This window comes from Mastigocoleus testarum BC008 (assembly GCF_001456025.1).
Classification (GTDB): Bacteria; Cyanobacteriota; Cyanobacteriia; order Cyanobacteriales; family Nostocaceae; genus Mastigocoleus; species Mastigocoleus testarum.
Genome location: NZ_LMTZ01000096.1, coordinates 230,686 through 288,356, shown reverse-complemented (window position 1 = coordinate 288,356; position 57,671 = coordinate 230,686). Strand labels below are relative to the sequence as shown.

Below are 57,671 nucleotides of genomic sequence, written 5' to 3'. Positions count from 1 at the left end.
CGCAAAACTCTATTAATGGCGAAGAAGCTAACTCTACAGTAGATATAAATGCATCAAATACCCATTCATTGAATATAAACGGGTCAAATTTACATAATTCTAATTTACGTAATTCTAATTTAAGTAATTCTAATTTAAATAATTCTCCATCGAATATCCAATTTTTAAAAGCTGTTGCTCAAGTTAATAAAACATATATTGTTGCCGAACATCCGGGTGGTGTATGGTTGGTCGAACAGCACATAGCACACGAACGAGTCTTGTACGAACAATTGTGCGATCGCTGGAAACTTGTACCTGTTGAACCAGCTATTATTCTTTATCAATTATCCACAGCCCAAGTAGAACAACTGCAGCATATTGGTATAGATATCGAACCCTTTGGCGATCGACTTTGGGCTGTACGATCTATTCCAGGGTTATTGCAAAACCGGGATGACTGCGCCGAAGCCTTAATCGAACTGAGTTGGGGAGGTGACTTACAAACAGCACAAGTCGCCGTTGCTTGTCGCAGTGCAATTCGTAACGGTACACCCCTAAGTTTAGAACAAATGCAGTCTTTATTAGATGACTGGCTGCGTACCCGTAATCCTCATACCTGTCCCCACGGACGTCCCATTTATTTGTCTTTAAGTGAATCGTCTTTGTCTAAATATTTCCGGCGTCATTGGGTAATCGGTAAAAGTCACGGAATTTAATGAGTCATTTTATTGCTTCCCTCAGGAATGATTCTTTCCTCAGTCGCGATTGTTTTGTTACTTAATTAAAGTTTTGATCGTTTTTTTACTTTTAATATAAACAAAACTCATGTATTTTGGGATATGAGAGGCGTTCAATTGAGCGAAGACTTTCTTTACTAAGGAAATCGTTCTTTCTTACAGAGTGTTTTTATAGTTAAAAATTAAACTCAAAAAGATGAGAACAATCTCAAAATACCCTGATATTTACTGGTGTTTTGCTACCTACCTTAAGAGTAATAATATACAATCAGATGACGAGTAAAAATAATACTCTATTGTTTCGGAAATATTTTTCAAAAATAATTTTATTATTCAAATTTTTTAATGAAAAACAATATTTTACTTAGTATTACATTGGGAATAATCAGCTTATTTGGAACTAATAGCTGTTCTTCTGGGAATATTACTAAATCTGAAGTTCAAGCCCAACAGGAAATAAAAATTGTTGGTTCGAGTAGCACTTATCAAGCAGCAAAAATCTTAGCCACAGCTTATGAAAACAAAACTGGTAATGTAAAACTTACCTTTTTACCTAAAAGTCAATCTTCCAGCGGTATTGCTGGTGTCAAAAAGGGGTTTGTAGATATTGGTACAGTTAGTCGCACCCTGAAACCTGAGGAAGATGATACTTCTGTTGTATACCGAGAATTCGTTCAAGATGCTTTGGTTGTTGGTATTCACCCTAGCGTTGAGGGAGTCAGGAATTTACAAACTTCTCAACTCAAAGCAATATATAGCGGAAGAGTAACTAAATGGCAGGATTTAGGAGGAAGTAAAGGGAAAATAGTGGTTTTAGACCGCCCTGAAGACGAGTCTGGTAAAAGACTTTTACGGGAATACTACTTGGGTAAAGAACTTCAAAATGCACCTGAGGCAGTAATTATGCGTCACGAACCAGAATTAGTCAACGCATTAAATAATACTCCGTACAGCATCGGTACTTTTTCCTTAGCTTATGCCTTATCAAATAAATTGTCAGTAAAACGCCTCAGTCTGAATAATATTGAAGCTACAACTCAAAATGTACTGGCAGGTAAATACAAAATGGTGCGTAAGTTAGGAATAGTTTATAGTAAAAAACCTACTCCTAAAACTCAGGGTTTTGTAGATTTCATCTTTAGCGAGCAGGGTCAAGAAGTTTTACGCCGTTCTGGTTTTGTCCCATCTCTAGAGGAATCATAATCAATGCTTTTGGGTAAGTATTCCAAACTGCCTTTAAAAATTAAAATAATTTTACCCTTATTATCAGTTCTTATCATTATTTGGGCATTAGCAACAATTACTTTTGGGTATTTTTTCAGTTATAACCTCGAAAGTAAATTGCGTTCGGAAACAGAAGAAGTATCTTCAACGGTATTAGAATCTTTTGAGAGACGAAAGCAATTATTATTTCTAAAAGCAAGGTGGATAGCAGAGTCAACGGAAGTTTCACAGTTAGTTAATAAGGGTGACAAATTAGCTTTAACTCGCTACTTATTGCCTCTAAAAGAATCATTACAACTAGATTTAATTAAAATTATAGATAAAAATGGTGTAGTCCTTGCATATGTTCGCCAAGGAGAAATTAAACAAGCAAAATTAAATAATCAATTTCTTGATGAAGCTGCCAGTATTGGAATGGATATTTTTGACGTGGTTACTGTTAGCAAAAATAAACATTCTGTATTGGTTGCTTTAACTTCAGTTAAATCTAGAGAAGAAATTCTTGGTGGAGTAATAATTGGCAAGACTATCAATGATAAAATATTAGCAGAAATTAGGGCGCAAACACAACCACATTTAGTTATTTTACACGATCAAAAAGTCACTGCTTCAACATTAGAAATAGCAAAAGAAAATAATTGGCAACTACCACCCATAAAATCACGACCGATATTAGTTAATATTGGGAATAAAGAATTTATTGCCAAATCTATCAATGTAATAGGTTTAAATGGTAATAAGGCCAAAATAGTACTATTGAATTCTGTTACTCCTTTAAGAGAAAATCAGCAGCAGTTGTGGATTTATATCATCATATTTTCTGTTATTGGAACTACTATATTTAGTATTACTGTCACAAAGCTGACAAATTTAGTTACTCGTAGAATTATCTATTTAAATAATGCTACTCAAAAATTAGCTGGTGGTGATTTTAGTGCCAGAATCAAAATTACTGATAATGATGAAATTTCCATTTTAGCGAAGAGTTTCAATTATATGGCAGAGCAAGTATCTTTGCTCTTGGATAAACAAAAAGAAGCCAATAAAAAATTAGAAGAATACAATCAAAATCTAGAAAATACCGTTCAAAATAGAACCTATGAACTAAAACAAAAAAATTCTGAGCTAAAAAATATTCTTCAGGAATTACAGCGTACCCAAGCCCAAATGATCCAGGGCGAGAAAATGTCTAGTTTAGGACAAATGATTGCAGGAATTGCCCATGAAATTAACAATCCTGTGAGCTTTGTTTATGGAAATATAGTTCCAGCGATTAACTATGCAAAAGATTTACTGAATTTAATTGAACTTTATCAAAAGCATTATCCCGAACCTGACCAAGAAATTCAGGATGAGATTCAAGCCATAGATCTTGATTATGTTAGGAATGATTTTATGAAACTTCTAAACTCAATGGCAATTGGAAGTGAAAGAATTCATAAGATTGTATTATCTTTACGTAATTTCTCTCGCCTTGACGAAGATGGATTTAAACGGGTTGATATTCATGAGGGTATAGATAATACTCTGATGATTTTACAGAATCGCTTAAAATTACAATCAGATCATCCAGAAATCAAAATAGTTAAAGAGTATTCTTCTTTACCTTTAGTTGATTGTTATCCCGGACAACTCAACCAAGTATTTATGAACCTTTTTGTTAATGCAATTGATGCTTTAGATGAATATAATTTACAAAGAACTCCAGAAGAAATTAAGGCTAATGCTAGTTATATAAAAATTTCTACTGAGGTTAATAATGATGAATGGGTTATGATTCGGATTACTGATAACGGACCTGGTATTTCAGATAAAATCAAGCCAAAATTATTCGATCCGTTTTTTACAACAAAGGAAGTTGGTAAAGGGACAGGTTTAGGTTTATCAATTAGTTATCAGATAATTGTAGATAAACATAGCGGTAAGCTCAATTGCTATTCAAAAGAAGGTAAGGGTACGGAATTTGTAGTTGAAATACCCATCAATCAATGATATTAAACTAAAATCTAACATAATGGCATTTCTAATACTATATATAAATATATTTATCTTCTTGATAATTGTGAGTATAAAAACTTAGCTAATAATATTCTAATTCTGCATGTCACTGGAAATTTGAACTGAAAATCTGAATATTTCAATATTGATTATATCTAATCAAAAAAGTAAATATATTAGAGATTTTTTGTGTGTGTATATATTATCCTATACTTGCTTAAAATTAAATTTATATATTGTATTGAAAAATAAAAACTAATGTAATCTACAACACTCATGTTTTGAGATTGATATGGCAAAATTATTTACTTGTAGCAACATAGATGTTACAGGGCAATCAAACTGTCTCATCCAGGTGAGACAGTTTTTATTTATGAATTTTGTTATCTACTTTATTGGTAATTGCTAAACTGTTGAAATGACTTGATATGGTAATCCTTTTCATTTGATTTTTGAACAGATGAAGTTTCTAGAGATGTAAGGTGTTTCCCTGGGTGAAAAATAAATTATCAAATTTTCAAGACCTAACTTCTAAGCCTTTTCAATATTTCTATACATATTGGTAATTGTTTATTAGTGGAAAGTGTGCCTAATTCTGAAACTAATAAACAATGGTTGGTAACCAGCAACATTAACTATTTATATGCTCAATCGTAAATTGGCTAAAATCTTGGTAAGCTGATTCCTGACATGTATTGTGAGCGATCGCGATCAAGATTAAAAACATTTCCAAGCAATACCTTGAAGTCATAATATCGGTCAACAGTGCCGAAATTGCTCAACTAAGCTATTGGTAAATGAATTTACGGGAAGGAATCAGATGTCGGTAGAAATACGCTACGATTGGCAAAAAACAGAAATCCGGGAGATATATGACACGCCATTATTAGAGCTAATTTATAGAGCTGCTAGCGTGCATCGTCAACACCATAACCCAAAGCAGATACAAGTTTGCAAACTGATTTCAATTAAAACAGGTGCTTGTCCAGAGGATTGTAGTTATTGCGCTCAGTCTTCACGCTATCAGACTGAGGTAAAGCCAGAACCACTACTCGACAAAGAAACTGTTGTGGGAATTGCCAAACAAGCAAAAGCCAAAGGTGTCAGTCGTGTGTGTATGGGTGCTGCATGGCGAGAGGTACGGGATAATTCCCAGTTTGACCGAGTGCTAGATATGGTTACAGAGGTAACAGATATGGGCTTGGAAGTCTGTTGTACCTTGGGTATGCTTACAGATACACAAGCAAAGCGTCTTGAAGCTGCAGGATTATACGCTTACAACCATAATCTGGATACCTCACGAGAACATTACAGTACTATTATCACTACCAGAAATTATGATGACCGCCTAAACACCATCAAAAATGTTCGTCAGACTGATGTTACAGTTTGTTCTGGAGGAATTTTAGGTTTGGGTGAAAGTGTTGATGATCGGGTATCAATGCTGTTCACTTTAGCAAGCTTGCATCCCCATCCAGAGTCAGTACCGGTTAACATTTTGTCTCAAGTTGAAGGTACACCATTAGCAAATCAGCCAGAAGTTCCTATTTGGGATATGATCCGCACGATCGCAACAGCAAGAATTATTATGCCTGCTTCCGATGTTCGCTTGAGTGCTGGTAGAGCAAAGTTATCTCAAGTCGAGCAAGCTTTATGTTTTATGGCTGGGGCAAATTCTATATTCTCTAGCGATGATGGACATATGCTAACCGTTACAACTCCTTGTCCTGGATACGATGCGGACAAAGAAATGCTCAATCTACTTGGTTTAGAAATGCGTCCACCTGCTAACAGACAAGTAAAGTCTAAAGAAACTACTGCTGCGATCGGATGAGGTTTTGCTAGTTGATTATGGAGACGTAGCAGAGGCTGTGACTAGGTCACCTGCGGATCCACTGATGCTGCAGACTCTGCTACGTTTCTCTGTACAAACTTTCGAGTTTCTTACTCGACAAAAAATTACTAAATTAACTTAATGGCACGCAAACCGAAAAGCAATCCAACTGCGATTCCAATAAACAGACCTAGAAAGACAATGTAAGACACAACTGCAAACATTTACGTTTCTCCACATTTATTCACTACAACTATTGAAGCATTAATTTGGGATTGGGTATTGGGGATTGGGGATTGGCGACTGGGGATTGGGTATTAGGGATTGGGTATTGGCGACTGGGGATTAGGTGCTGTTTATCCACAACTCATTCCCATCACCAATTACCAATTACCAATTACCAATTACCAATTACCTATTACCCTCACAAAGGAATTACTTTGGCGCGATAAAGTAACTTTTCAGCTTGACGATAACCAATGTAGCGAACTTTTACTGTGTCTCCCGGTTCTACTTTTCCTTCTAACAGTTGGTGTTCTTGGGGATTATAGGGAATTTCGGCTCCTACTGCTGCAATTGTTTCTATTCCCCATCCAGATAATAGTTTTTCTAACGGTTTCTGCACCAAAGGTAACAAATTTACTGCCGCTAGTTTTGGATTTTCTCGAGCTTTTTGAGCTGCGCTGGGAAATTGTAATAATAAAGATTCTAATGATTGCAAACTCGATAATTGAAATTCTTGAAGCAATGAGTATTTTTGCTCTTTCAACTGCTGTTGCACCCTTAAATATTCTTGTTTTAAAGTTGCTATTTCCTGCTGTAATGATTCTAATTCTAAACTTTGGGTATTAGTATTTTCGTTAGCAAACTGTTGGTTATTGGAATTTTTGGTTTGAGAAATTGTTCGAGAATCTGGAATATTTAGAGTTGAAAAAGTGGCGATCAATTCATTTAGGGAAATTTGTAGAACTTGTGCAAGCGCCCACAAAACCTCCACTCGCATTTGATGCAATTCCCCACGTCTAATTCGTAGAATTTGTCTTTCAGAAACCCCAGAAGTCTTTCCCAAAGCTTTAAAGCTATCTATACCTACTAAGAGCATCAAATTTTGTAGCTTTTCGGTAAAATCTGTTGAGGACATGATAATTAATGATTCAGATGCTAGAAGCGAATTACTATGCTTTGCTGTTAGTAATTTATCGGTGAATTTTAGCGAATAAACCAGAGCTTTTAGTTGACAATAAATGGATTGTAGATTTTTAATTAATAGTGCCAACCAAGCAAGTTTTTCCAAAAAAATTATGAAATAAAATCTGGTTTATATCTATTATCAAAATAATGATATTAATTTCTAATTTTGAAGCACCTTATTAATTTTTGGAGTCTTTCTTTTTCTAGTAATATGAAGTTGGTTTAAAACTCTACCCATAGTCGCTCTACTAACTTTAATCTGTGTTTTTGCCTTTAATAATTCACAAAGTTTATCCAGTGTAGCATCGTTATTTTCTTGCACTAATTGCTTGAGAACCTCTAAATGTTCGCTTTTTAGTTTTGGTTGATTACCCCCTGCATGAGGTAGGGGCTCGACTCTCCCAGTATGTTGATAGCGTCCTATTAACGTTTGGATAAAACTAAGACTGACACAGAAACGTTTTGCTAATTGACGATATGAACCTTCTTTATTGTTATAAGCATCTATGATATTTTGACGTAGATTTTTTGAATAAGCTCTCATTATTTAAGCTATTAAAATACACCCCAATCCAAATTTATCATTTTAGCTGCATAATTAATCGAAAGTTTTTAACTGCTAAACATCAAGCAATTAAATATTCAATGCTGTACCAATAAATTAGAAGTGTTTCCTGTAGGATCATTTATTTTTGAAGTCCCGTAAAATTTTCTTGCCATCGTAAAATGATTGCATTCTTGGGTCAGATACTTGACTTGATTTATTAACGAAAACTTGTTTTATATAATTTCTTATTTATTAGTACCATGAGAGCGAAACTAAGATTAAAATTACAAACTTATAAATTTTGTTTGACCTTTAAGTCTTACCTGATGCTGAGTTTCACATTATTTCAATCAGTTTCAGCACAAACAGTTAAACAAACAATAAACCCTGCGATCGGAAATATTCAAACTCAGCAAAACCTTAGGGTTCAACAAAATATTCCTGATCGACCTCAACAATTAGACCGTGTAGTACCCAAACCACCTTCACAGCAACGATTACCAGAACCACAAGCACCCGAACCACTACCACCCCCAGAAGATTTAATCCCCCCTTCCGATTCTCCAGTACAACAGTTTCCCTCACCAGGTAAAATCGATAGGACTTTTAAAGTAAAAAAAATCAAAGTCATCGGTAGTACTGTTTTTAAAGAACAAGATTTTGAGCCAATTACAAAGGGTTTGGTTAACCGTCAAATCAAAATTGCTGAATTACTTCAAGCAAGTTCATTAATTACCAAATTATATAAAGATAAAGGATATATCACATCTGGAGCTTTCATCCCTCCACAAACACTGAAAAATGGGGAGTTAATAATTCAGGTATTGGAAGGCAAGCTGGAAGATATTAAAATCAGGGGAAATCGTCGTTTAAAGTCCAGTTATGTCAGAAGTCGTTTAGCTCTTGCAGGGAAGCAACCACTAAATAATCAACGTCTTCTTCGAGGCTTACAGTTACTTCAACTTAACCCTCTGATTGAAACTATTTCTGCTGAATTAGGTGCAGGAACGCGTCCGGGAGAAAACTTATTAGAAGTAACAATTAAGGAAGCGAAAACTTTTAGTCCGTCTTTTAGCTTGGATAATAATGGTTCTCCAGGAGTTGGTACCTTTAGTCGTCAAATCCAGGTTAATGAAGGTAACCTGCTCGGTTATGGTGACAACATTACTGCTAGTTACACCAATACTGATGGTAGTAATTCTTTCAGTTTTAATTATGCCTTACCTATAAATCCCCGTAATGGTAATTTGATATTAAGTTATGGCAGTTCTGACAATAATATTATTGAAAAACCATTTAATTTGCTTGATATTGAATCAGCTTCTCGCTATTACGAATTAACTCTACGTCAACCACTAAGGGAAACTCCCAACGAAGAATTTGCTTTGGGTTTTACCTTTAGTCGTCGGGAAAGCAAGATATCTTCGGACTTTTTAGAAGGTGAGGGGATTCCTGCGAGCGACCTTTCCCTGGGAGCAGATGAAGACGGAAGAACAAGAGTAAATGCAATACGTTTTTTTCAAGATTGGTCCATTCGCGATCGCCAACAAGTTTTTGCTTTACGTTCTCAATTTAGTATAGGTTTAGGTGCGTTCGACTCAACTATTAATGATAATTCTCCTGATGGTCGTTTTTATACTTGGAGAGGACAGATGCAATGGGCGCGTTTGTTAGCTCCCGACACGGTGTTAGTGCTGAGGGGGGATGTACAGCTTGCAGATAGACCACTTGTATCTTTTGAGCAATTTGGTTTGGGTGGTGTTGATAACGTTCGTGGCTATGGTCGGGATATTTTACTCAAAGATAATGGTGTTTTTGCTTCTGCTGAATTGAGAGTTCCCATTGCTCGTTTCTCTAAAGAAAATAGTCTATTACAGTTAACTCCTTTTGTAGATTTTGGTACTGTTTGGAATCGTTCTGGTCGGGATGAAAATAATTTTAATTCCGATCCAGATACTTTGGCTTCTGTTGGAGTTGGATTGCGTTTACAATTACAAGATAATTTAGTTGCTCGTTTCGATTGGGGTATTCCTTTAGTTTCCACTTCTAGAGAAAGAGATACTTTGCAAGAAGATGGTTTCCATTTATCTATTATTAGCAGCCCATTTTAATAGATCACTAGTAAATAAATTACCTATTACTATTACCCATTACCCATTACCCATTACCTATTACCCATTACCTATTACCCATTACCTATTACCTATTACCCATTACCTATTACCTATTACCGTCACCTCCCGAGAATATTCCTGTAGCTGTTTTTGTTGTAAAGGAATTTCAATTAAAAACTGCGTTCCCTTTCCCAACTCAGACTGACACTTTAGCGAACCTGCATGTTTTTCCACAATGATTTGATAGCTGATCGATAAACCAAGTCCAGTACCTTTACCAACCGACTTAGTTGTAAAAAATGGATCGAATAATTTCCGCTTGACTTCCTCTGCAACTCCGGGACCGTTGTCCACTATCGCGATCGCAACTCGGTTGTTTTGAATAACTTTGGTATGAATTTTTATTAGTCCTGGCTCGAACTGTTTTTCTTTATTATGTTTGATAAATACATCTTCTAAAGCATCAATTGCATTCACCATAATATTCATAAATACCTGATTTAACTGTCCGGGATAACACTCAACTGGGGGTATGTGACCGTACTGTTTAATAATTTGAATTTCTGGATATTCTGGACGTGACTTGAGTCGATTTTGCAAAATTAGCAGAGTACTTTCTAAACCATCATGGATGTCAACTGCTTTCATTTCTGACTCGTCCAAGCGAGAAAAGTTACGCAAGCTTAAAACTATTTGACGAATGCGTTCGGCTCCCATTTCCATTGAATTCAGGATTTTAGGAAAATCTTGAAAGATAAAATCTAAATCTATCTCTTCGGTCTTTTGTTGAATTACTACCCCAGGGTGAGAAAATTCTCGTTTATAGAGTTGTACTAGTTCTAATATGTCTTTGGTGTATTGAGTCGCATGTGTGATGTTGCCATAAATAAAGTTAACTGGGTTGTTTATTTCGTGTGCTACTCCCGCGACTAATTGACCTTGGTGCTTGTAAAAAAGCTAGTTTCAAGTTCTCAACTAACTCTTCTGGTAACTTCTGACAAACAACTATAGGTACTTGAGAAATATAATCAGACTCCCAGATAGCTCGAAATTCACGTGGATTGAGCTTACCAAGTTTTTTTAACTTCATATAAAACGGAATATTAGTGGCTGCTGCATCTACTTTTCCTTCTTGAAGAGCCTTGATACTTTTGTAATGGGTTCCTGCGTAAATTGTTTGAGCAAAGTCATACTTGGGAGTTATGCGTATTTGCTGAAAAGCGATCGCTGGAACTAAATAACCAGAGGTGGAGAATTTATCGACAAAAGCAACTCTCTTACCTTTGAGGTCTGACAAACTTTGAACAGAGCTATCAGCCTTGACAAAGATTACCGATTTAAACCAGGGACGCCCGCTATATTTGTCAATTGGTGCAACTAGAGGCTTAACTCGAGCTCCCCTTTCCAATGCTTCCAGATAAGAAGTGGCTCCAAGATAAGCAATATCTATTTCTTCTTTTACTAACCAGTCAATAATATTTTGATATTCAGAAGCGATCCGGAAATCAACTTTTAATCCCAGGGTTTTCTCCAAGTAACGATCCAAAGCCTGAGTCATACCTTTTTGTTTGGTAGGACTGTAATTTGGTAATACCCCTATTTTTAAACTTTCTAGTCTTTTCTGGTTTTGACTGTCTTCATCAGGACTAGAAGAATACATCGCAAAATGATTTTTGCTAAATGTTCCAACCCTACAGCCACTTCCCAAAAGTGTAAATCCTGTCATCAAAATTAAAGCTACTCGTTTACGGAGATAGTTGTGGACAAAGATTTGCTGTAGTTCTTTGCTTGTTCGCATAGCACCGAGTATATTGATCTTTTGGAAATTCTGGTAAGTATCTGGACAAACCAATAGTGTGAGTGAGTTTCAAGAGATTTAATTGTGAGTGCTTCAATTATCAACACTCGAACTGTAAGCGATCTAATTTTTACTTTTATGATTAATCTCGTAAAAGTACAAACAAGGTAACATTTTATCTTTATTACTGATATTTACACCTGTAAAAAATTAAAAAAGTAGAAAATTAAACAAAATACAAATAGGTCCGAGTGCATAAAACAACAACCGGACCATGAAAAAGATTATTTAATTCCAAATAAGCAATGAGAAATAACAGATACGATCGAAATTGAGAAATCAACTCAAAATAAATATTTTAGGAACTCTAAGTAATACTAAGCAATACTGCCACGTTTCCTTGCTTCCTTATAGGAAGTTCCTACATTCCTTAAGCCAGCTTTAATCATTTGTCTTTCTAGTAACGCAAAAAATCTACTTCGATCGCCACCTCTTACTACTGCTTGGTTGTGGGCTTCTGCGATCGCAACTGGATAACCGTATCCTTTCTGAACTTGTGCCAACATTAATCCTAAAGCCAGATCGAACATAGCAGTATTTTCAGCTACCCATGCAGGTACTTCGATACGCGCAATTTCCGCACCCACATGGACGTAACAAAAGTAGATTCTTTGTTCATCGTATAAATCTAATATGCGGCTATTACTGCGCCATAATGGACTACGCTGTCCTGGTTTGAGTTGAGTTGACCATAAAGTTGTGTCCCGCAAAGTTTCAAAGGCTTTACAGGGTAACTTTTCCATTTGGTTAGGACAAAAGCTTACGCAGTCAGGAGTATTATGGGGACAAGCCAACAAACGTAAGAAGTTCATTCCTTCAATACTGCGAGATGCACTCAAATATCCCATCAGGGGAATTTTAGCTTCGCGCAATTCTTCCCATGCTTCAAGGATTGGGGGTAAAATCTGCTCCCTAGCATCAAAGGGTAGTTGATCTAAAAACCAATAAATTAGAGAACCATCTACCATTGCTAAAGCTGGAATATCGTCAGTCAAAGTCGCTTTAACATTTTTTGCTAACTCACTCAGTACTACAGCTTCGCTCGCTGTACGACGATAACTCATCCATTCTTCAGTTTTAATCCCCCACTGTCGAGAAACATATAAATCTTCTGGACGGTAAAATATTTCTGGCAAACTATCAAGGAGGGGATGTCGATTTTGCCCGTAATGTAAGACTACCCTGCCAATATTAAGTAGATAACAATAAGCTATTTCATGATGGTTTGGAGCAATTTGAGAACCATCAGTTGCGACAACAGTATGAATTTTCGGCGGTACTGGGATATCTATACAAGTATGTAGGGGTTCAACGGGCGTTGCATTTGCAAATAAAATGCGATCGCGCCATTTTTCCTGTACCTTGACAAATTTTTGTTGTGATTTGCAGGCTTCTTGAAAATATTTTTGGGCGTTTTCTAAGCGTTGGCGACTTGCGGTAGCTTCTTGAGTCAGATGTTGACTCAAACCTTGCATCTGTCGCGTTAGTTTAGTGAGGTCAAGCATAAGGTAATTTTAAGTGAAAAATTATGATTTCCCAGATGACTTTATGCTAAGACCGATCGCTGGCTAAATTAACCAAAAGTTCTACCATTCCAACCCCACATATAACCTTTAGAGTCAGCAAATTCAATGTAAATCCGATTTAATGGAATCCCCAAAGTTTGGTTAATTTCTTGGCAGAAATCTTGACTCATTGCTTTTGTTAAATCGGGTTTCATCGTACCTACACTTTTGATTTCGATGTAACAAACTGGATCTGTTGTTCCAGCAAATGTCATTGGTGTTTCAGCTTCAAATGCTGTCATGATATAGGATTCGGGTTTACCAAGATGTTGGGCTAGTTTTCCCGAAAGACCTTTGAGCATAGTTTCTACACTAGCTTGTTCTGGAGTAGGTACGGATGTTTGAACTTTAATTAAGGGCATAAGATCGGATAATCCCAAAAAATAAACTATTTAATTTGATTTATTTATATTACGGTGCGCGATCGCTGATTTTATATATTATTTATTTTTGTCAAAAATATCATGGTGGTGCGTTACTGATTACGCCTAACACATTCTACATAACAAAATATTAACGAGCCATCAGGGGTTGAAATTGCTCCTGACACCCCAACAAAACTTTAATCTGCAATCTTATCAGAATGTATTATTTGGGCAACAGAGGGTAATTTAACAGTAAAAGTAGTTCCTACACCCTCCTCAGAATTAACTGAAATTTTACCCTCATGTAAATCTACTGATTGTTTAACAATTACTAACCCTAAACCATTACCGGGAATTCTTCCTACATTACTCGCACGATGAAATGATTCAAATAGTCGCTTTTGGTCTTTTAGAGGAATTCCAATACCTTTATCTTTAATTTGAAATTCGACTTGTTCTTTGTGATAAATTAAGTTGAAATCAATGGTGCTGCCTTGAGAAGAATATTTCATAGCGTTAGTTAGCAAATTAATCAGGATATGAGATAATAATTTTTTATCTAAGTAACTGTTATTAGCTTTTCCTTTTGTCACAAAGCTAATCTGATTTTTATACCCTGCACCTACTTCGATTTCTAAGATTAATTGATGGCAAAATTTTTCTAAATCTATAGGCATGGGATTAAAATTTTGGTCTAGTAACTCACCTTTACTTAAAGTTAGAATATCGTCTAGAGTCTCAGTAATCTTACTAGCAGATGATTTCATGCGTTCAAAATAATCATCTTTTTTTGTTTTTGGAAGGTTACTATTTTTATAAAGTATCTTACTATAAGCTAATATGACATGGACTGGATTGCGCAGTTCATGGGAAGCCATCGAAATAAACCGGGTTTTAAGTTCGTTAAGTTGTTGTAGATTTTCGTTCTTACGTTTAAGCTCTAAAGATAATAACCTTCTTTGTAATAGCATCTCTACTCGAGCGGTTAATTCTACTTTCTCAATGGGGGTGGTAATGATTTCATCAATTACGCTCCATAGATAAAGCTTTCCCATCCCTACATTTTGTGGAGAAGTTATTAACAAAAATGGGATAAATAGTTGATTTTGATTTTTTTTAACTTTCTTTATCCAATTACCAACTTTAATCAGTGCTCTTAAATCTAAAATACAAAGGTCAAAAGATAAGTTGGAGTCTAATAATTCATTTTCCGATTCAACAACAAGCACTTTATTACGAGATTCTAAAGATTGTTGCAGAAGCCGACGATTTTCTTTTTGCTTCAAAAGCAGTAATACTTTAGCCATGGTTAATCTCTCAAAAGGCTTCTAATTAAATTTAGCAGCTGTTTGATAACTAACGGTTTGACTAATATGCTTGATGCACCTCGAGCTAAACTTTCTGATTCAATAGCTGTAATATATTTAGATTTAGCTGAGATTATTAAGAAGGGAATAGCCTGATTTTTTAATTGTTCGCACCTGATCCAAATATTTTGGTCAAAGCCACTAACATCAAGTAATACCAAATTTATGTTATTTGATTCGCTTAAAACTCGATCTAATTCATCTAAATTGCTTGCGCTGATAACTTCATAACCTTGTTTAATAAGAAAATTTTTCAGCAACTCTAAATTCCGGCGGTTGCGATCTACGGTTAAGATTAGGGGTTTATCGCTCATTTTTCCCTTGGTAACTATCGTCCCATTCCGGAGTACCACTAAGAATTTTACGGAGTCCAGTCAGAGGTTTACCTACCTTGATCCCAAAGCGAGTAATTTCTATTTCTCGTAAAGTTTTTTCAAAATCAGAAACCCGCTTTTTCAATACACCTATCGCTTTACGCATTGTCCCTTGAATTTCTAAATAGCGCAGGAAAATGATATTATCTGCAATGTAACTGATACCAATATCGGTTGCTCGAAAGTTACCGGTTATATGTTCCATTTCGTTCACCAGGATAACAGTAACTCCCATATTTTGCAGATATTTACACAAACTGTGTAGGTGAGCAACCAAATCTGCACCACGCATCGCAATTTTATAGCCAGCGACACTATCAATCATGACAATCCGAGTCGCTTGTGTTTCTACTTCGTTACGCACTTTATTTGCAAATTCATCGGGTGTTAGATGTAACGGTTCTACCGGTACAACTAATAAGTTCCCATTTTCAACCATGTGATGAACGGGAATATTAACTTGTTCGCAACGAGTTAATAAAGTGTCTTCTTTTTCTTCAAAGGTATAAACAACAGAGCGTTCTCCCCGTCCAGCAGCTTCTTTCATAAATTGGATTCCAACTGTAGTTTTACCGACACCAGTTGGACCAGTTAGAATAGTTACCGTTCCCCTTTCAATTCCACCGTGAAGCAATTCGTCTAAATCTGGAATTCCTGAAGAAATTGTTTCCATGGTAAATTTCTTTTCATGGACTTCCGGTCGTAGTTTGGGAAAAATCTGCATTCCCTGAGTACTGATAGTGAGTGAATGAAATCCGGGAATAAAACCAGAACCACGAAACTTAGTAACCCCAATTGTCCGACCTTGAGGTGCATTTGATAAATGAATTACACCGTCACTAATAAACTGTAAATCTTCATCAGGTGCGTTGGGACTACTTTCGGAAGCAAAAATTAATGTTGCACCTCGATCTAATAAAAAGCGAATGAATGAGAGCACTTGTTTGCGAAACAAAAATTCATCCGTAGATAGATAGCGAAATTGAGTTACAGCATCAAGAAAAACACGCTTAGGCTGAAGTTTTTCTACACATTCAATAATTCTTTGAGTTGTAGATTCTCTTTCCACTTCAGCAGGAGAGAAAATATCATAGGTCTGGTTTTCCTGAAAAAATTTCGACTCGGGACTCAAGTCCAGAAAAGATATAGTTTGAGTATCGAAACCTATACGACTAGCATTATGTTTGATTTGCCCTGCTGATTCTCCTAAGGTAATGAAAAGACTCTCCTCATTGTTAACAGAACCTGTTAAAAGAAAATGTAATCCCAATATAGTTTTGCCACAACCCGGACCACCCCGCACTAAATAAGCCTGTTTGGGAATTAACCCCCCACAAAGAATTTCATCAAAACCAGTAATTCCGGTTGATAGACGTTCCTCATTCATTAATAAAGTCTCTATTCTAATATTTCTTTTAACTAACTATTAGCTGCGGGTATGATAACACTTACTTTTAGCTTCACTGGTACTCACACCAGAAATCACGGTAAAGACCCGTTAAATACCTAAATTTATAAGTCAAATTAGGTAACATTTTTGATAAATTGAAATAGCTATATATCTACTTAGAATTTATCTCTGTTAATAAACAAGTCAATTACCAAACCATGCATTTGAATAGATGAAGGAAAAACAAATACTCTTCCTTGCTAAGCGCTTAGTTTTTGATCGTAAAGTTAAATATTTGCGCTCAATTGTCTGTATGTTTAATTTATTTACTTATTCTCTTCTCTGGTGGGATTTGGCGCTAATTTTTTAATAACTAGAATATTTTTATTAAGTCAACAATTGATGTTAGTGATATTAGTTTTAATAACTGTACCCATTTGTACATAACATATTTGTCAAAAAAACTGTAAGGGACAGAAGTTCTCGCGGGCGTTTTTGAAAGAGAAACGGTTTACCCAGGACGACCAATTTCTCCTCTAACTAGAATGATTATCATTATCAAATAGGGATAATTTATTTCTCAGAACTCCCTAACCTCTTCCATCACTCTTACCAGAGTATATTTTGAAATCCTTACAGCAAAAGGGTTTACGAAAAAATAAATGTTTTAGCCCTGTGTGAAATATTACGGTCCAAATCTCCGACAGTATCTGGGTTTGAGATCTGTCCAAGATTATTATCTCATCAGAGTGATGGAAGAAGGTTAAGAGCACTTAACTCAAAACTAAAATATTTCAATTGTTAACTGTTAACTGTTAACTGACAACTGACTTATCCACCGTAATTCCAACCAGTAGTCTCTAATAGCAGCTGTTTACCTTCACGATGGATCCCAGAAGCGATAACTTCGCCAACATATACCGTGTGGTCCCCTTTGTCTACTTTACCAACAATTTGACATTCGACATATCCCAAAGAATCAGAAATAATTGGACAGCCGGTTTCACCAGTGTAAAACTCCACATCTTCAAATTTATTACCAACACGACGCATGGGCTTGAAGAATTTTTGCGCCATCTCTTTTTGTCCATCTTCTAAAAAGCTGAGAGCGAAAACTCCACTTTTTTCTATCATTTGGTGAGAGATGGAGTCTTGCTTAACACAATTGACAATCAAAGGTGGTTGAAATGACGCTTGCATTACCCAACTAGCAGTAAAGCCATTCATTTCTTCTCCATCTTTGACACCACAAATATATAGACCATGGGGAATTTTCCGCAGCATGGTTTTCTTCGCTTGTTCGTCTAACATCGGTGTATCTGCTTGAGAAATTCTACATAGTTAAGTTTACAGAACAGCGGACGCTAAACTTTCTACCCTTGGGGTAAATATTTGTCTGTAGCTTTAAGATCAAGATTTTTTTATTTCCTGTTCCCTGTTCTCTGTTCCCTGTTGCCTCCTAACCTTAAATTTGTTCGGACGAAATAAATGATCGTGTTCTGGGTTATAAAGACGCGAACGCGCACTTGTAGCTGAAAGCGCAGGACTAATAATATAAAGTGTGGTGCGAATCAAATTATTTTCTCGGGTACATTCCGCCATTTTGTTCAAGGGTACGACCCAAATATTTTCATCATTCCAGCCCAAACGATAACAAACAGCAATTGAAGTATCGCTGGAGTAATGTTCCAAAAGTTTGGCTTGCGCTTCTTCTACATGACGAGCACTCAAGTATAAACATAAACTGGCTTGATGAGCAGCAAGGGTTGCTAATTCTTCGGTTGGAGGTACCTGAGTCCGACCGCTAATTCGCGTCAAGATTATAGTTTGAACTAATTGGGGTACTGTCAATTCAATATTTAATTTAGCTGCAGCAGCTTGAAAGGCGCTGATACCTGGTATCACTTCAAAGGGTATATTTGCTTCTATTAAGAATTGTATTTGCTCGTGAATGGCACTATATAGACTGGGATCGCCGGAATGAAGACGAACTACAATTTTGTCCTGTCCTACTTTTTCTACCATTAGGGGCACAATCTCTTCTAAGGTTTTATTTGCTGTGCGAATTAATTCAGCATTTTTTTTGCAACAACTTAATATTTCTTTAGGTACTAGGGAATCTGCAAATAAAATTACATCGGCTTGAGATAAGATTTTTTGTGCTTTTATCGTTAATAAATCTGGGTCTCCAGGTCCAGCCCCAATAATATATACTCCTGCTTTTAATGTTGCTTTAGTAACTTTTATTGCGTTCATTATTAGTATTTTTACTTTTATACTGAAGTACGGTAGTCCTGTGAAAAATTTTTTTTGGAATTTTATTCTAGAACTTTCCGGATGAGAGATTTATATCTAGAAGAGAGATATGGTAGATGCACCCTGGTTAAGCCCTAGAGAACACTCTGGGGCATTTTTTATATCTAAGGGAAGTAACTGAGAGAATTCATTAAGAAAATTGAGAATTTCAATTGTTTCTTAAATCCTTTGCTCTCATAATATGTTTACGTCAACGACCCATCCGTTCTACTTCTTTATCTTCATTCATGAGTGTGGATGTGGAGACAACATCTGGTAAAGGACGCTTCAAGTAATAAAGCCAAACCAAGCCAAGTACGCCCAAAAGAATTTCTACTAGACTAATAATTTGAGCAACTCTTAGTGGTCCCAACATTAAGCTATCAGTTCGCAGTCCTTCAATCCACAGGCGTCCCAAACTGTAAGCAACCAAATATACCAGAAATATAGTGCCAGTTTTTAGTTGGCGCTTACCTGGTAAACCTTTAAAAAATAAAGTTATTAGCAGAGCAAATACCATTACATTCCATAGAGATTCATAGAGAAAAGTCGGATGGAAGTAATCAAAGCTTGCAAGTGCAGGAGGACGATTTGCAGGTGGGATATAAAGTTTCCAAGGTAAATCCGTAGGAGCGCCAAAAGCTTCGGAGTTAAAAAAGTTACCCCAGCGCCCAATGGCTTGTCCCAATATCAAAGAAGGAGCCACCAAATCTGTCATTTGCCAGAAAGATACTTTTTTCAGTTTGGTGAAGATTACAGCAGCAATCAAACCACCAATGATTGCACCATGGATAGCAATTCCTCCTCTCCAAATGGCAATTATATCGCCGGGATTACCAGCATACTCCTGCCATTGAAATAAAACATAGTATAGACGGGCTGATGGAATAGCAGCAATTACTAACCAAATTACTAAGTCACTTAGTAATTCAGGGTTAAAATTACGTCGTTTTGCCAAATACTGAGACAGGATTACACCAAGTAGTACTGCTGTAGCTATTAATAAACCATACCAACGAACTGTAAAAGGTCCAACTTCAAATAAAATTGGTCCGGGCGATGTAAATTGAAATCCAAGAAGCAAAGTAGAAAAATCAATCACCATACTTTCATTACCTATAACCATATAATCTTTATCTAATTTAGTGTGATTTTTGGATGGGATATGGGACTTGGACTTCAAGTTAAGGAATTTATAACTTAATCAGTGCATTTATTACTTTAAATGTTCTTGCCATCCCTTTGCCGGTGAGTGGGTAATAAATAATAAGTAATAAATAATAAGTAATAAATAATAAGTAATAAATAATGAGCAATCGGTAACAAATACGATCTTGTGTAAATAAAAATAGCTGTTAAGTAGGATCCAAAGTAAGGTTCGATATAATCACCTCAGCAACGTTGAGGCACTACAATCGTGATTTCCGTTTACCCAGGAAGTTTTGATCCAATTACGTTCGGACACCTTGATATTATTGAACGTGGGTCGAAGTTATTTGAAAAAGTTATAGTAGCCGTACTGCGAAATCCAAATAAAACGCCTTTATTTTCAGTGCAACGAAGACTAGAACTAATCCGTATTTCTGTGTCACATCTCCATAATGTAGAGGTGGATGCTTTTGAAGGTTTAACTGTAAATTATGCTCATATGCGAAATGCCCAAGTTTTATTACGGGGTTTGCGAGCAATTTCAGATTTTGAAGTTGAACTCCAAATGGCGCACACTAATAAAACTCTATCCACAGAAATTGAAACAGTTTTTCTTGCCACATCAAATGAGTATAGTTTTTTAAGTAGTAGTGTGGTAAAAGAAATTGCAAGATTCGGTGGTTCTATAGATCATCTCGTCCCAGCCCACGTTGCGCTAGAAGTCTCCCAATGCTACAGCCACAACAATTCGATTTCGAATACAATCAAAACGGAAACAATCCCCCACCACAAGAGTTTTCCCCAGGAGAGTCTTACCCCAACTCTCAGCGACAAGGAAACTTAGATATTCAACAAGAACTCAATCGTATAGAGGAAATTGTTCTTGCAAGTCCACGTATCCCTTTGACAAAACGCACTTTAATCGATGAAGAGAAGTTACTCGAACAACTTGATTTTGTCAGGGTTTCTTTACCAGCAGCTTTTCAAGAAGCATTAGCAATCCTTCAACAAAAAGAAGAAGTGCTGTTACAGGCTGAAGAATACGGACAACAAATAGTTGATGCTGCTCAAGCCAAAAGAGCCCAAATTTTGGATGAAAGCGACATTATCAGACAAGCAGAACGAGAAGCAGAAAAAATTCAACATCAGGTACAACAAGAGTGTGAAGCAATGATGGAAGAAACTCTTGCTGAAATTGATCGCAAACGGCGTATTTGTCAGCAAGAAATTGATGAGATGCGACGTCAAGCGATCGCAGAAGCTGATGAAATTGCCCAGGGTGCAGATAATTATGCGGATAATGTGCTGGCAAATATCGAACAAGAATTAGATGATATGTTGCGAATTGTTCATAACGGACGCCAACAGCTTTATGCTGATACACCCCCGCACCGAGATCCAAATTCTCATAAGAAAAAGTAAATGTGGCGCTATGCGTAAGTAAAAAGTAAAAAGTAAAAAGTTAGAAGATGTCCTACGGACACCCTTTGCTAACAAAACAGACTGCGTCTGGGAGAAGTAAAATTCAAAATTCAGAATCTGTTATTTCAAAATTATCTAAGTAAATGGATTGAACATTGAAGATAGACAGGGTGCTGACACAACTAGAGAAGTGCAATCACAAGTATTTGAAAAATTAATTTAATATTTGTTTGGAGGAGGAAAAAAGAAAAGAAAGCTAAACAAATAACTTTCAATACAATTTAATAGTAAATATATAAATAATTTTGCTCATCTATTTGAGAATATCCGTGCCTTATACCCCGGTTTTATCAACCGGGGATGTTTTAGATTCTTTAGTTAAACTACTTGGTAAACAAAGCTCAGACCAGCCCAATTGTTAACGTTGAGTATGTAAGAGTCAACATTACTACTACTAGGTTCCACCCCTTCATTACTCGCATTATGCAAATCGAGCAGCATTGCTTCTGCGACTTCCAATGGGTTTAACAATGCTAATACTCGTTCTTGTTTGGCTCCAGAATGCTTGCTATTTTCCAAGGCTTTAAGACTTTTGCTGAAGGGAGAAGTACTAAAAACTAGCTGGGTTTCACACCAAGAAACTAATCCTTTTGCTACCCATTCAAATCCAGCAGTACTTTGGGGAATTACGCGGGTTTCTCCTGGCTCGACCTTTATATCCCGAAGTACTGGCTTTGTTTGTGAAGCGTCATCTTCCTCAATCTCATCCCAAGGATAAAGAGCAACAGCGTTTTTGCTGGTATCTAAACCAAGCAAAATCAAGTACAAGGGAATTTCACCTTGATTTTGCACGCGATATTGCATTCTAGAACCGATGGGTACGGTGGGAATACCTTCACTGCTAGCTCGATTACCACTTTGATTGGACAAGTTTTTTTGAGGTTCTAAATTTCGCCCGGTTTTTTGCTGCATTACCATGCGGGGTGATATACCGTTATTGATTTCCATACTTGCTTTGACTTGCAAACAAGATGAGGCTTCATTATCTGTAAGTCGCCACAGTTTGGCTGCGAGCAAATTTTTTAACTTCGGTGCTAAACGCTGTACTGCAAGTTTTACTACTTCTCCTTCTTCACCAATGGTGTTGGGAATTTGTTTTCCTCCCAAAGAAAAGAAACCATAGCGACTAGGAGATGTCATTGAGGATACACCAGATGAATCTCTACTATATGCTGCTGGTAATTTACCAAAAACATAGTCAGCAGGTTGTTCTTTGGCAATTACAGTTGATACATCCTCAAATGCCGAAAATGCACTAGTTGCATCTACCCGTTCAATTCTTTCTAAGGAATTATCTAGGGCAATGGTTAAATCAATATTACGAGATACAATTCTGACTGATTCTTGAATTAGTTGCCCAACTTCTAGGGAAGGGTTAATTTGGCGGTTATCCATACTAGCAATTTGAGCTTTTCCTCTCAAACCACTGCGCGATCGCAACACTAATTCTAGATCGGTTTCTTCATCGCTAATAACCTTGAACCGAGAATGATTTTCGTAGCATTCAAGAACTTGTGGCGGTATCCCGGCTAAAAATATCTCGCAGTTTTTACCTTCCTCTTCAACTGATGTAATTGCTCCTTCTGCACCTGTAGAGGTTGTTGCTAATAAGTTATCCCTGATTCGTTCTTTAAATTGACTTTTTTGCCCGTCCAATATTGCTGGTTGTTGCCGGGAACCTATGCGCTCAATTGTACTACCAAGATGGGAAAGACTGAATTGAATAGCTTTCGGCTCAACAGTTTCCCATAAATATTGGGTTAATGCGTAGGTAAATAAACCAGCACTAAATCCAGAACATAAAATTTCTCTAGCTGATTGCTTGGGAGTTGATGCTGCAACTAGTGCTAGTGAATCTTTGGTTACAATTCGATTTCTGAGTTGCTTTTGAAAATCAACTTCTGATTCTGCTAATGCTGCTTGTGGTGAAGTTTCAGTCGCACGAATCAGCAAACCATTTGGTAGGGTGGCTTGCTGAGCATAAAAGCTTGTATCCAAAACTGCAATTGCGCTTTCTGTTGGTAGCGATCGCAATAACAAAAACAGCGTATCTACCAATAAATAATCAACAGTTTCTCCATCCTGCGAAGAATAATCGACGGGTACTAGGGCATTTTCGGTTGTTCCAATCAATGCACCTTGTTTCACGCGACTGCCATAACCACTAAAGTGAAAGACAACCGCATCACCGGCTTTTGATTGATCTATGAGATGCTCGATAAAAGCTGTCTCAATTCCATCCCTAGTAGCTTCTTCATCACTTAAACATAAAATATCTGACGGCTGGAAACCAAATCGATGAATCAAAAGTTCTTTTTGTAATTCCAGATCTGTTAGACAACCACCTAGTGGGGGAATGTTTGGATATTGATTGATACCAACCAATAAAGCTAACTTTCGCGATGTGGGTTGTGCCAAAGCTTGATAGTAGGGATTCCCCCAGGATAACCATTCAGCTTCAGCTATCCCCACCGCCGCAAGTATAGAGCCAAACCGTTGCAAAAACGTGCGCCGCTTCATCATCCAGCTTCTGTGCCCTCAATCTATCAGGTATCAGCTTAAAGGGCTGTAGTCTGTCGTGTAAAGCCAGACAATATACTGTTTTTGTAGCAGATTTTTATTTAAGCATTAATTGCTACTTGCATCGCCCTAACCAATTCTGCCGCTACCTCCGGACGGGAAAACTCTGCTGGTGGTGAATCTCCGCGACGCAACATTTCTCGTACCTTGGTTCCAGAGAGGTGAATCCGCTCTTCTGGAGTACTAGGACTGGTCTTAGATGTTGCCATCTGTTTGGTGCGCGTGCAGAAGAAGGCATGCTCAAATTTCATTGGCACGATCCCCAATTCTTCGGGAGAAAATTTATCAAAAATGTGTTGAGCATCATAAGTGCCGTAATAATCACCCACCCCAGCATGATCGCGCCCAACAATGAAATGGGTACAACCATAATTCTTCCGAACTAAGGCGTGGAAAATTGCTTCTCTAGGACCAGCATACCGCATTGCAGCAGGATTAATCGCCAAAATTACTCGATTTGCGGGGTAATATCCTTCTAATAAAATTTCGTAGCAGCGCATCCGCACATCAGCCGGAATATCATCTGATTTGGTTGCTCCGACCAACGGATGTAGAAATAAGCCATCAACAGTTTCTAGAGCGCATTTCTGGATATACTCATGGGCACGGTGAATGGGATTGCGAGTTTGGAAACCAACAACGGTTTTCCAACCCTTTTCCAAAAACATTTTCCGAGATTCGGCAGGATCGATTTGATACTTAGGAAACTGGGGATGGGGGTCGCGTTGCAATAGCCACACATCACCTGCCAAATTTACAGAACCTTGATTGTAAACTACCTTTACACCAGGATGTTTTTCTTCGTCGGTACCATAAACATTAATTGCTTCTCGCTTTTTGTCGTAGTGATACTTTTCACTTAGTTTTAGTACCCCAATATACCGACCGCTAGGATCGTCAAGGCGAACGTAGCTACCTTCTTCGAGTTGTGCGGCTATTTCTTCCGTAACTGACAGGGTGATAGGAATTGACCATACAGTACCATCAGCCAATCGCATTTCAGTTACAACTCGGTCGTAGTCCGCTTGGTTCATAAAACCAGTTAAAGGGCTAAAGCCACCAATCGCAATCATTTCCAGGTCGGAAACCGCTCTCGCGTCAAGTTGAACTCGCGGTAAATATTCAGCTTTAGAAACAAACTCTTGTTTTTGTTCTGGTGTCGCAACACGATTAACCAACTGACCACCGTGGGCAGAGATACCCTGATTTTGCTTGCTCAAAATAACACCTTGTGTGCTTTACTGCGATTTTCTTCATTATTTATTAACTTACCAAAATGCAGTAAAACATTGAAGAAATTTATTAATGGGTGTTAGGAACTGGGTATTAGGGATTGGGAATCAAAAAATTAATAAATTCTTAAAAAATGGCAAATTTAATCAATTCACAAGTAATTGTCTGACTTTTCTTCGTGGTAATTCTAATTCTTTAGCTATTTCTGCTTCTATTTCTTGTAAGTCAGTAGTAAACAGTTGAAATTCGATTTTTTTCACACCTCTAGTTTTTTCACCTCTGATTTCTTTTGTTGCTGTCACCGTGGAAAAACCTTTCCCAGAATTGACCTGTAACACAATTGATGAGAACTGTTGTAAGTATGATTTACTTTGTGGCTCAACAGATATTTCTGGCTTGATATCCTCATTAGATAAATTAATTAAAAGTTCTTGTGTCATCCAACCACAAAAGAACCAAAAAACTATTCCTAATAGCGGTAATGACAACCAAAACCCTAACCTGAAATATTGAAAATATTTCATTAAATGTAACCATCGAGATTGAAGCATTATTCTAAAAATTAGAGAAATATTCCCAACCAAGTATCCAAGCAAACAATCATATCTATGATAATTCTACTGGTAGAAGACGATCCCAGGCAGTTAGAGCCACTCCATGCAGCTTTATCGGGAGTTGGACATATTGTTGATGCTGTTGAAGATGGGGAAACAGCCCAACTATTACTGGCTCAAAAAGAATACGATCTATTAATTTTAGATTGGATGCTACCTAATGTTAGTGGTGTTACATTGTGTAATAATTACCGCAAGACCGGTAAAACTTCACCAGTACTGATGTTAACAGCTAAAGATACTACCAAAGATAAAGTTACGGGTTTAGATGCTGGTGCAGATGACTACCTGGTTAAACCTGTGGATGTAATAGAATTATTAGCAAGAGTTCGAGCTTTAGGGCGGCGATCGCCATTATGGCAGGGTGATACCCTTAAACTGGGCGATTTGGAATTACATCTTCATAGTTTAGTTTTGCAAAGGGGAGAAGCGCGGGTGCAATTATCTACCCGTGAATTTCAGTTTATGGAATATTTGATGCGTCACCCAAAGCAAGTATTATCGCGCGACCAAATCGAACAAACACTATGGGAATGGGGTACGCACCCAGAAAGTAATGCTGTCAGTACTTTAGTCAGAAGATTGCGACACCGTTTAGAGTCTGTAGGAGTTAAGGATTGTCTGGAAACTATATATGGTATGGGTTATCGCTTGAATACCCCTGGGTGAATGAGTAAGGAGTAAGGAGTCAGGAGTCAGGAGTCAGGAGTCAGAAGTCAGGAGTCAGGAGTCAGAAGTCAGGAGCAAAAATTTACTCATTACTCATTACTCATTACCCATTACTCATTACTCATTACTCATTACCCATTACCCATTACCCATTAGCAGTTAATAATCAACAACCCAAAATAATCATGTTTACTCGCAGTCGTCGTCGCTTGACCTATCTGTTTACTTTACCGATGGGTTTAATTCTGATTGTCTTTAGTTCTGTTATTTACTTCTTCAGCCTAGAAGATCAAATCTCGAAATTTGATAAAGAACTCAGGTCAGAAACCGAAAAGATAACTAAAAGAACCGAATATATTAAGCAAGAAGATTACTGGGAATTTAATTATAGAAGGAAATGGCACCTAAATAATGGAATTAAACATATCTGTTGGTACGATCGTCATGGAATATTGAAAAATTCTCATGATGACTATTCATGTAATTTCAAATTAACTCGATCGCCAGGTTTGCGAACTGTTAAGCATCATCCATCTCACTTAATTCCAAAAATACAATTTAAACGCGAACTAACTTTAGAAATTAAAGCAAACAAAAAATTAATTGGTTATTTACAAGTTGCACAGTCATTGAAAACACTACAAGAAGAACTAGGAAAGGAGCGCTTATTATTTTCTTTAGGAATACCAATAACCCTTGGTTTTATTGGTGTAGTTGGTTGGTATCTTGGTGGTTTAGCGATGGAACCAACCAAACGCTCGTACGAACAGTTACAACGTTTTACTGCTGATGCATCTCATGAGTTAAGAGCACCTGTTGCAGCTATTTTGAGTAATGCTCAAGTTGGTTTGCTTGCTCCAGAGAATAATGCAGAACAACCACGTCAAAGATTGGAAAATATTGTCGATATTTCCAAAACTATGAGTAACCTCATTAGTAATTTATTATTCTTAGCTCGCCATGAAGGAAAATTAAACCCGCAAGATTTACAAAATTGCGAACTTGTGAACATGTTCAAAGAATTAGCGACTCAATATGATTCCATTGCTAAAACTGAAGAATTAAATTTTATTACTGATTTCCCATCTCCACCAATTAATTTAAAAGTAGATGCAGACCTTTTGCGCCATGCAATTAAAAATTTATTAGACAATGCTTTTAAATATACTCCTCAAGGTGGAAGCGTTAAATTAGAAATTATTAATCAATCACGCCGAGTATCGATCCAAGTTAAAGATACTGGAATTGGAATTCCACAAGAAAATCTACCCCATATTTTTGAGCGTTTTTATCGCGTTGATACATCAAGAACTAGATCTTCTGGTGGCTTCGGTTTAGGACTTGCGATTGTTCAACAAATTATTCAAGCCCATGATGGGCAAATTAGTGTAGATAGTACCGTTGGGGAAGGTACCACTTTTGAAATTACTCTCTTCGTCAAAAAACTTAATTAAATCGAATTAGAAAAAATCCACAGCATAATTAACTAGCAAAACAGAAGTTATGTGTATAAAATCATGAGTACTTTAAAGGATGGTGTTTATCCTTATCTAACTTAATTTCAATTATTTTAGAAAAGTTGAGAAATCAAATATTTTAGTTTATTATTAATTTTTTGTTAAAAAGTTGACATTTAGTTTATAAGCTTTTTGAGTCTGAATCGAACTGCGACTATAAATCTGTCACTTTCTCGTCATATTTATTTGGGATAATTGACAAAGCAAATTTTAAGGGGTGGGTGTGAATGAAGCAAAAACTATTGTGCCGAATCAATTTGATTTATATTCCATTCCTGGGAATTTTTTTATCTAGGTATATAGGAAGTTAGTATCAAACAAAATTCGTTTAATAAGGGTGGTACTAACATGAATGAGCTAGATGAAAGTTTTCCAGTTTCTTCAGATTCGCAACAAGGAAAAAAACCATTACCGGCGCTAGGATTATTGGATGCAGTTGCAATCATTGTCGGTATTGTTATTGGAGTGGGTATTTTTCAAACCCCCTCTCTAGTCGCAGCTAATGTCAATAATCCGGAAATGGCTCTTGGCTTATGGTTTTTGGGTGGCGTTATATCTTTTGTCGGAGCTTTGTGTTTTGCGGAGTTAGCTACAGCATATCCCCATCCAGGAGGTAGTTACTATTATTTACGGCGTGCTTTTGGTTCGTGGATTAGCTTTTTGTTCGCTTGGTCGCGCTTAACTGTTGTTCAAACTGGTTCAATTGCACTTTTAGCCTTTGTATTTGGTGACTATACAGCACAGATCTGGGGTCTTGGCGATCGCTCTTCTTCCATATATGCTTGTGTCGCGATTGTGGTATTAACTGGGTTAAATATTGCTGGTATTACCCAAGGAAAGTGGACACAAAATTGGTTAACTGCAATGAAAGTTCTGGGTCTGATCCTAGTTACAATTGTTGGTTTGGGTTTGGCTTTCCGTTTTACTCCTGTAGAAACAACTAGTACCGATACATCCTCAAATAGTTTAAATTTAGGTTTGGGGTTAGTTTTTGTGTTGTTGAGTTACGGTGGCTGGAACGAAGCTGCTTTTATTTCTGCAGATTTGAAGAATGCTCAACGCAATATGGTGCGATCGCTCATATGGAGTATTGGTATTATTACAGCAATTTATCTGTTAATTAATCTGGCTTATATACAGGGTTTGGGGATTGCTGGGATGGAATCCTCTAAAGCTGTTGCAGCAGACTTGATGCGTCGTGCTTTTGGAGAACCGGGTGCTGCGTTTATTAGTTCGTTAATTGCAATTTCTGCTTTAGGTGCGCTTAATGCCACAATTTTTACCGGAGGTCGTAGCAGTTACGCTTTGGGGCGCGATTTTCCGTTATTTTCTTTTCTAGGAGGTTTAGGAAATCGTACCAATACGCCAATTAATGCATATATAGTTCAAGGAACTTTTGCTTTAGGGTTAGTGATATTAGGAACTCTAACGCGCAAGGGTTTTGAGTCAATGGTAGATTATACGGCTCCGGTTTTCTGGTTCTTTTTTCTACTATCCGGCTTATCTCTAATCGTATTGAGAATTCGTGAGAAAGCGGTGGATAGAGCTTTCCGCGTTCCTTTCTATCCTGTAACACCCATACTATTTTGCGTGACTTGTGGTTATTTGCTTTACTCTAGTCTTGCTTACACCGGAGTTAGTTCTCTATTCGGTGTAGGAATTGTTTTGACTGGGATACCACTACTATTTATATCTTCTCGTCGCTAGTTATTAGTTTATGGTTAATACCACACCTTATCTTATGGGCTACGGTTAAAAGTTGATTTTAAAAGATAGTATTTCAGAGTTGGGAGAATTTATTTACTCCTAAACTCTAACTCCCAAGTTATCATCAATTTCGTTCTCGTAGCGCATATAAACTACAAGCAAGCTATGTACAAAATCAGAAATTACAATTATGTTCGTGGCTCTGCAGGTATTGCAGCTAGAAGCTGAACGCCGATGCGACACCGCAGCAGGCTTTGGTGTTTACAAATTACCTTAGTATCTCGCTTGTAAGCTAGCTGAGTCATTGCGTACTGTTGGGTATTGATATTAGGAATTATTTTTCACTCCTGAATTCTCAGACAAAACTAAGAAGGAGAAAATTATTATGCACATACGCCACATTAAAAGGTTAGTTTTTGTCAGTGCTGGGATATTAGCTCTTAGTGTTGCTGGTTGCAAACCAAATGCACAAGCCCAAAATCAAAATACCGAGCAAGCATCATCTCCTCCTGCTGTAGAAGTTAAAAAGACTCAAGCTGATGTTCCTTTTGTTCCAACACCAAATGAAGTTGTTGAGCAAATGTTGAAAATGGCTAATGTTTCCAATGGAGATGTTGTTTTTGATTTGGGTAGTGGTGATGGTAGAATCCCTATTACTGCTGTGCAAAAATATGCTGCCAAACGTGCTATTGGTATAGAAATAAACCCTGACTTAGTTAAGCAAAGTCGAGAAAATGCAAAAAAAGCCGGTGTTTCCGACCGGGTTGAGTTTTTACAACAAGATTTGTTTAAGACTGATTTGAGGGATGCAAATGTGGTTACCCTTTACCTACTTCCTGATGTTAACTTAAAGCTCCGACCCAAGTTATTTGAGGAACTTAAACCTGGTACTCGCGTTGTTTCCCATGCTTTTAATATGGGTGACTGGAAACCTGAACGAGAAGAACAGGTAAAGGCTAATAATGGTCGTACATATACGCTTTACCAGTGGACTATCCCTGAGAATGTTCCAAATAATTTGCGTTCTTCTCAAAAATAATTGGTATACGCCCGCGCCTAACGGCGAATGGTAATTGGTAATTGGTAATTGGTAAATTTTTACTTGATGATTTTTGTACTAACTACTCCTTTCCTACCTTAAGATTACCTGTTAAAGAATATCTCTTCCTGTTTCCACACTTCTCACACTCATTCAATTAAGCAAACTCCTACTACAGTCGCGGGTATCTATTCTTGATATCGCCGAACCTATTTGCCAACATACCAACTGGTATGTATGATGTAAGTCATGCATGTTTATTTTCATAGTATGGCAGTATCAAGACTGATAGAACAAAGAGAAACCAAGCAAAAGTTGTTAGAGACAGCACTTAACTTAATTTGGCAAAGTAATTATGATTCGGTCGGAATTGTTCAAATTTGTGATCGAGCAGGGGTAACAAAAGGTGCTTTCTATCACTATTTCAAATCAAAGGCTGATTTGGCAACTGCTGCTTTTGAAGAGCATTGGCAAGGTGTTAGAGTCGATTTAGATCGGGTTTTCTCATCTCAGAATTCTTCTTTAGAAAGGATTGATAAATATTGCGATTTAATCATTTCTATGCAAGAGAAAAAGCAAGCTCAAAGCGGTCGTGTTGTTGGTTGTCCTTTTATTTCCAGCGGACAAAGTACAACGGAAGATAAGCTCAAAAATTCATCTGCTGAAATTATTGACCGCATGACCAAATACTTTGCTTCTCTTGTTGCTGATGCACAAAGAGAGGGTATTGTCGGTCGAGATTTAGACCCACTAAAAATAGCTCTCTATATGTATGAATTTGTACAGGGAGTTCTAACCTTAGGAAGAGTTAAAAATGATTTAAAAATTGTTAAAACAGACCTGAGACCTGGACTCTTAAGAATACTCGGTATTAAAAGCTAGTTTTTCGGATCTAAATTTCTTGAATCTAAATTTCTTACCTAATTTCTTGAATCTAATTTTTTACCTAAGTTTTTTTAATCATTAACATACCGACTGGTATGAATAAAATTTTCAAATCTTAATAAATTAGATTTTCAGCAATTAAATGCGAATAAATCAAGTGTCAATGAATCAAATATCAATTATTTGAGGAGTATTAATCTTGAGTATTGCTCTTGAGTATTAATAATTCAAGAGTTGACCATTCAGTTTTAAGTCTTACCAATTACCCCCGATTACCCAACTAAAAACCATGAATGAACTGCAACCACCAGATATTGTTTTAGATAAGCAGCCAGAACATCAGACGGAAACTAACTCAGATAATTCTTCTGGTATTAATTCTTCTGATATTTCTGTGGATGTAAATCAAATAGAACAAAAACAGTCGTCATACCCCACTCAAAAACCAGGAAAGTCTTGGTTGTGGATGATTTTATTGCTGTCGGTTGCAGCTAATGGATTCGCCTTGTGGAGTTTTATATCTCCCTTAAAGCAAACACCAGAACCTATTGCGAATGCAGCGCAAACACCACCACCTCGACCTGTGGAAGTTACCAGATTAGCACGGGGTAATTCAACGAGACGGATTCAGCTTTTAGGTCAAGTGGAGTCTCCCCAAAGAGCAACAATTAGGGCGCAAACAGGAGGTGTAATCACCCAAGTCTTGAAACAAGCAGGCGATCGCATAACTCCAGGAATGACAATTGCAGTCATTGATGATGCTGACCAAAAGTTAGCCCTATCTCAAGCTCAAGCTCAGTTAGCACAGCAGCGAAATAATCTAGCTCGCTTGGAAGTTGGGACTCGACCAGAAATTATTGCTCAACGTCAAGCTGCAGTAAGTTCTGCAAAAGCACGAGAACAGGAAGCGATGGATAATCTCCAACGTCAAACTGCATTAGTTAAAGAAGGTGCGATCGCCCAAAGAGTTTTAGTCCAAGCTCGCACAGCAGTTGATGATCGAAGGGGAGAAAGATTAGAAGCTGAAGCAGAATTAGCAGAAGCACAAGCAGGTCCTACCCGCGAAGAAATTGCAGCACAAAGGGCGAATATGGCTGCAGCAGTAGCAGCGGTGAATCAAGCGAAATTAGGATTAGAACGTACAAATATTAGAGCAAGTTCTGGTGGAGTCGTTTTAGAAAGACAAGTTAGTCCTGGCGACTACGTACAAACAGGTAATGAAATTCTTACCTTAGTTGCAGGAGAAAGACTTGATATTTTCTTGGAGCTACCAGAAAACTTGAGTGGTAGAGTCCCATCAGGGAGTAGAGTTGTATTGACCGCTCGTGCACTTCCACAATGGCGGGGAAATGCCACAATTACAGGGGTAGTACCTTCAGCAGAAGCTGCATCTAGGCGACAGCGAGTGAGGGTAAGGTTAGATAATCCACCCCAAGGATTATTACCCGGAATGGCAATTTCAGCGAATTTAGAACTACCCGGAAATACACCAAGTTTTGTTGTTTCCCGCGATGCATTAACTAGAAGACAAAACCAGTGGTTTGTATTTGCTGTAGAGAATGGTCAAGCAAAACAGCTTGAGGTGGAAATGGTTGCAGATATGGGCGAACAAGTAGCGATCGCTAGTAATGAACTACAAAATGGTAAGCCCATTGTATTAAAAGGTGGAGATGGACTTAGAGATGGTGCAGTGGTCAAGCCTTTATAGGGGATTGGGGATTAGGGATAGGCGATTGGGTATCTATTAATTATTCATTATTTGTTGTTTATTACTTATTTTCTTTTCCTAATCGCCAGTCCCCAGTCTCCAATCCCTAATACCCTACAAACCCATGACAGATGAACGAAAGTTACAAATTGGTTTAGCAATTATTCGTCTTTCTACAGGAGTATTTTTCCTGGTTTGGTCGTTAAGAAAATTGTTTCAACCAGAATCTACCCAAAGTATATTTTCTACTTTTTACTTTATCGGTAACGTATCGCCCGTAGTTTCCTATGTTATTGGTGCAATTCAAACTCTGATAATCCTTGTTTTTATGGTGGGTTTATTCAAAACCTGGACTTACGGCGCGTTACTAGGAATGCATACAGTATCAGTGCTTTCCACATATGAAAGATTATTAAATCCTTACGAAAGACCAAATACTTTATTTTGGGCTGCTGTCCCCGCTCTGGGAGCATTAATAGCTTTATTTATAGTCAGAGATAAAGACCAATTGCTGACACTGGGGAAGAGGAGGTAATGAGTAATAAGTAATAAGTAATAAGTAATAAGTAATGAGTTAGGAATCAGGGCTAATGAATTACTCAAGTACCAATTACCAATTACCAATTACCAATTACCAAGTACCAATTACCAATTACCAATTACCAGTTACCCATTACCAGTTACCCATTACTCCTGACTTCTGACTTCTGACTCCTGACTCCTTACTCCTTACTCCTTACTCAAAACCGATGAACTTCATCAAAACTGCTGTCCGTTGGCGACATGGAACTTTTGTTCTATTCTGTATTTTGGCTTTATTCGGAACTCTATCTTTATTAAACCTACCCCTAGAGTTACGACCGGGTGGAGAACGTCCGGAAATTACTATTACTACTCCTTATTCTGGTGCAAGTCCCACTGAAGTTGAAGAATTAATTACTCGTCCCATCGAGGAAAGATTACAAGAAGTCCAGGGAATACAAGAAGTTACTAGTAGTAGTTCTTCTGGTAACAGCACTATTAATTTAGAGTTTAACTGGGATATTGATATCAATCAGCGCTTAGTGGATGTTTTAAATAAACTCCAACAGGTAGAACAACTTCCCGAAGAAGCTGGTGAATCGGATGTAGAGATTGTCAGTGGTAGCAGTAGCCCCATGATGTGGGTAATTCTGACTCCCAAGGAAGGTTTTACTCCTGATGACAATCATTACCGCGACCTAGTTGATGATGTTGTCATTCCTAGGTTTCGACAGGTTCAAGGGGTCGGTCAGTTTCTGATTTCTGGGGGAAAAGAAAGAGAAGTTGAAGTGATTGTTGACCCCAAAGCTTTAGCTGATCGCAATTTGAGAATTGGTGATGTAGTCAATGCGCTGCGTAGCAATAACCGAGATATTCGGGGTGGTCCCTTAGTTTTGGGACGAAGGGAATATCGAGTTCGTACAGTTAGCCGTTCGACGGATGTTAAACAGTTAGAAGATTTTATTTTAAGACGAGATGAGTCGGGAACGGTTTATCTCCGAGATGTTGCTCAAGCTCGGATTGGTCGGGGTATTCAAGACCGCGCCTTAATTCGTAATAATGAACCTGCGGTAGCTACAGGAATTATTCGTCAACCCAATGCAAATGTACCAGAAATCTCTAAAGGGATTCGTCAAGCTCTCAAGGATTTAGAAGCACGGTTTGACCGGGAAGGAGAAGGTATTACCTTTGATATTCCCTATGACGAAAATGACTATATTAATGAATCCATCTCCTTTGTCCAAGGTAATTTGATGATGGGGGCTGTCCTCGCAGCTTTAGTATTAGTATTATTTTTGGGTTCCCTGCGAACGGTTGCAGTAATTGCAATTACGATTCCCACTACATTAATTACAGTTTTTATTGTCTTTTCCTTGTTAGGGCGATCGCTCAATGTGATTAGCTTAGCTGGGTTAGCCTTTGCTGTGGGGATGGTCGTAGATAATGCGATCGTGGTCTTGGAAAATGTCTTTACCCATATGCAACGGGGTAAATCTCCAGTTAAAGCTGCAATCGAAGGAACTCAAGAAGTTGGTGGAGCGATGTTAGCTTCGACTTTAACAACTGTAGCTGTATTTGCTCCGATTATCTTAGTTACAGGTGAAGCGGGACAATTATTTTTTGATATCGGTATCGCCCTTTCAACTTCGGTGATGTTTTCTCTGTTTGCTGCATTAACCTTAGTTCCGATGTTGTCGGGGTTATTTCTCAATCCAGCAGAAGCTGAACGAATCCTTCAGGGAATGGGGAATAATCAAGATGGGAAGGTAAATATAAATCAGAACAATGAGTTTAACACTCAAAACTTACAGAACTTACCTACGAATAACCAAACTACAGTCATTGCGACGCAGGTTAGCGGAGCGTTTCCGCAAGGAAATAGCAATCTCAAACGACCGAGAATTAATAAGAAATGGCTAAGTCCTAATTTACTTGAAAAAGCTGTTACTAAAACTTCAGCCGGATTTCTATTCTTCCAACGCAAGTTAGAGAAGTTTTTACTGTTAACTGTGGGTTGGTCCATTGGTGAAAAACGCAAAGGTAGACGCTTGGTAGTTTTAACAATTCCGATCGCGCTTTTATTTGTAAGTTTTCAATTACTACCACCTGCAGACTACCTACCCGAAGGAAACCGTAATCTAATTTTGTGGTTGTCTGAACCATTCCCCGGAACCAGCATTCCTGAAGCTATCAAACTTTCCCAAGGAGCAAGAGATTTTGTTAGCGAACAACCAGAAGTCATGCGATCGCTTTATGTCCATCGAAACGGACTCAGAGCAATTGCAGCTTTTGTCAAACCAGAGGAAGCAACGGGTAACAAACTCGATGAACTAGTCGATCGCATGCGTGCAGTTAGTGGTAATTTCCCTGGTTATCGTTTTCTCGTTCCTCGACGCGTTTCCATTTTCCGAGACCCCGGTAAAGAATTTGAAGTTAACCTGATTGGACAAGACCTGGAACAGTTAAATCAATTGCAGCAAAAATTAATGCAGCAATTAAGGGGACTAACTGGGGTGCAAAACGTCCGTTCTAATTTTGTTACTGGAGCACCAGAACTTCAAGTTATTCCTAATCGGGAACGTTTAGCAGAAGTCGGACTTTCGGAAGCAGATTTAGGAGCGATTGTCGAAGCTGCATTGGGAGGTTTACGAGCTTCCGAGTTTACCGATGGTCGCCGAGAGTTAGATGTTACGGTTGAGTTACAAGATACATTCGTTGAAACACCAGAACAACTACGTCAGTTACCTTTAAATATTGGTAATGGTCGCCAAGTGCAACTTGCAGACGTCGCCGATGTCGTTGAAGCCACAGGACCAGATGCAATTAACCACGTAGATTTAGAGCGATCGCTAACTCTCACTGTGCGTTTAGCCCGAGAAGCACCTCTAGGTCAGTTAATCGAACAAACCGAAGAGCAAATTCTCGACCCCCTGCGCCAAACTTTACCAGCAGGTTTTCGCCTCGAACTGGCTGGTTCTGCAGATGTGTTATCGGAAACCTTATTTCAATTGGGGTCAACCTTTGTTCTATCCTTGGTAATTACTTATTTACTGCTGGTCGCCTTATATCGTTCCTTTACCTACCCAGTATTAATTATGGCGACAGTTCCCATGGGAATTACTGGCGCACTTTTAAGTTTGGTCCTTGTCAATTCTATTCCTGGTGTAGTGGTTCCCCTAGACATGATTACCGGTTTAGGATTCGTTATTCTCACCGGGATTGTTGTTAACAATGCAATTTTGTTAGTTGACCACGCTTTGCATTTACAAAAAGAAGGCAAAGATTATGATACTTCCCTTTATCTATCAGTAAAAGACCGTCTGCGTCCGATCTTTATGTCTGCTGGAACTAGTGTGTTAGGAATGTTACCTTTGGCTGTAATTCCTGGGAAAGGTGCAGAACTCTATCAGGGATTGGGAATTGTGCTGACGGGTGGTTTAGCGTTTTCTACGATTCTGACCCCAACTGTTGTACCTGCATTGATGGGGTTGCTACGGGATTTCTCTGGTGGGAATCCGCCAAAACCTCAAGATGAAGAAAGTTTAGAGTTAGTTGTTGCAAATCATAACGGTAATGGTAATGGGAATGGTAAAGTGAGTGTTCCATTAAATTGAAGGTAATGTGTTTGTGTTTGTAGTTGCGCTTTAGCGCTATTAGCATCGCTAGCGTATACCCTAGGTATTGCTTGTCCACCAAGATATAGCGCAACTACAAGCCTTAATTTTCATCATTTGATTCATTTATCTTTAATTCAGCATGATATGTATTACCTTGTTCTAAGCCATATTGATTGATATTTGATTTACGTATGTATATCGTCACGAGCATGGAAATGTATACTGTGATGAAAAATCCAGCACATGCAAATGCGATCGTGAGTGATTTAATAAATATACTTTTATGTTGAATATTCCCAAAACTATTAGAATTTGATATTTTCTTGCATTTAGAGGGAGGTAATGTTGCTGTTTCTGTGAGTTGAGTTGGCTGACCTAAGTTTCTCAAAGCTTCTAATGCATCTGTAGCAGAATAAAAACGCCGAGCACAGTCAGAGCAAACCATATTATCTAAAAATTGTGCGAATTGGGGGCTAACTTGCGCTTCATTGCGAATGATTTCGTGGATATCTTCATCTATTTCTTTGGGATGACGTCCAGTTAATGCTTGAATCGCAATCATTCCCACAGCATAAATATCACTACTGAATTGGGGAACACCTTTTTCTTGTTCTGGTGCAGTGTACCCAAGAGTACGTATAATAACAGTTGATTGGGAGTTAAATCTTTGGGAATTCAATCTTTGGGTACTTACTTGTTTAACAGCACCAAAGTCAATTAAAACTAGTTTGCTATCTTTATTTCTCCTGAGAATATTACTAGGTTTAATGTCGCGGTGAATGACTTTTTGATCGTGAACAAAGGTCAATATTTCTAAAATCTCAATTAATAAAGCAATTACTTGTTGCTCCTTCTTTTTTTCTCCAGCAGTCAGTTCTTTATTTAGTTCGTGACCAACGATCAATTCTTGGACAAGATAAAATTCTCGATTTTCTTCAAAGTAAGATAATAATTGTGGAATTTGCTTGTGCTTACCTAATTTCTCTAAAACTTTAGCTTCCGTATCAAATAAACGTTTAGCTGTTTCTAAAGTGAATGAGTCTGTTGATTGAGTTTTTAGTTTTTTAATAACGCATTGAGGTTTACTAGGTAAGTGGGTATCTTGGGCGATAAATGTTTCTCCAAATCCACCTTCTCCTAATTTTCTGACTATTTTGTATCGTTTATTAAGTATTTTGTTGCACACAGCTTTACTCCCCCGGAAGCCTGAATAAGCTAACTTTTATCTTGACAGTTACACGTCTTAATTCTTGTCGGAGCATGTCTGTAAGGAGTTACGACTTTATGAATGAATGTATGAGTTATGTGTAACTTGGTATTGGAGTAGTTAAGTTCCTAAATTAGGGACTTAAATTATGGACTGTTGAGTCAAAAAATATAAGTTCTAATAATTAGACTCAAAAAATAATTTATGACAAAAAATAATTAGGGCGCACGTCGGTGCGCCCCTACGGATAAAATATGGTGTGATTTATTTTTTAGAAATTTCTCCATTAACTAACGTTTTAAATTTACCTCTTGGGAAGTGGGTTTAATTTCGGGTGATTCAATTTCTGAATTAGGGTTATGCACTAACAGCAGAATTGCAACAATTAATACCCATAAAAGTAGAATAGAAGGAAATCGATGTTTGGGAAAATAGTAATCCTTTTCACATTTAGGACAAGCGTAATGATGTGGGTCAGAAGGGTTTGCAACAAATGGGCATTGATATTGATCGTATTGACTATTACGATTTGAAATCATATTTTGCATCCTAAATTTTTATTGAATTTTTCTCAACATATTTATATTGACAGCCACATGTCTGAAGTTTTGTCGGCGAATGTCTTTGTGAACTTATGACTTTATGTATGACTGTATGAGTTGCGTGAAAGTTGTATATGGTTTGGGTTAGAGCTGGTTAAAATATACTCAGAGAATTATTCGTTGAGTTCATGGGTAGAGGTTCACTCAAAGCATCGAAAAAAGGAATCGAAGCAGCAAAAAAAGCTTTGCTCCGTAATGGGCTAACTCAAAAAGCTCTGGGAGAAACTTTGGAAATAAGTCGCTCAACTATCAGCAAATTTTTCAACGGTAAAACTGTAGAGCGCTACGTCTTTGAAGAAATTTGCAAGCGACTCAATCTGAACAGGGAAGAAACATTTGAACCTCCATCAGAGGAAGAACAAAATAATTGCTCGCGAATTGATAGTCTGGCGAAGGATATATTTCAAAAGATAGATCCCTACATTCAAGGATCCCAAAATCCCGAGTCGAATATGATTCTGCAAATTGACTTAAGCAGTATTTACATACAAATCAAGACTCTAAAACATAATATACGAGAACTAGTGCAGGGTATACGGCAACAGGTACAGGGCGATATTGAAGAATCTTGCGGTACCATGCGAGTTTTAGATATGACTCAGCCAATTAAGTTAGGAAGTATTTACACTCAACTCAATATCCTAGAGAAAATCACTGGACGTAGAAGAATTGACTTCACAAAGCTTGCAGGTGATGATTCAGAAACTTTTGACCGCTTTGGCTTAAGTCGGGTAGAAGAGAAGGGATTAGAAGGATTGGAGGTGGTACGTAAATATAATAAACTGATGGTACTTGGTAAGCCGGGAGCAGGAAAAACAACCTTTCTCAAATACCTAGCAATCGAGTGCAGTAAAGGAGAATTTATAAAAAATTGTGTCCCTGTATTTATTCCTCTCAAACAATTTGCAGAAACAAAAGATAAACCTAGTTTGCTTGATTATATTTCTCAGTGGTTAGATAAGTGTGGGTTGACAGAAGCTCAAGCCCAATTAGAGCAGCTATTAAAAGCAGGTCGATTATTGATTTTACTAGATGGTTTAGATGAAGTTCGAGAAGAAGATAGCGAGCGCACTATCAAAGAAATTCGAAATTTCTCCCAAGAATTTAGCCAGCCTCAATACATCAAAAAAATTCAAAAGTTTTCCCAAAAATATAACCAATCATTTTCCCAAAAATATAACCAATCATTTTCTCAAAAATATAACCAATCTTGGTACATTAAAAAATCTCAGTACATTAAAGAAATTCAAGATTTTTACCAAGAATTTAGCCCTCACCAATTTGTCATTACCTGTCGTATTGCTTCTAGAGAGTACACTTTTGAGCAATTTACTGAGGTGGAAGTAGCTGATTTTAAAGACGAGCAAATTAACAATTTTGCTAAATCTTGGTTTCAGATAAAAAAATTGGATCAGTACGCTGATGATTTCATTCAGCAGTTGAAAGATAATCCTCAAATCAGAGAATTAGCAACCAATCCTTTGCTGTTAACTCTTCTTTGTCTAGAATTTGAAGATGCGAGAAGTTTTCCTGCTGACCGTGCTGAACTGTACAAACGAGCAACTCAAACTCTACTGCGAAAATGGGATGATAAACGCGGAATTAAACGACAACAAGTCTACAAACAACTTTCTGTAAAACGCAAGGAAGATTTGCTCAGTCAGGTTGCTTTTAGTACTTTTAGGGAAAAGCATTATTTTTTCAAGCGAGAAATTGTAGAAAATCACATCGCTAATTACATCAGTAACTTACCAGATACACCCGCTGATACTGAAAAGTTGCATCTTGATAGTGAAGCAGTTTTAAAATCCATCGAAGCTCACCACGGACTGCTGGTAGAACGTGCAAAAAGTATCTACTCGTTTTCTCATTTGACTTTTCAGGAATACTTTACCGCCGAAAAAATTGTTAGTGAGCAAAAACTAGCAGATTTGGTGAAGCATATTACAGAAACACGCTGGCGGGAAGTTTTTTTACTCACAGCGGGGATGCTATCCAATGTAGATGAACTGTTAACACTGATGAAACAGCAAGTAGATAGACTGCTAGCAAAAGACAAGAAGCTACAGAAATTTCTCACCTGGGCCAATAGCAAAGCTAACTCTTTGGAAACAAGCTACAAAAAAGCTACAATCCCAATCTTTTTTTACATTATCCTCAACCGATACCTCAGTGCAGATCTTAGTCTAGAATCCAACCGAGACCTTATCCAAAATCTCAGTCGATACTTCAGTCGAGACCTCAAACTCAACTTCATCCTAGACCTAAGTTTAGACCTCAACCAAGACCTCAGCCGAGATCTCAAGTTCAACTTCAGCCAATACCTCAGCCTTAATCTCAGCCTCGAAATCATTCTCGACCTGTTCTTAAACCTCATCATCAATCTTAGCGAATACTTCAACCTCACCTTAGACCTCGATTGTGATATCATTCTCGACCTTAGCTTATACCTCAGCTTAGACCTGAATCTTTATATTGCTCCAGAAATGAAGCAGGAGTTACAAAACTTGAAAATGCAACTGCCCAAGGAAGATAGCGAACCAGAAATGATTAAGCAGTGGTGGCTCGAAAATGGTGAATCTTGGTCAAATCACTTGAGAAATGTAATGATTAAGTATCGTGATATTGGACATGACTGGGAGTTCACTCAAGAGCAAGAGAAAAGTTTGGAACAGTACCTTGATGCCAATAAGCTACTATTAGACTGCTTAGAAAATGGCTATGTCACCCGTGATGTCAGAGAAGAAATTGAATCAACCTTGTTTTTACCCTTCGAGCAAGTAAAAAATCAATTCGATAAAAATTTTGAATTAGAATTGTAGGCTGCCGTTAGCGACAGCGTAACGCACCACCATAAAGCATAACGAATTTCCAAAAAAATAATTTAAAAATAATTAATACCATAATTTATAACCTGTAGGGGCGCACATCGGTGCGCCCGAACAAACTCAACCTGTGTCCAAATCAACTTAACTTGCGTCCAAAAAAACCGATCTGCACTCAAAATAACCGACGCCTATTAAGCACGAACATTTGAATTAACGACCATCAAAGGAATATCTGCAGTTAAATTAACTCCTTGTTTCTGGTGATAAAGAACTAATTCCGAACCCTGCTCTAGTAAATAAGTGGTGGAATTTTTCTTAATATCAACCCGCAAAATGCCATCGCCAATTTTGAGAGCAAAACGCAAACTTTGAATGTCGTGAGGTAACTTGGGGTCGAAAGATAAAATACCATCTTCATCTCTCATCCCGGCGATACCATAAACCATTAACATCCAAGAACCGCCCATCCCAGCCATGTGACAACCATCTTTGGTGTTACCAGCAACATCGTGAAGGTCGATAAATACGCCACTGTCAAAGTACTGCCAAGCTTTTTCTAGATATCCCAACTCAAAAGCCATGATACCTTGAACCGCAGCCGATAAAGAAGAATCACCCGTGGTCAAAGGATCGTAGTAATCAAAATTGTGTTTCTTGCTTTGCAAGGAAAACTCCGAACCTAACAAAAACATCGCTAACACCAAGTCTGCTTGTTTAATCACTTGATGGCGATAAATTTCTAAAGGGTGAAAATGTAACAGCAAAGGATATTTATCAGCGGGAGTGTTGTCAAAATCCCAGAATTTCTTGCTGAGGAAGCTGTCATCTTGCGAGTGAATACCCATTTCTTCCTCAAAAGGAATGTACATTCGATCTGCTGCTCGTTTCCACTCTTTAACTTCAGACATACTCAACTTTGTCTTGTCTCGCAAAAATGCTAAATAATCGGGATAATTCTCAGACAGTAATTCGATGATGCGAACTGCATACTGCAAATTTAGCCGCGCCATCATATTAGTGTAAACATTATTGTTAACCACAGCAGTATATTCATCCGGTCCGGTGACATTATGAATTTCAAAGCGGTCTTCACCTTGAAAAGATCCTAGGGAAACCCACATTCTGGCGGTTTCCACCAACATCTCAGCCCCTTCTCGATACAGAAAATCTTCATCTCCCGTAACTTCTACATATTTCTTCAGGGCATAAATGATGTCAGCATTAATGTGATACTGCGCTGTCCCGGCAGGGTAATACGCTGATGCTTCTTCCCCATTAATGGTTCTCCAGGGAAATAACGCTCCTTTGAGGTTGAGTTCTTGCGCCCGTTTTCTTGCAGCATCGAGCATTCGATAGCGAAACTTGAGGAGGTTTTTTGCCGAATGGGGTGCGGTATAAATAAAAAATGGCAGTAGATAGATCTCAGTATCCCAAAAGTAATGTCCTTCATAAGCTTGACCGCTCAGACCCTTCGCAGGAATACCAGTTTCTTCTGCTCTTGCAGATGCTTGAAGAATTTGAAACAAATTAAAACGAATTACTTGCTGTAATTCTGCTGTCTGATAATAAGCTTCTAAGGAATCAAAATTAGCTTCAATTTGAATATCGCTCCCACGCCAAAAATCATCTAGGTATTGCTTTTGACTGGATAAAATACCAGACCAGCCTAGAGATACGGCTTTGTCTAAAGTGCTTTCCACTCGAGAGCATAAATTTTCCAGAATATCGCTATTACTCGTGTGGTAGCTGATGTACTTTGTAAGTTTAATTGCTACTCCTGCTTGCGCATTTACAGTAACGACAAACCTAGCAAAATTGCCTTCGCACTCAGTCTTACACTCATAAGGAGAACCAACTTCAATTTTATGTTCTACTCCACAAGCGAGGTTAATTTTACTATTGCGGGTTGTATGACTCAGAACAATTCGACGGCGATATCCCTGTGAGAGATGGGCGAAGCGATCGCGGTGAATTTGTGGTACTAAAACTTGACCCCTTAACCCGTTTGCTTTTCGAGGATCGCTTTCATTTACTTGCTTATAAGGTTCATTGCGCATTTCGGAAGAAATGACTACAGAAGCGTCAGCATTCAGAACCGTTACTTCATAAGCAATTGCCGCTAAATGTTTGTAGTCGTATGATACAATCCTCGTAGATCTAACCAAGACTTGCTTCCCTAATGCAGTTTCCCACAACAGTTCTCGTTGCAGGGTGCCGGTTCTCATGTCCAACATGCGCTCGAAACACAGCAAATTAGCTATATCTAGATCGAAGCATTCATCATCCACATACAATCTGATAGTTTTAGTATCCGTGACATTAACAATTGTTTGTCCGGTTCTAGCAAAACCATAAGCTTCTTCCCCGTAGACGATCGGCCATTTTTCATAAAAACCATTGATAAAAGTACCATTTTCGAATGCGGGTTTCCCTTCATCACTTACCCCACGCATCCCCAGGTAACCGTTACCAATGGAAAATATAGTTTCCATCCGAGGCGTCAAAGAACGATAGTATTGTTTCTCTACAATTCGCCAAGGATCCACAGGATATACATTTTTGGGAAGACTCAAACGCTTTTGCTGTCTCAGAAACATAATCTTCAAAACTCCGTTAGGTGGCTGATATGATTTATTCTCACAGCCGTCTCTCGGAAATTCTGTCTGTGACTGTCTTTTGGGACTGATAGCTTTACGATCGCGTGTATGATTTGGTGTATTTACGCAGCATCCTTATAGCTTTTCGTGCGTTACGACTTCCGTTTAACGCACCCTACGACACCCAATTTTTTATGCCCAGAGGGCAAACTTTGCTAATAATAATCAAACGGGAGTCCTATAGTTTCTAATTTTATTCAGCAAGCCCCAATTAGAAAATCAATTCTGAAAAATGTCCTAGGGCGCTATTCGCGACAATATAATGGATTGTTGTTAGCGACAGACAACATTGCGCAGCATCATCAAGCACCACAAATTTCCAAAAATAAAATAACTCACATAATGATTCATCACCTGTAGGGGCGCACCAACGTGCGCCCTAACGAGTTGTATATTTTATTTGTAATAATGTGACATTTTTGTGTCACATTTACCTGTCAATATAAAAATAAGCGGTTGTTAATAATTCCGAATTTCGTTCCCTAAGGACGCAATATTGCTGTGTTAATAAATCTAAATTTTTCTATTCCAAATAATAGTTTGTTTAGCTAACAATTTGCATAATTCTCGACTGGTCGAATTGACCACCTTGGAATAAATGCCCAGGCTTATAGAAAAGTCTGATAAATCAGACTGGGTAAGACTTTTAGTGCGTTTTAACATACTTAGGCTATTAGGCTGGAAATTAATTTCAAGGCGATATTTTGGACTGAACGAACTTGCTCTAAGTTATCAGTTTATTAGAATAATTCCCTACCTCCGTTACAAAGAGGTCTATTTCGCATGTCTAATTTCAATAATTTTTTATCAGATAAAAACTAATAGTTCAGTTAAAAACTATTGCTACCAAAATCGCACGCTTTGAGACGTAGCAATGCTGCGTCTCTACACAACCACGAAAATCAATAAATCAGGGAAGCGTCAATGATATATAAAATACCTTATAGCAGTGAAAATATTCCGGGGAAAATATACCTTTTCTTAGCAGTATTTATTTTAGCCTCTGCAAACCCCATCATCCGAAAGCTGACAGAAATTGGTTCTCAAAATCCCATCGATGGTCAGAATCCGATTTCATTTACCAACGTTTTATTTGTAGGAAACATCTTCGGTTTAATAGTTTTAACTATCATCTATCGCCGACAACTAAATTTTAATTCTATTAGACAGCTTTCTCTTTTCGACTATTTAAGCATTATCACAGCAGCATTTCTCTCAGGACTTTTAGCCCCCGGTGCAACATTTCAAGCACTTTCTCACACCATGGTAACCAATGTCATTCTAATTGGAAGAATTGAACCGCCAATCTTTCTAGCTTTATCCGTATGGTTGCTCAGGGAAAAAATAAATGCTTGGAAAATTGCTGGTGCGATCGTATCTTTTTCTGGAGTAATTATCACAGTATTCCTGCAAAGTATCTGGGAAGATTTGACCAGCCCGGAAGTATTTAGCACCGTGGGAATTGGTGAAATTTTTGCTGCAATTGCAGCCTTAGCCCTAGCAGTTTCTAGTATTATCAGTAAAACTCGCTTAACCCGGATCCCCATCGGGGTTTACATGATTTTTCGTACCACACTATCAACTCTAATTTTTTTATTTGCTGTTTTATCGATTCGAGGTACAAATCATTTTAGCGAATCTATCTTTTCCCCTATTTTGTGGCAATGGATGTTAATTTATGGCGCAATAATTGTTGGATTTGGTCAAACATTTTGGTTTAAAGGATTAAAGAAATCTAGCAGTTCCATGATTGCGATCGCAGGAGCATTTAATCCAATTGCAGCAATTTTTGCAGCTTATATTATTTTGAGAGAAGTACCTACATCAGCTCAATTAATTGGCGGTACGATTATTTTATTTGGAATTATATTGAGTTATTTTGGCAATTTGTCTCAAAGTTTGAACGCTGTAACCGTTAATAAAAATATCCAAAAATTACCAACATACAACCAAAAAACTTCTTAGAGACACATTCATTTTTATCAAAGTACATCTTTGGGATATATATCCATCTTAATTATCCCCTGCTAACATCCCCTAGTAATCTTCACAATCCCCTGGTAACCTTCACAATTGGGTAAAAAGTTTATAGAAAACTCAGTCGATTCTCATGTACTGCTAAGCTTGAATACCTATAATCACATCATAGGCAGCAGTTATTTGAAGAGTAATTTATGTCATTTAACTTCTGACTTGCCCATAGCGCTGACACTTTTGTGTCATATTTGCTTGTAAAACTAAAAGTAATAAGTCCTAAACAATTCTAAATGCAAATTCCTAAATTTGGGCAAATTATTGAATTCTGCTAAATCTTTTCAAATTAAGTCATTTTTGTAAATAATTCACACATAAAAGTATTTTAACTTACACTTAGTCATCCAAAAGTAACACAAAAAATCTTGATACATAGCAACTAACGGTGAATAAACAAGAGCATACAACTGATAACTGATAACTGATAACTGATAACTGATAACTGAAATAAAAACCCATGGCTCCCAAATTCTCCTTACCACAAACACTCACTCTTGCATCTGTATTTGTTGCTGGAGCAGCTTTTAGTTTACCAGTAACTCAACTTTTACCTACAATCGCCCAACCACAGCAGTCCGTTGCTCAGTTACCTACAGCACAGGGAATTCCCTCTAACTTTATTGCAACAGCAGTCGAGAAAACTGGTCCAGCAGTTGTAAGAATTGATTCTGGTGGAACAAGGCTTGGAAGACGAAGCGGTCGCAGAGGTCAGCGCGGTGTTGGTTCCGGTTTTATCATTGATTCAAACGGTACATTACTAACCAATGCCCATGTTGTTGATGGCACTAGTAGAGTTAGAGTAACTCTGAGTGATGGTCGTAGTTTTAACGGACAAGTTTTAGGTAGAGATAAACTAACAGATCTGGCTGTAGTCAAAATTTCCGCTAATAATCTACCAAGCGTAAAGTTAGGAAATTCTGATAGTTTGAAACCAGGGGAATGGGCGATCGCGATTGGTAATCCCCTCGGTTTAGACAACTCCGTAACAGCAGGAATCATCAGTGGGACAGGACGTTCTAGTGGTTTAGTTGGTACTCCTGACAAACGTCTCCGCTTCATTCAAACCGATGCAGCAATTAATCCAGGAAATTCCGGCGGACCATTATTAAATCAAAGAGGCGAAGTAATAGGTATTAACACAGCAATTATTGGACGCGCCCAGGGATTAGGATTTGCAATTCCCATTAATAGAGCGCGTACCATCGCCAATCAGTTAATTGCTGGGGAACAAGTTCAACATCCCTATCTGGGAATTAGTATGGCTACACTTACACCAAGCGTCGTAGAAGATTTGACCCAAGAGGTTAACCTACGGGTTGCAGCCAATGAAGGAGTTTTAATTTTGGACGTCGCCAGTAATTCTCCCGCAGCAAGAGCTGGTTTGAGAACAGGCGATGTAATTCAGCAAATTGATGGTAGAAGAGTTACAACCGCCGATCAGCTACAACAGCAGGTAGAAAAAACTTCCGTTGGCGGTAATGTCGGTTTAGAAGTGAACCGCAATGGTCGCAACTTGAATATTAATATTACACCCGGTCAGTTTCCGGTTTCGTAAGGCGACTGGGGACTAGCGACTGGCGATTGGGTAATGGGTAATTGGTAATTGGTAATTGGTAATTGGTAATTGGTAATTGGTAATTTTTTTCTTCCCAATCCCTAATACCTATATGGCTAACGCCACACAATACCTATCGCTGCACTACGTTCCGAACGGATCTCCCTACGCCGCAGGCTCTATGCCGCAAGGCGGTACGCAGTGCTTATGGCTCTTAGCGGAAGCGTGACGCCAGTCATACGCCGAGCTTCCGCTAACACCTACCCATTACCCATTACCTATTATCCAATCCCCAACCCCTAATTCACATGATTCTTGCTGTTGTAGCGAACTCTTGTACCTGCCCAAAGCAGCTTTTCACGCAGAGTCTTATAATACGAATAGTTTTCACGTAAAATAATAAACTTAGCCCGACAATCTGCCATACGTACATCTACTCGATGTCCCGGCCAAATCGAAGTCGCCAGTACGCTATCTGTCCACAACTTAGTACTTAAATCGTAATCACCTAATGGCCAAATACTAACAACAGAGCCAGGAGGTAACACAATTGGGCGACTGGAAAGACTCATGGGACAAATAGGCGTGATGGTCAGCGCTTCCATACCATCGTGCATAATTGGACCGTTAGCAGAAACCGTATAACCAGTTGAACCAGTAGGAGTAGAAATTATCAGTCCATCTCCTTGATACTGGTCAACTACTTCCCCATCGATTTCCATTTCCAAAACCGATGTAATCATTCGGTCGGCAGATGCAGGTTTAATACAAATTTCATTCAAAGCCAAATAACGCTCCGTTACTGGTTCCAAATGATTACCTTGTCCTTCATAGACTGCAGAATACAACATCATTCGCCGTTGTATAGCATAGCGGTCATCCGATAATCTATCCCAAACTTCTTCTGTGTTCTGAAATTCCTCAACGGATTCAGTTAAAAATCCCAAATGACCTCCCACGTTTACGGCCAAAATAGGAATACCAGCCGGAGCTAAATGTCTGGCTCCAGTTAAAACCGTACCATCACCACCAAGCACCACCGCCAAGTCTATTGATTGGGTTGCTGATGCCAAAAATACCGGATAGGGATTATCTTTTGGTCCACTCGGTCCAATCATGACTTGACAGTGGCGTTCTTCCAATTGGGAGGCACACTTTTCTGCCCAGCGTTTAGCTTGGGAATCCCGTGCCTTGTAGGCAATAATTACCTGCTTTAGGTCCACCTAAAATTACCACTTAAGGAGATTAAACTGCTCCATATCAACAGTATCGCGGTTGCGATAAATTGCAAGTACAATCGCCAAACCAACTGCTGCTTCTGCAGCTGCTACGGTAATCACAAATACTGTAAATACCTGACCTTTAATCGCATCAGAATCCATGAAATTGGAAAATGCCATTAAGTTGAGATTGACCGCATTTAACAGCAACTCGATAGACATCAGGACTCGTACGGCATTACGGCTGGTAATTAAACCGTAAATTCCGATGCAAAATAACGCTGCTGCAAGTAATAAGAAATACTCAAGTTGCATGAATTTTGATGTTGTTGGATTTCTCTGTCAGTTTATTGATTAGTTATTTGTCCAGCAATTATTAGCACAAAATAAGGCTAACAATGTTTAACTAATATTACTCATTTTCGCCACTAGCAGAGAATAATTCTCTAGAGCGTTCTGGTAAGGTTAGAACTGTTTGTTGAGTTTCAGAAGGTAATTGTTCTGGTAAGTACTCGCGACGTGCCAAGATAATTGCACCTACCATGGCAATCAACAGTAATACAGAAGCAAGTTCAAAAGGTAATAAATAATCGCTGAAGAAATGTTCGCCAATTACAATTGCAGTATTACCTACCGATGTTATGGATGTTGATGTGACCCAAGGTGTAGCTAAAATCATCACACCTAGTAAGGCAAATAATCCCAAGCTCACCAATCCAGTTAGTACCTTTCGTATCCAAGCACCAGGAAGCGCAACAAAATCTTCCCGTTTGTTTACCAACATGATTGCAAACAAAATCAGGACGTTAACAGCACCAACATAAATTAGTAGCTGAGCCGCAGCAACGAAATCGGCATTTAGCAGCAGGTACATTCCTGCAATGCTAATAAATACACCTCCAAGCATAAAGGCTGAATAAACGATATTTTCAAACAACACTACACCGAGTGCTGCACCAATCATCATTGCAGCCAAGATGCCAAATGAAACAAGTTGTACTCCTTGGGCGAGGTTCACTTTTTACGTCCTTTACTTATTTGTCAGTTGTCAGACTATACAAGAAAGTCAAAAGTCAAAAGTCATTAGCGGATCCGTAAGGTAGCGGCTCCGGATCCGTAGCTAGCGCAGCTATAGCTATAGCGTGTCCGCAGGACATAAGTCAAAAACAGACAGCGCCCCCAGGGCGTTAACGGAGTGGTGCGTAAGCACAGCAAAAATAAATTTTTTGTTTTTGACTTGTCTTGTTTTTGACTTGTTTTACTTTTGATTTGCTTTGCTTTTGATTTGTAGTTAATGGTCAGTTCATACGACCTGCAAATACGATCTAACTATCTAACAGATCGCTCCTACTAAGACTGACCACTAACTAGTTTATTTTTCCTGTTCTACAAGGTCTTCTGGGCGATCGCCAGCACGTTGTACATCAGCAGGAAGGTTGTGTGGATCCATTACACCCTTAGGTAAGTAAGCTAATTGGCGTAACGGTGTGACCATTGGGTCATCAGTGACTTTATAAGGTAAACGACCAAGCGCTACGTTGTCGTAGTTTAGTTCGTGACGATCGTAGGTCGCCATTTCGTATTCTTCTGTCATTGACAAACAATTAGTCGGACAGTATTCCACGCAGTTACCACAGAAGATACAAACACCAAAATCAATACTGTAGTGCTTTAGTTCTTTCTTTTTACTTGCTTTGTCAAATGTCCAATCTACTACCGGTAGGTTAATTGGACAAACGCGGACGCAGACTTCGCATGCAATACACTTGTCAAATTCAAAGTGAATTCTACCCCGAAACCGTTCGCTAGGAATCAATTTCTCGTAAGGGTATTGAACGGTTACAGGACGACGACTCATATGGTCGAAGGTTACAGATAAACCCTCACCGATATAACGTCCGGCTTGTACCGCTTCTTTACCGTAATCAACTACTTGTTTGAGGAACTTCAGCATAGTGTCTCTCTCTCCTTAACTTTCCCTTTAACCGCCAAAAGCTACAGGAAAGGCTAATTTTAGAGCTGCTGTGATGAGCAAATTAACCAAACCAATTGGTAGCAAAAACTTCCATCCTAAATCTAGCAATTGATCGATCCGAACGCGGGGTACTGTCCACCGCAATAAAATTGCTATAAATACTAGAAAATAAGCTTTGAGTACTGTCATGGTGATACCCAATGAAGCGGTAATCACCTGCAGAAGAGGATTTGTTTCGCTGACACCTAACCAGCCAGCTACAAGATTAATGGGAATTGGGAAATCCCAACCACCCAAGTATAAAATTGATACTAATAATGCAGAAAGTACGAGGTTGACGTAGGAACTCAAGTAAAACAGAGCAAATTTCATCCCTGAATACTCGGTTTGATAACCTGCAACGATTTCTTCCTCTGCTTCCGGTAAGTCAAAAGGCATCCGCTCACATTCAGCAAGAGCGGCAATCCAAAAGATAATAAAACCTACAGGTTGTCGCCATACATTCCAACCCAATATGCCGTAACCTGATTGTTGATTGACGATGTCAATGGTACTCAAGCTATTGGACATCATCACAACCGCAAGCACCGCTAATGCTAAGGGAATTTCGTAGCTAATCGACTGCGCAGCAGCTCGCAATCCTCCCAACAAAGAGTATTTATTGTTTGAAGCGTAGCCAGCCATTAACAGGCCAATTGGTTGAATGCTTGATAATGCAATCCACAAAAACACTCCAGTGCCTATATCTGTAATTACCAGATTTTGTCCAAACGGCACGATTAAATATGACAAAAATACAGGTAGTACAACGATAATCGGACCCAGTGTAAATAATAATGGGTCAGACTTCGCCGGTACTATATCTTCTTTGAAAACAAGCTTTAAGCCATCGGCTACGGGAGCAAGTAAGCCTAATGGACCAATGTATTCCGGACCAATTCTTTGCTGGGCGGCAGCAGAAATTTTCCGCTCCAACCAAACACAGGTTAGTACTCCCACTGTTGCACCAATAATCATTAGTATCATTGGCAGTGGCATCCAAACTGCTTTGGCTGTTCCTGCGGGTAGTCCTAAATCCTTGAGGGATTCTATAAAAGTTCCTTGGAGATCGATTCCTGGATTCATGTTTCCTTTATTTATTTCATCCGATCGCAGTCATTTACAACTACTAGTTGTATTAATACCTGTAAACGCCCCAGCAAATATCTTGTTGCCAAGATGATATTTTACTAAATATCTGAATTTGTACCCGCCTCCCATGCTTAGTATATACTTGGATCTTTTTCCAACTCATATCAACAGAAGCATTTTTGCTTATAGTATGAATTACCATAAGCTAACTATGCTCTTGGATGATAGCAATGGTTGATGGGCACAGGGCAATGGGCATGGGGTAATGGAGAATTTTGTGGTTTGAACTATGGCTAAACTCGAGCGAGCTAGATTTTCTCGAGTTAGATAACTAAGCTTATGGCATTATTGCCACTTCCTAACTCTAACCCTTGAATTGCCAGTGTCCTTCATCCCAATACAGATAGGACCGCAAAAACTACCCCATACCCTATGCCCTAAGACCTATGGCCAGTACCAATCTTTAACAATCTAAAGCAGCTCGACGCTGCTCTATTGGTATATATGGTACATTTTGCTTGCCGTTATAAACTTGAGTCGGACGAAAAATCCGGTTTTCTCCTAGTTGTTCTTTCCAATGTGCTAGCCACCCAGCGACTCTGGCGATCGCAAAGATTGGCGTAAAGAAATCTGTGGGAATTCCCAACTTTCTATACACCAGCCCCGAGTAAAAGTCAACATTGGGATAAACTCCTTTGTGACCGAGTTTCTGGCCAACAAAAGTTTCTATCTCTTGGGCAATGTCGTAATACTTATCATGTCCAAATTTAGCAAATAGTTGTTCTGCCAACTTTTGCAAAATTGTGGCACGGGGGTCTTTAACTTTGTAAACGCGATGTCCAAAACCCATTATTTTGGCTTTACGTTGTAAACGGTCCTCAATGTAAGGACGGACATTTTCTACCGAACCAATGTCTTCGAGCATTTGAATTACTTCTTCGTTAGCTCCTCCATGTAAAGGACCACCCAAAGTTCCTACAGCACTAGCTACAACAGCATAGGGGTCTGTTAGGGTCGAAGCCGTTACCCTAGCACTGAAAGTCGAAGCATTCATTGTATGTTCTGCATGAAGTATCAAGCAGACATCAAAAATTCTCGCAGCTAAAGGATCCGGAATTTCTTCGTTGAGCATGTACAAGAAATTAGCAGCATAATCTAGCTCACTGTGGGGACGTACTGCATCATCCCCGCACCGCATCAACTGAAATGTTGCCACCATTGTTGGAATATTCGCTAGGAGCCGAACAACTGCATCTCTGATATATGCTGGGTTATCTAAGTCGCGTCGTGAATAAAATAGACCCAATGCTGCAGCTGAAGCTTGGAGAGCATCCATTGGGTGACCACTTTCGGGGAAACATTTCATCATGTCCCGAATCCGGTACTTGATTGGTCGGTTTTGACGAACCTCATGCTCAAATACTGTTAGTTCTTCCGAAGTTGGAAGTTTACCCCAAATGAGAAGATATGCTGTCTCTAGAAACGTACTTTTTGAGGCAAGTTCCTCAATGGGGATGCCACGATACTCTAATATTCCCTTTTGCCCATCAACGTTACTGATTGCGGATTGGGCGGCGGGAATGCCTTCCAATCCAGGCCTATATTCGCACACCATCATGGCAATACCATTCACTTTGTGAAAAATTTGAAGAAGATTAAATTACCAGACAAATGTTCTCCATTAGTCGCTACGATTGCATTTCCGATATGCTTTTAGCATTTAATTGTCACTGATTACCAAGATTGTATAAAAATCTTGGAAAAGCTATTAAAGCAAATACTTGGGAGGAGTTAGCCAAAACATTTGGGAACGACCGATGGGAGAACCTAGATCTGGTATCTTTATCCCAATGATACCCGCTTTTTTAACTATTAAACTTGCTTTGCTTTCACCCCACACAAGAATTTCAGCCCATTCCCCCAAGCAAGGTTCGTGTCCTACCAGTGCAAGTTGACCCATAACAGCACGATCTTTTTCCATAAACCATTGGGTCACCCAATCAAATAAATTACCCTCAGGTGAAAGATATTGGCATTCTTCGCAGTGGGAGCCGACTCCATTCTCCACAAGTACTTCTGCAGTTTGGTATGCCCTCACTAAAGGACTCGTAAGAATTAAATCAAAATTTAAATTTAGTTTTTTTAAACGTAGAGCAATTTTTGCGGTTTTTTGTCTTCCTTCTTTAGTCAGCGCCCGTTTAGCATCGGTAATTTCTGGTCGTCTTTCTTCCGCTATTCCATGACGAATTAAATATAATTCCACTTCTTCTTATTTTTCTTAATTTTATGATTTATTTTCCAATTTATTTTAAATTCTATTGATACAAATTGGGAAAGTTATGTACTATCCCAATTGCTAGTGCTGCGAACAAACTGACCATTACAGAAAAAGTACTGTTTGGCGTAATTATTCTTTATTATCCCTAGCTTCCTATTCTTCTTTCCCTGTTCTCCGTTCCCTGTCTCGCTTACACGCACCCACGATGAACAACATTCCCACCCTGCGGGGTGGCTACGCCGGATTGCAACTTACGTTGTTGCGGGGTAGTCGCGCTGTTCCCCGTTCCCTAAAAATCAAAATTCCTCTGATGAAATTGGATTATCCCTAGGATTAACCAATCGTAAAAGCTTTTGCTTAATTTGAAAATCAAAAACTTCCCATTTCATCTTCGCGTAAGTACCGTTTTCATTCCCTCCAGATAGAAAACCCATTGGAATTTCAAAACCACCAGCACTACTACGTCCGCCGCCAAAAAAGCGCCCAGTACTATCTTTTCCAAAGGCTTGCTTAATAAATTCATCGGGGTCCAAAGTCAATTTATTTGTTCTTAATGAGCCGATTACTACCTCCAATTCATCGTCTTCATCGTGAACTAAACCATAAACCACCGCTGTATGAACATTTTCTTCTGTCACTAAAAAATCTGCCGCTTGGGGAATAGCATCTCGGTCGTCATAGCGAAGGTATCCCACTCCAGCAATCGAAAAGTTATTTTGAACCATGCGGTTTTTCAACGCCCGCTCAATGACATCCATGACTCGTTTCGAACGAGTAGCTTGTAATACTGCATTCAAGAGTTGGGCATCGTAAAATTTACTTAAATATGCCGCTGCCATAAAATCTTCTTCTTTGGCTTCCATCAGACGATTTGTGTCCGAGTGCAAACCATGCATTAATGCTGTGGCACATTTGACATGCTGACTAATACTACTATCTAAGTCAAGTAGACCTAATTGCAAATACTGGGTAAAAATAGTTGCGGTAGAACGTACGTAGGGTCTGATATCACTAAACTCTGACTTCAAATCTCCCTGCAAATTATGGTGGTCAATGACGGATAAAAGGGGCATTCCTGCTTTTTCCAACACTGGTACCAATTGTGATGTTGTACCTTGATTATCAAGTAAAACAAAACCCTGGTACAGCGACAGATCTTTACCTTTAATGGTTTGTAAGGACCATCTTTGGGACGGTAAACTTGTTAGCTTAACTAAAGCGATATTTTCTTGATGACTTAGCGCACCGGCATATATGATTTCACACTTAATATCATACTGTTCGGCAATTAATTTATATGCCCAAGCAGAAGAGAGAGCGTCAGGGTCGGGAAAATCCTGTAAAACAATTAAATGATGTTCGCGCTTGTGAGCACCAAGTATTTTCTTTAATTCTTCTATTTTTTGCTCAGCGATAGAACTCCCACGAGAAAAGTGTGTGGGAGTTTCTGATTCGCCTGATTTTATTTCTTTTTTTGGCTGGGATTTCCTACCTCGATCTGCTATTTTTTTTAACTGCACATCTTCCAAAGCTTTATCTTTGGTTGTTTGCAGATTTTCAGGCTGACTTGCAGAAGATTTGGGTAGCATAGGGAACAAATTTAAATTCTTAACGTTGGTTAAATTACACTGAATTGCATTACCTAATAAGTAATTATGTCGCAAATAATCAAACCAACATTGCACTGCTTTACCTGTAACTCACAAATTTAGCCATTAAAACAGTTGTAAAGCTAAAATTAAGCTTCGGCGGATGACGTGATTTGACAGCCCCCTCTAAAAAGATTTTCTAGGAATTTTTTGGTATTTCTTACAACAACCATTCAATAAGTCAACACAACCAATTTTCCTTTTACGGAAAATCTAACTTTTTTTCATCGAACGAAAACGTTATGTGCTATATTTATCGAGTCGCTGGAAACAGCTTTATTTTTTGGCAGGCGAATATGTTTGTCACTTGTGCTGTAAACAAATTAATAGATTCCTGGTAAGCTGGTTTCACAAATAGACCAACACAACTATTTGCTTATTACTTACTGGAAATTAGGCTCAAGTAGTATCTAAGAAGTTCACTTGTTAAAAACCTCACAAACCAATAACGTATTTCTGCCACTCAGCATGCATGCCGCTTTTTAGGTGTTTACTAACCTCAAAATATAGGCTGCTGTAAGGGCGACGTGGTGAATTCCTCAGGGGCATACTAGCCTCCTTTGGAGTACGGTTACCCTTTTTGACATTGCAGCGCACGCAAGCAGTAACCATGTTTTCCCAGGTTTCTCCTCCTTTTCGAGAACGCGGAATAACATGATCGAGGGTGAGTTCATCCCCCGTATAACCACAGTACTGGCAGGTATAACTGTCTCGATGCAATATGTTACGTCTGGTAAGAGGAATTTCCTTGTAAGGAACCCTTACGTAATATCGCAGGCGGATAACAGTCGGAAGTAGAAAATCAGAGTAAAGTGTCTTGCCGTTGTGTTCGACTCGCTCTGCCTTACCCTTAATTATTAATACTGCAGCGCGACGCCAACTCGTGATATTGAGTGGCTCGTAGGAAGCGTTTAATACTAAAACCTTACCCATTGATTACAGCTCAAGGTATTAGTTTTACATATATTAACA

Annotated in this window: 47 protein-coding genes and 1 pseudogene (1 of these 48 running past the window's edge); 19 read left to right on the top strand and 29 right to left on the bottom strand. The window is 38.4% G+C overall.

From position 1 onward, the window contains the following. The 4 genes from mutL to bioB form a co-directional block, all read left to right on the top strand. Positions 1 to 698 carry the 3' portion of a DNA mismatch repair endonuclease MutL gene (mutL, locus tag BC008_RS21300; RefSeq protein WP_027845896.1) on the top strand. Its footprint begins 1,237 nt before the window's first position, so 698 of the gene's 1,935 nt are visible here — the last part of the coding sequence; its start codon lies beyond the left edge, outside the window; it ends in the stop codon at positions 696 to 698. Positions 699 to 1,064: 366 nt separating this feature from the next. Further along, entirely contained in the window at positions 1,065 to 1,922 is an 858-nt protein-coding gene (locus BC008_RS21295; protein ID WP_027845895.1) for a substrate-binding domain-containing protein, read from the top strand. A gap of 3 nt (positions 1,923 to 1,925) precedes the next feature. Then, on the top strand, positions 1,926 to 3,935 hold the full coding sequence (locus tag BC008_RS21290) for an ATP-binding protein (RefSeq protein WP_027845894.1): 2,010 nt from the start codon (positions 1,926 to 1,928) through the stop codon (positions 3,933 to 3,935). An 826-nt stretch (positions 3,936 to 4,761) separates the two neighbouring features. Further along, positions 4,762 to 5,775, top strand: a complete 1,014-nt coding sequence (gene bioB / locus BC008_RS21285) for a biotin synthase BioB (RefSeq protein ID WP_027845893.1) — start codon at positions 4,762 to 4,764, stop codon at positions 5,773 to 5,775. A gap of 128 nt (positions 5,776 to 5,903) precedes the next feature. Here the strand turns inward: bioB and petL are convergent, their stop codons facing one another. Then, positions 5,904 to 5,999, bottom strand: a complete 96-nt coding sequence (petL, locus tag BC008_RS46630; RefSeq protein WP_072207743.1) for a cytochrome b6-f complex subunit PetL — start codon at positions 5,997 to 5,999, stop codon at positions 5,904 to 5,906. Positions 6,000 to 6,044: 45 nt separating this feature from the next. On the opposite strand from petL, the gene BC008_RS51455 reads away from it, so the two are divergent. Next, the gene (locus BC008_RS51455; protein WP_235595904.1) at positions 6,045 to 6,227 is read left to right on the top strand and encodes a hypothetical protein; all 183 of its coding nucleotides are present in this window, start codon (positions 6,045 to 6,047) and stop codon (positions 6,225 to 6,227) included. Here BC008_RS51455 and grpE read toward each other — a convergent pair. Together grpE and BC008_RS21275 are read right to left on the bottom strand one after the other, a co-directional pair. After that, a complete protein-coding gene (grpE, locus tag BC008_RS21280) occupies positions 6,200 to 6,916 on the bottom strand; it encodes a nucleotide exchange factor GrpE (protein ID WP_027846720.1) in 717 nt (238 codons plus the stop codon). The genes BC008_RS51455 and grpE overlap by 28 nt on opposite strands. Before the next feature lie 210 nt (positions 6,917 to 7,126). Then, complete coding sequence (locus BC008_RS21275; RefSeq protein ID WP_027846719.1) at positions 7,127 to 7,510, bottom strand: helix-turn-helix domain-containing protein; 384 nt, start codon at positions 7,508 to 7,510, stop codon at positions 7,127 to 7,129. Between the two features lie 263 nt (positions 7,511 to 7,773). Here BC008_RS21275 and BC008_RS21270 point away from each other — a divergent pair, with 263 nt between their 5' ends. Continuing rightward, positions 7,774 to 9,624, top strand: coding sequence for a ShlB/FhaC/HecB family hemolysin secretion/activation protein (locus BC008_RS21270; RefSeq protein WP_027846718.1), 1,851 nt, complete (start codon positions 7,774 to 7,776; stop codon positions 9,622 to 9,624). 102 nt (positions 9,625 to 9,726) lie between these two features. Here BC008_RS21270 and BC008_RS21265 read toward each other — a convergent pair. From BC008_RS21265 to lgt, 11 genes and pseudogenes are all read right to left on the bottom strand, one after another. Continuing rightward, positions 9,727 to 10,566, bottom strand: a pseudogene (locus tag BC008_RS21265) (sensor histidine kinase); the annotation flags it as partial. After that, the gene (locus tag BC008_RS21260; RefSeq protein WP_407657072.1) at positions 10,520 to 11,353 is read right to left on the bottom strand and encodes a phosphate/phosphite/phosphonate ABC transporter substrate-binding protein; all 834 of its coding nucleotides are present in this window, start codon (positions 11,351 to 11,353) and stop codon (positions 10,520 to 10,522) included. The gene BC008_RS21260 and the pseudogene BC008_RS21265, both read right to left, overlap by 47 nt. Positions 11,354 to 11,802: 449 nt before the next feature. Next, entirely contained in the window at positions 11,803 to 12,990 is a 1,188-nt protein-coding gene (locus tag BC008_RS21255) for a DNA double-strand break repair nuclease NurA (RefSeq protein WP_027844323.1), read from the bottom strand. Between the two features lie 68 nt (positions 12,991 to 13,058). Beyond that, on the bottom strand, positions 13,059 to 13,412 hold the full coding sequence (locus BC008_RS21250) for a phenylpyruvate tautomerase MIF-related protein (protein ID WP_027844324.1): 354 nt from the start codon (positions 13,410 to 13,412) through the stop codon (positions 13,059 to 13,061). 200 nt (positions 13,413 to 13,612) lie between these two features. Continuing rightward, positions 13,613 to 14,722, bottom strand: coding sequence for a hybrid sensor histidine kinase/response regulator (locus BC008_RS21245; protein WP_027844325.1), 1,110 nt, complete (start codon positions 14,720 to 14,722; stop codon positions 13,613 to 13,615). A gap of 2 nt (positions 14,723 to 14,724) precedes the next feature. Continuing rightward, positions 14,725 to 15,096, bottom strand: a complete 372-nt coding sequence (locus tag BC008_RS21240) for a response regulator (RefSeq protein ID WP_027844326.1) — start codon at positions 15,094 to 15,096, stop codon at positions 14,725 to 14,727. Then, positions 15,086 to 16,543: an ATPase domain-containing protein gene (locus BC008_RS21235; protein WP_027844327.1), complete on the bottom strand. Its 1,458-nt coding sequence runs from the start codon at positions 16,541 to 16,543 to the stop codon at positions 15,086 to 15,088. Before BC008_RS21235 ends, BC008_RS21240 begins: the two co-directional genes overlap by 11 nt. Before the next feature lie 207 nt (positions 16,544 to 16,750). Then, positions 16,751 to 16,861 (bottom strand): IS1 family transposase, encoded by a 111-nt coding sequence (locus BC008_RS52750; RefSeq protein WP_082650593.1) that lies wholly within the window; start codon positions 16,859 to 16,861, stop codon positions 16,751 to 16,753. 516 nt (positions 16,862 to 17,377) lie between these two features. Beyond that, entirely contained in the window at positions 17,378 to 17,857 is a 480-nt protein-coding gene (locus BC008_RS21230) for a flavin reductase family protein (protein ID WP_027844328.1), read from the bottom strand. A gap of 99 nt (positions 17,858 to 17,956) precedes the next feature. Beyond that, positions 17,957 to 18,802, bottom strand: a complete 846-nt coding sequence (cobM, locus tag BC008_RS21225; protein WP_082650588.1) for a precorrin-4 C(11)-methyltransferase — start codon at positions 18,800 to 18,802, stop codon at positions 17,957 to 17,959. A gap of 250 nt (positions 18,803 to 19,052) precedes the next feature. Next, on the bottom strand, positions 19,053 to 19,946 hold the full coding sequence (lgt, locus tag BC008_RS21220) for a prolipoprotein diacylglyceryl transferase (RefSeq protein ID WP_027844329.1): 894 nt from the start codon (positions 19,944 to 19,946) through the stop codon (positions 19,053 to 19,055). A 312-nt stretch (positions 19,947 to 20,258) separates the two neighbouring features. Between lgt and coaD the strand changes: the two genes are divergently transcribed. Both coaD and BC008_RS21210 read left to right on the top strand, forming a co-directional pair. Continuing rightward, a complete protein-coding gene (coaD, locus tag BC008_RS21215) occupies positions 20,259 to 20,834 on the top strand; it encodes a pantetheine-phosphate adenylyltransferase (RefSeq protein WP_058183816.1) in 576 nt (191 codons plus the stop codon). Then, entirely contained in the window at positions 20,720 to 21,412 is a 693-nt protein-coding gene (locus BC008_RS21210) for an ATP synthase subunit B family protein (protein ID WP_027844330.1), read from the top strand. Before coaD ends, BC008_RS21210 begins: the two co-directional genes overlap by 115 nt. Before the next feature lie 378 nt (positions 21,413 to 21,790). Here the strand turns inward: BC008_RS21210 and BC008_RS21205 are convergent, their stop codons facing one another. The 3 genes from BC008_RS21205 to BC008_RS21195 form a co-directional block, all read right to left on the bottom strand. Beyond that, a complete protein-coding gene (locus tag BC008_RS21205) occupies positions 21,791 to 23,992 on the bottom strand; it encodes a caspase family protein (RefSeq protein WP_027844331.1) in 2,202 nt (733 codons plus the stop codon). Positions 23,993 to 24,093: 101 nt separating this feature from the next. Continuing rightward, positions 24,094 to 25,272 carry a sulfate adenylyltransferase gene (gene sat, locus BC008_RS21200; RefSeq protein WP_027844332.1) on the bottom strand — a complete coding sequence of 393 codons (1,179 nt, stop codon included), beginning with the start codon at positions 25,270 to 25,272 and terminating at the stop codon, positions 24,094 to 24,096. Between the two features lie 159 nt (positions 25,273 to 25,431). Continuing rightward, positions 25,432 to 25,836, bottom strand: coding sequence for a hypothetical protein (locus tag BC008_RS21195; protein ID WP_036266229.1), 405 nt, complete (start codon positions 25,834 to 25,836; stop codon positions 25,432 to 25,434). A 57-nt stretch (positions 25,837 to 25,893) separates the two neighbouring features. On the opposite strand from BC008_RS21195, the gene rppA reads away from it, so the two are divergent. The 8 genes from rppA to BC008_RS21150 all read left to right on the top strand — a co-directional run bounded on the left by rppA (position 25,894) and on the right by BC008_RS21150 (position 37,560). Then, the gene (gene rppA / locus BC008_RS21190; protein ID WP_027844334.1) at positions 25,894 to 26,568 is read left to right on the top strand and encodes a two-component system response regulator RppA; all 675 of its coding nucleotides are present in this window, start codon (positions 25,894 to 25,896) and stop codon (positions 26,566 to 26,568) included. Positions 26,569 to 26,753: 185 nt separating this feature from the next. After that, positions 26,754 to 28,022, top strand: a complete 1,269-nt coding sequence (locus BC008_RS21185) for a sensor histidine kinase (protein WP_027846008.1) — start codon at positions 26,754 to 26,756, stop codon at positions 28,020 to 28,022. A 411-nt stretch (positions 28,023 to 28,433) separates the two neighbouring features. After that, positions 28,434 to 29,792, top strand: a complete 1,359-nt coding sequence (locus tag BC008_RS21180) for an APC family permease (RefSeq protein WP_027846009.1) — start codon at positions 28,434 to 28,436, stop codon at positions 29,790 to 29,792. A 385-nt stretch (positions 29,793 to 30,177) separates the two neighbouring features. Then, positions 30,178 to 30,831, top strand: coding sequence for an SAM-dependent methyltransferase (locus BC008_RS21175; protein ID WP_027846010.1), 654 nt, complete (start codon positions 30,178 to 30,180; stop codon positions 30,829 to 30,831). Positions 30,832 to 31,101: 270 nt separating this feature from the next. Next, positions 31,102 to 31,713 carry a TetR/AcrR family transcriptional regulator gene (locus tag BC008_RS21170; protein WP_036267883.1) on the top strand — a complete coding sequence of 204 codons (612 nt, stop codon included), beginning with the start codon at positions 31,102 to 31,104 and terminating at the stop codon, positions 31,711 to 31,713. 292 nt (positions 31,714 to 32,005) lie between these two features. Further along, entirely contained in the window at positions 32,006 to 33,424 is a 1,419-nt protein-coding gene (locus BC008_RS21165) for an efflux RND transporter periplasmic adaptor subunit (protein ID WP_082650587.1), read from the top strand. 124 nt (positions 33,425 to 33,548) lie between these two features. Beyond that, entirely contained in the window at positions 33,549 to 33,959 is a 411-nt protein-coding gene (locus tag BC008_RS21160; RefSeq protein ID WP_058183815.1) for a DoxX protein, read from the top strand. Between the two features lie 214 nt (positions 33,960 to 34,173). Then, positions 34,174 to 37,560 carry an efflux RND transporter permease subunit gene (locus BC008_RS21150; protein WP_058183814.1) on the top strand — a complete coding sequence of 1,129 codons (3,387 nt, stop codon included), beginning with the start codon at positions 34,174 to 34,176 and terminating at the stop codon, positions 37,558 to 37,560. 103 nt (positions 37,561 to 37,663) lie between these two features. Here the strand turns inward: BC008_RS21150 and BC008_RS21145 are convergent, their stop codons facing one another. Both BC008_RS21145 and BC008_RS21140 read right to left on the bottom strand, forming a co-directional pair. After that, the gene (locus BC008_RS21145; protein ID WP_058183813.1) at positions 37,664 to 38,749 is read right to left on the bottom strand and encodes a serine/threonine-protein kinase; all 1,086 of its coding nucleotides are present in this window, start codon (positions 38,747 to 38,749) and stop codon (positions 37,664 to 37,666) included. A 311-nt stretch (positions 38,750 to 39,060) separates the two neighbouring features. Beyond that, positions 39,061 to 39,309 (bottom strand): hypothetical protein, encoded by a 249-nt coding sequence (locus BC008_RS21140; RefSeq protein ID WP_153009633.1) that lies wholly within the window; start codon positions 39,307 to 39,309, stop codon positions 39,061 to 39,063. Positions 39,310 to 39,500: 191 nt separating this feature from the next. Between BC008_RS21140 and BC008_RS21135 the strand changes: the two genes are divergently transcribed. Then, positions 39,501 to 42,194, top strand: coding sequence for an NACHT domain-containing protein (locus tag BC008_RS21135; RefSeq protein ID WP_027844694.1), 2,694 nt, complete (start codon positions 39,501 to 39,503; stop codon positions 42,192 to 42,194). A 197-nt stretch (positions 42,195 to 42,391) separates the two neighbouring features. Here BC008_RS21135 and BC008_RS21130 read toward each other — a convergent pair whose 3' ends face one another. Further along, positions 42,392 to 44,797, bottom strand: a complete 2,406-nt coding sequence (locus BC008_RS21130) for a glycoside hydrolase family 65 protein (RefSeq protein ID WP_235595903.1) — start codon at positions 44,795 to 44,797, stop codon at positions 42,392 to 42,394. A gap of 984 nt (positions 44,798 to 45,781) precedes the next feature. On the opposite strand from BC008_RS21130, the gene BC008_RS21125 reads away from it, so the two are divergent. Together BC008_RS21125 and BC008_RS21120 are read left to right on the top strand one after the other, a co-directional pair. After that, complete coding sequence (locus BC008_RS21125) at positions 45,782 to 46,822, top strand: DMT family transporter (protein ID WP_036266544.1); 1,041 nt, start codon at positions 45,782 to 45,784, stop codon at positions 46,820 to 46,822. 526 nt (positions 46,823 to 47,348) lie between these two features. Continuing rightward, entirely contained in the window at positions 47,349 to 48,446 is a 1,098-nt protein-coding gene (locus tag BC008_RS21120; RefSeq protein ID WP_027844693.1) for a trypsin-like peptidase domain-containing protein, read from the top strand. Positions 48,447 to 48,745: 299 nt separating this feature from the next. Here the strand turns inward: BC008_RS21120 and BC008_RS21115 are convergent, their stop codons facing one another. The 9 genes from BC008_RS21115 to BC008_RS21075 form a co-directional block, all read right to left on the bottom strand. Then, a complete protein-coding gene (locus tag BC008_RS21115) occupies positions 48,746 to 49,669 on the bottom strand; it encodes an NAD(+) kinase (protein WP_027841526.1) in 924 nt (307 codons plus the stop codon). Between the two features lie 6 nt (positions 49,670 to 49,675). Next, positions 49,676 to 49,981 carry an NADH-quinone oxidoreductase subunit NuoK gene (nuoK, locus tag BC008_RS21110; RefSeq protein WP_027841525.1) on the bottom strand — a complete coding sequence of 102 codons (306 nt, stop codon included), beginning with the start codon at positions 49,979 to 49,981 and terminating at the stop codon, positions 49,676 to 49,678. Between the two features lie 97 nt (positions 49,982 to 50,078). Continuing rightward, the gene (locus tag BC008_RS21105; protein ID WP_027841524.1) at positions 50,079 to 50,684 is read right to left on the bottom strand and encodes an NADH-quinone oxidoreductase subunit J; all 606 of its coding nucleotides are present in this window, start codon (positions 50,682 to 50,684) and stop codon (positions 50,079 to 50,081) included. Positions 50,685 to 51,038: 354 nt separating this feature from the next. After that, positions 51,039 to 51,620: an NAD(P)H-quinone oxidoreductase subunit I gene (gene ndhI, locus BC008_RS21100; protein WP_027841523.1), complete on the bottom strand. Its 582-nt coding sequence runs from the start codon at positions 51,618 to 51,620 to the stop codon at positions 51,039 to 51,041. A 27-nt stretch (positions 51,621 to 51,647) separates the two neighbouring features. Next, positions 51,648 to 52,766, bottom strand: coding sequence for an NADH-quinone oxidoreductase subunit NuoH (gene nuoH / locus BC008_RS21095; RefSeq protein WP_027841522.1), 1,119 nt, complete (start codon positions 52,764 to 52,766; stop codon positions 51,648 to 51,650). A 469-nt stretch (positions 52,767 to 53,235) separates the two neighbouring features. Further along, the gene (locus BC008_RS21090; RefSeq protein ID WP_027841521.1) at positions 53,236 to 54,390 is read right to left on the bottom strand and encodes a citrate synthase; all 1,155 of its coding nucleotides are present in this window, start codon (positions 54,388 to 54,390) and stop codon (positions 53,236 to 53,238) included. Positions 54,391 to 54,540: 150 nt separating this feature from the next. Then, complete coding sequence (sixA, locus tag BC008_RS21085; protein ID WP_027841520.1) at positions 54,541 to 55,035, bottom strand: phosphohistidine phosphatase SixA; 495 nt, start codon at positions 55,033 to 55,035, stop codon at positions 54,541 to 54,543. Between the two features lie 311 nt (positions 55,036 to 55,346). After that, complete coding sequence (locus BC008_RS21080) at positions 55,347 to 56,735, bottom strand: DHH family phosphoesterase (protein ID WP_407657070.1); 1,389 nt, start codon at positions 56,733 to 56,735, stop codon at positions 55,347 to 55,349. A 399-nt stretch (positions 56,736 to 57,134) separates the two neighbouring features. Beyond that, complete coding sequence (locus BC008_RS21075; protein ID WP_027841518.1) at positions 57,135 to 57,632, bottom strand: HNH endonuclease; 498 nt, start codon at positions 57,630 to 57,632, stop codon at positions 57,135 to 57,137. Positions 57,633 to 57,671 lie beyond the last annotated feature (39 nt).

Excerpts from the sequence above, each read along its gene's own strand:
- BC008_RS21295 (WP_027845895.1), top strand. The coding sequence starts at position 1,065 with ATGAAAAACAATATTTTACTTAGTATTACATTGGGAATAATCAGCTTA.
- BC008_RS21290 (WP_027845894.1), top strand. The coding sequence starts at position 1,926 with ATGCTTTTGGGTAAGTATTCCAAACTGCCTTTAAAAATTAAAATAATT.
- bioB (WP_027845893.1), top strand. The coding sequence starts at position 4,762 with ATGTCGGTAGAAATACGCTACGATTGGCAAAAAACAGAAATCCGGGAG.
- petL (WP_072207743.1), bottom strand. The coding sequence starts at position 5,999 with ATGTTTGCAGTTGTGTCTTACATTGTCTTTCTAGGTCTGTTTATTGGA.
- grpE (WP_027846720.1), bottom strand. The coding sequence starts at position 6,916 with ATGTCCTCAACAGATTTTACCGAAAAGCTACAAAATTTGATGCTCTTA.
- BC008_RS21275 (WP_027846719.1), bottom strand. The coding sequence starts at position 7,510 with ATGAGAGCTTATTCAAAAAATCTACGTCAAAATATCATAGATGCTTAT.
- BC008_RS21270 (WP_027846718.1), top strand. The coding sequence starts at position 7,774 with ATGAGAGCGAAACTAAGATTAAAATTACAAACTTATAAATTTTGTTTG.
- BC008_RS21260 (WP_407657072.1), bottom strand. The coding sequence starts at position 11,353 with ATGACAGGATTTACACTTTTGGGAAGTGGCTGTAGGGTTGGAACATTT.
- BC008_RS21255 (WP_027844323.1), bottom strand. The coding sequence starts at position 12,990 with ATGCTTGACCTCACTAAACTAACGCGACAGATGCAAGGTTTGAGTCAA.
- BC008_RS21250 (WP_027844324.1), bottom strand. The coding sequence starts at position 13,412 with ATGCCCTTAATTAAAGTTCAAACATCCGTACCTACTCCAGAACAAGCT.
- BC008_RS21245 (WP_027844325.1), bottom strand. The coding sequence starts at position 14,722 with ATGGCTAAAGTATTACTGCTTTTGAAGCAAAAAGAAAATCGTCGGCTT.
- BC008_RS21240 (WP_027844326.1), bottom strand. The coding sequence starts at position 15,096 with ATGAGCGATAAACCCCTAATCTTAACCGTAGATCGCAACCGCCGGAAT.
- BC008_RS21235 (WP_027844327.1), bottom strand. The coding sequence starts at position 16,543 with ATGAATGAGGAACGTCTATCAACCGGAATTACTGGTTTTGATGAAATT.
- BC008_RS21230 (WP_027844328.1), bottom strand. The coding sequence starts at position 17,857 with ATGTTAGACGAACAAGCGAAGAAAACCATGCTGCGGAAAATTCCCCAT.
- cobM (WP_082650588.1), bottom strand. The coding sequence starts at position 18,802 with ATGAACGCAATAAAAGTTACTAAAGCAACATTAAAAGCAGGAGTATAT.
- lgt (WP_027844329.1), bottom strand. The coding sequence starts at position 19,946 with ATGGTGATTGATTTTTCTACTTTGCTTCTTGGATTTCAATTTACATCG.
- BC008_RS21210 (WP_027844330.1), top strand. The coding sequence starts at position 20,720 with ATGCTACAGCCACAACAATTCGATTTCGAATACAATCAAAACGGAAAC.
- BC008_RS21205 (WP_027844331.1), bottom strand. The coding sequence starts at position 23,992 with ATGAAGCGGCGCACGTTTTTGCAACGGTTTGGCTCTATACTTGCGGCG.
- BC008_RS21195 (WP_036266229.1), bottom strand. The coding sequence starts at position 25,836 with ATGCTTCAATCTCGATGGTTACATTTAATGAAATATTTTCAATATTTC.
- rppA (WP_027844334.1), top strand. The coding sequence starts at position 25,894 with ATGATAATTCTACTGGTAGAAGACGATCCCAGGCAGTTAGAGCCACTC.
- BC008_RS21185 (WP_027846008.1), top strand. The coding sequence starts at position 26,754 with ATGTTTACTCGCAGTCGTCGTCGCTTGACCTATCTGTTTACTTTACCG.
- BC008_RS21180 (WP_027846009.1), top strand. The coding sequence starts at position 28,434 with ATGAATGAGCTAGATGAAAGTTTTCCAGTTTCTTCAGATTCGCAACAA.
- BC008_RS21175 (WP_027846010.1), top strand. The coding sequence starts at position 30,178 with ATGCACATACGCCACATTAAAAGGTTAGTTTTTGTCAGTGCTGGGATA.
- BC008_RS21170 (WP_036267883.1), top strand. The coding sequence starts at position 31,102 with ATGGCAGTATCAAGACTGATAGAACAAAGAGAAACCAAGCAAAAGTTG.
- BC008_RS21165 (WP_082650587.1), top strand. The coding sequence starts at position 32,006 with ATGAATGAACTGCAACCACCAGATATTGTTTTAGATAAGCAGCCAGAA.
- BC008_RS21160 (WP_058183815.1), top strand. The coding sequence starts at position 33,549 with ATGACAGATGAACGAAAGTTACAAATTGGTTTAGCAATTATTCGTCTT.
- BC008_RS21150 (WP_058183814.1), top strand. The coding sequence starts at position 34,174 with ATGAACTTCATCAAAACTGCTGTCCGTTGGCGACATGGAACTTTTGTT.
- BC008_RS21140 (WP_153009633.1), bottom strand. The coding sequence starts at position 39,309 with ATGATTTCAAATCGTAATAGTCAATACGATCAATATCAATGCCCATTT.
- BC008_RS21135 (WP_027844694.1), top strand. The coding sequence starts at position 39,501 with ATGGGTAGAGGTTCACTCAAAGCATCGAAAAAAGGAATCGAAGCAGCA.
- BC008_RS21130 (WP_235595903.1), bottom strand. The coding sequence starts at position 44,797 with ATGTTTCTGAGACAGCAAAAGCGTTTGAGTCTTCCCAAAAATGTATAT.
- BC008_RS21125 (WP_036266544.1), top strand. The coding sequence starts at position 45,782 with ATGATATATAAAATACCTTATAGCAGTGAAAATATTCCGGGGAAAATA.
- BC008_RS21120 (WP_027844693.1), top strand. The coding sequence starts at position 47,349 with ATGGCTCCCAAATTCTCCTTACCACAAACACTCACTCTTGCATCTGTA.
- nuoK (WP_027841525.1), bottom strand. The coding sequence starts at position 49,981 with ATGCAACTTGAGTATTTCTTATTACTTGCAGCAGCGTTATTTTGCATC.
- ndhI (WP_027841523.1), bottom strand. The coding sequence starts at position 51,620 with ATGCTGAAGTTCCTCAAACAAGTAGTTGATTACGGTAAAGAAGCGGTA.
- nuoH (WP_027841522.1), bottom strand. The coding sequence starts at position 52,766 with ATGAATCCAGGAATCGATCTCCAAGGAACTTTTATAGAATCCCTCAAG.
- BC008_RS21090 (WP_027841521.1), bottom strand. The coding sequence starts at position 54,390 with ATGATGGTGTGCGAATATAGGCCTGGATTGGAAGGCATTCCCGCCGCC.
- BC008_RS21075 (WP_027841518.1), bottom strand. The coding sequence starts at position 57,632 with ATGGGTAAGGTTTTAGTATTAAACGCTTCCTACGAGCCACTCAATATC.